General features: G+C 68.3%; 56 protein-coding genes and 2 pseudogenes (2 of these 58 only partly in view). 27 read left to right on the forward strand and 31 right to left on the reverse strand.

The features are described 5' to 3' along the window. The 10 genes from DEFCA_RS0111530 to DEFCA_RS22290 all read right to left on the reverse strand — a co-directional run. A protein-coding gene (locus DEFCA_RS0111530) for an efflux RND transporter permease subunit (RefSeq protein WP_025323174.1) crosses the window boundary here: on the reverse strand, positions 1-3,725 show its 5' portion. 724 nt of this gene lie to the left of the window's left edge; only the first 3,725 of its 4,449 coding nucleotides appear in the window; it begins with the start codon at positions 3,723-3,725; its stop codon lies beyond the left edge, outside the window. After that, positions 3,722-4,822, reverse strand: coding sequence for an efflux RND transporter periplasmic adaptor subunit (locus DEFCA_RS0111535; protein ID WP_169709558.1), 1,101 nt, complete (start codon positions 4,820-4,822; stop codon positions 3,722-3,724). Before DEFCA_RS0111535 ends, DEFCA_RS0111530 begins: the two co-directional genes overlap by 4 nt. Positions 4,823-4,942: 120 nt before the next feature. After that, a complete protein-coding gene (locus DEFCA_RS0111540) occupies positions 4,943-5,383 on the reverse strand; it encodes a MarR family winged helix-turn-helix transcriptional regulator (RefSeq protein WP_025323176.1) in 441 nt (146 codons plus the stop codon). Positions 5,384-5,517: 134 nt separating this feature from the next. Continuing rightward, the gene (locus DEFCA_RS0111545; protein WP_025323177.1) at positions 5,518-6,600 is read right to left on the reverse strand and encodes a permease; all 1,083 of its coding nucleotides are present in this window, start codon (positions 6,598-6,600) and stop codon (positions 5,518-5,520) included. A gap of 90 nt (positions 6,601-6,690) precedes the next feature. Next, on the reverse strand, positions 6,691-7,296 hold the full coding sequence (locus tag DEFCA_RS0111550) for an FmdE family protein (protein ID WP_025323178.1): 606 nt from the start codon (positions 7,294-7,296) through the stop codon (positions 6,691-6,693). Positions 7,297-7,341: 45 nt separating this feature from the next. Further along, a complete protein-coding gene (locus DEFCA_RS0111555) occupies positions 7,342-7,572 on the reverse strand; it encodes a thioredoxin family protein (RefSeq protein ID WP_025323179.1) in 231 nt (76 codons plus the stop codon). 34 nt (positions 7,573-7,606) lie between these two features. Next, positions 7,607-8,305 carry a cytochrome c biogenesis CcdA family protein gene (locus DEFCA_RS0111560; protein ID WP_051463240.1) on the reverse strand — a complete coding sequence of 233 codons (699 nt, stop codon included), beginning with the start codon at positions 8,303-8,305 and terminating at the stop codon, positions 7,607-7,609. A 15-nt stretch (positions 8,306-8,320) separates the two neighbouring features. Continuing rightward, entirely contained in the window at positions 8,321-9,106 is a 786-nt protein-coding gene (locus DEFCA_RS0111565; protein ID WP_025323181.1) for a sulfite exporter TauE/SafE family protein, read from the reverse strand. Further along, the gene (locus tag DEFCA_RS22285) at positions 9,103-9,534 is read right to left on the reverse strand and encodes a thioredoxin family protein (RefSeq protein ID WP_025323182.1); all 432 of its coding nucleotides are present in this window, start codon (positions 9,532-9,534) and stop codon (positions 9,103-9,105) included. Before DEFCA_RS22285 ends, DEFCA_RS0111565 begins: the two co-directional genes overlap by 4 nt. Further along, complete coding sequence (locus tag DEFCA_RS22290) at positions 9,531-9,818, reverse strand: hypothetical protein (RefSeq protein ID WP_169709559.1); 288 nt, start codon at positions 9,816-9,818, stop codon at positions 9,531-9,533. Before DEFCA_RS22290 ends, DEFCA_RS22285 begins: the two co-directional genes overlap by 4 nt. Before the next feature lie 282 nt (positions 9,819-10,100). Between DEFCA_RS22290 and DEFCA_RS0111580 the strand changes: the two genes are divergently transcribed. The 13 genes and pseudogenes from DEFCA_RS0111580 to katG all read left to right on the forward strand — a co-directional run bounded on the left by DEFCA_RS0111580 (position 10,101) and on the right by katG (position 27,686). Further along, entirely contained in the window at positions 10,101-10,442 is a 342-nt protein-coding gene (locus DEFCA_RS0111580) for an ArsR/SmtB family transcription factor (RefSeq protein WP_025323184.1), read from the forward strand. A gap of 134 nt (positions 10,443-10,576) precedes the next feature. Then, positions 10,577-11,041, forward strand: a complete 465-nt coding sequence (locus tag DEFCA_RS0111585; RefSeq protein ID WP_025323185.1) for an arsenate reductase ArsC — start codon at positions 10,577-10,579, stop codon at positions 11,039-11,041. Between the two features lie 119 nt (positions 11,042-11,160). Continuing rightward, positions 11,161-12,231, forward strand: a complete 1,071-nt coding sequence (gene arsB / locus DEFCA_RS0111590) for an ACR3 family arsenite efflux transporter (protein ID WP_025323186.1) — start codon at positions 11,161-11,163, stop codon at positions 12,229-12,231. Positions 12,232-12,304: 73 nt separating this feature from the next. Then, positions 12,305-12,685 (forward strand): arsenite efflux transporter metallochaperone ArsD, encoded by a 381-nt coding sequence (arsD, locus tag DEFCA_RS0111595; protein ID WP_025323187.1) that lies wholly within the window; start codon positions 12,305-12,307, stop codon positions 12,683-12,685. A gap of 7 nt (positions 12,686-12,692) precedes the next feature. Further along, positions 12,693-14,426: an arsenical pump-driving ATPase gene (gene arsA / locus DEFCA_RS0111600; RefSeq protein WP_035803626.1), complete on the forward strand. Its 1,734-nt coding sequence runs from the start codon at positions 12,693-12,695 to the stop codon at positions 14,424-14,426. Further along, positions 14,423-15,664 (forward strand): annotated as a pseudogene (locus tag DEFCA_RS20745) (class I SAM-dependent methyltransferase). Before arsA ends, DEFCA_RS20745 begins: the two are co-directional and overlap by 4 nt. Before the next feature lie 146 nt (positions 15,665-15,810). Continuing rightward, positions 15,811-16,692 carry a phosphate/phosphite/phosphonate ABC transporter substrate-binding protein gene (phnD, locus tag DEFCA_RS0111610; protein ID WP_025323189.1) on the forward strand — a complete coding sequence of 294 codons (882 nt, stop codon included), beginning with the start codon at positions 15,811-15,813 and terminating at the stop codon, positions 16,690-16,692. After that, complete coding sequence (locus DEFCA_RS0111615; protein ID WP_025323190.1) at positions 16,689-18,146, forward strand: sensor histidine kinase; 1,458 nt, start codon at positions 16,689-16,691, stop codon at positions 18,144-18,146. Before phnD ends, DEFCA_RS0111615 begins: the two co-directional genes overlap by 4 nt. A gap of 3 nt (positions 18,147-18,149) precedes the next feature. Further along, the gene (locus DEFCA_RS0111620) at positions 18,150-19,511 is read left to right on the forward strand and encodes a sigma-54-dependent transcriptional regulator (protein WP_025323191.1); all 1,362 of its coding nucleotides are present in this window, start codon (positions 18,150-18,152) and stop codon (positions 19,509-19,511) included. A 333-nt stretch (positions 19,512-19,844) separates the two neighbouring features. Continuing rightward, positions 19,845-20,588, forward strand: a complete 744-nt coding sequence (locus DEFCA_RS0111625; protein WP_025323192.1) for a 4Fe-4S dicluster domain-containing protein — start codon at positions 19,845-19,847, stop codon at positions 20,586-20,588. 33 nt (positions 20,589-20,621) lie between these two features. Further along, positions 20,622-23,807: a molybdopterin-dependent oxidoreductase gene (locus DEFCA_RS0111630; RefSeq protein WP_029733977.1), complete on the forward strand. Its 3,186-nt coding sequence runs from the start codon at positions 20,622-20,624 to the stop codon at positions 23,805-23,807. 352 nt (positions 23,808-24,159) lie between these two features. Then, positions 24,160-25,266: a molybdopterin-guanine dinucleotide biosynthesis protein B gene (gene mobB, locus DEFCA_RS24215; RefSeq protein ID WP_025323194.1), complete on the forward strand. Its 1,107-nt coding sequence runs from the start codon at positions 24,160-24,162 to the stop codon at positions 25,264-25,266. Between the two features lie 215 nt (positions 25,267-25,481). Continuing rightward, a complete protein-coding gene (gene katG / locus DEFCA_RS0111640; protein ID WP_025323195.1) occupies positions 25,482-27,686 on the forward strand; it encodes a catalase/peroxidase HPI in 2,205 nt (734 codons plus the stop codon). A gap of 68 nt (positions 27,687-27,754) precedes the next feature. Here katG and merA read toward each other — a convergent pair whose 3' ends face one another. The 7 genes from merA to DEFCA_RS0111675 are packed head-to-tail and all read right to left on the reverse strand — an operon-like array spanning position 27,755 to position 31,382. Next, entirely contained in the window at positions 27,755-29,161 is a 1,407-nt protein-coding gene (gene merA / locus DEFCA_RS0111645) for a mercury(II) reductase (protein WP_025323196.1), read from the reverse strand. Between the two features lie 17 nt (positions 29,162-29,178). Then, the gene (locus tag DEFCA_RS0111650; protein WP_025323197.1) at positions 29,179-29,475 is read right to left on the reverse strand and encodes a 4Fe-4S dicluster-binding protein; all 297 of its coding nucleotides are present in this window, start codon (positions 29,473-29,475) and stop codon (positions 29,179-29,181) included. Beyond that, on the reverse strand, positions 29,472-29,795 hold the full coding sequence (locus DEFCA_RS0111655) for a metal-binding (seleno)protein (protein ID WP_025323198.1): 324 nt from the start codon (positions 29,793-29,795) through the stop codon (positions 29,472-29,474). The genes DEFCA_RS0111650 and DEFCA_RS0111655 overlap by 4 nt, the downstream gene beginning before the upstream one ends. Before the next feature lie 21 nt (positions 29,796-29,816). Further along, entirely contained in the window at positions 29,817-30,203 is a 387-nt protein-coding gene (locus DEFCA_RS0111660) for a mercuric transporter MerT family protein (protein WP_051463243.1), read from the reverse strand. A 59-nt stretch (positions 30,204-30,262) separates the two neighbouring features. Beyond that, positions 30,263-30,532: a thioredoxin family protein gene (locus DEFCA_RS0111665; RefSeq protein ID WP_025323200.1), complete on the reverse strand. Its 270-nt coding sequence runs from the start codon at positions 30,530-30,532 to the stop codon at positions 30,263-30,265. Further along, positions 30,529-30,981, reverse strand: a complete 453-nt coding sequence (locus DEFCA_RS0111670; RefSeq protein ID WP_025323201.1) for a MerC family mercury resistance protein — start codon at positions 30,979-30,981, stop codon at positions 30,529-30,531. The genes DEFCA_RS0111665 and DEFCA_RS0111670 overlap by 4 nt, the downstream gene beginning before the upstream one ends. Next, a complete protein-coding gene (locus DEFCA_RS0111675; RefSeq protein WP_025323202.1) occupies positions 30,978-31,382 on the reverse strand; it encodes a MerR family transcriptional regulator in 405 nt (134 codons plus the stop codon). Before DEFCA_RS0111675 ends, DEFCA_RS0111670 begins: the two co-directional genes overlap by 4 nt. A gap of 277 nt (positions 31,383-31,659) precedes the next feature. Between DEFCA_RS0111675 and DEFCA_RS0111680 the strand changes: the two genes are divergently transcribed. The 7 genes from DEFCA_RS0111680 to DEFCA_RS0111710 all read left to right on the forward strand — a co-directional run bounded on the left by DEFCA_RS0111680 (position 31,660) and on the right by DEFCA_RS0111710 (position 36,137). Beyond that, complete coding sequence (locus DEFCA_RS0111680; RefSeq protein ID WP_025323203.1) at positions 31,660-32,907, forward strand: hypothetical protein; 1,248 nt, start codon at positions 31,660-31,662, stop codon at positions 32,905-32,907. Between the two features lie 191 nt (positions 32,908-33,098). Continuing rightward, positions 33,099-33,704, forward strand: a complete 606-nt coding sequence (locus DEFCA_RS0111685) for an FMN-binding protein (RefSeq protein ID WP_169709561.1) — start codon at positions 33,099-33,101, stop codon at positions 33,702-33,704. Next, positions 33,701-34,255 carry a hypothetical protein gene (locus tag DEFCA_RS0111690; protein ID WP_025323205.1) on the forward strand — a complete coding sequence of 185 codons (555 nt, stop codon included), beginning with the start codon at positions 33,701-33,703 and terminating at the stop codon, positions 34,253-34,255. Before DEFCA_RS0111685 ends, DEFCA_RS0111690 begins: the two co-directional genes overlap by 4 nt. A 60-nt stretch (positions 34,256-34,315) precedes the next feature. Beyond that, positions 34,316-34,705, forward strand: a complete 390-nt coding sequence (locus DEFCA_RS23420) for a NifB/NifX family molybdenum-iron cluster-binding protein (protein WP_025323206.1) — start codon at positions 34,316-34,318, stop codon at positions 34,703-34,705. Further along, a complete protein-coding gene (locus DEFCA_RS23425; RefSeq protein WP_025323207.1) occupies positions 34,702-35,052 on the forward strand; it encodes a DUF134 domain-containing protein in 351 nt (116 codons plus the stop codon). Before DEFCA_RS23420 ends, DEFCA_RS23425 begins: the two co-directional genes overlap by 4 nt. A gap of 63 nt (positions 35,053-35,115) precedes the next feature. After that, positions 35,116-35,346 carry an SHOCT domain-containing protein gene (locus tag DEFCA_RS0111705; protein WP_245693471.1) on the forward strand — a complete coding sequence of 77 codons (231 nt, stop codon included), beginning with the start codon at positions 35,116-35,118 and terminating at the stop codon, positions 35,344-35,346. After that, on the forward strand, positions 35,343-36,137 hold the full coding sequence (locus DEFCA_RS0111710; protein WP_025323209.1) for a sterol desaturase family protein: 795 nt from the start codon (positions 35,343-35,345) through the stop codon (positions 36,135-36,137). The genes DEFCA_RS0111705 and DEFCA_RS0111710 overlap by 4 nt, the downstream gene beginning before the upstream one ends. 82 nt (positions 36,138-36,219) lie before the next feature. Here the strand turns inward: DEFCA_RS0111710 and DEFCA_RS0111715 are convergent, their stop codons facing one another. Together DEFCA_RS0111715 and DEFCA_RS0111720 are read right to left on the reverse strand one after the other, a co-directional pair. Further along, the gene (locus DEFCA_RS0111715; protein WP_025323210.1) at positions 36,220-36,633 is read right to left on the reverse strand and encodes a type II toxin-antitoxin system VapC family toxin; all 414 of its coding nucleotides are present in this window, start codon (positions 36,631-36,633) and stop codon (positions 36,220-36,222) included. Continuing rightward, entirely contained in the window at positions 36,630-36,872 is a 243-nt protein-coding gene (locus DEFCA_RS0111720) for a FitA-like ribbon-helix-helix domain-containing protein (RefSeq protein WP_025323211.1), read from the reverse strand. The genes DEFCA_RS0111715 and DEFCA_RS0111720 overlap by 4 nt, the downstream gene beginning before the upstream one ends. A 290-nt stretch (positions 36,873-37,162) precedes the next feature. Here DEFCA_RS0111720 and DEFCA_RS0111730 point away from each other — a divergent pair, with 290 nt between their 5' ends. From DEFCA_RS0111730 to DEFCA_RS0111745, 4 genes are all read left to right on the forward strand, one after another. Beyond that, positions 37,163-37,411: a type II toxin-antitoxin system Phd/YefM family antitoxin gene (locus DEFCA_RS0111730; RefSeq protein ID WP_025323212.1), complete on the forward strand. Its 249-nt coding sequence runs from the start codon at positions 37,163-37,165 to the stop codon at positions 37,409-37,411. Next, the gene (locus DEFCA_RS24220) at positions 37,408-37,542 is read left to right on the forward strand and encodes a PIN domain-containing protein (protein ID WP_281173767.1); all 135 of its coding nucleotides are present in this window, start codon (positions 37,408-37,410) and stop codon (positions 37,540-37,542) included. The genes DEFCA_RS0111730 and DEFCA_RS24220 overlap by 4 nt, the downstream gene beginning before the upstream one ends. A gap of 307 nt (positions 37,543-37,849) precedes the next feature. Further along, positions 37,850-38,134: a type II toxin-antitoxin system Phd/YefM family antitoxin gene (locus tag DEFCA_RS0111740; protein ID WP_025323213.1), complete on the forward strand. Its 285-nt coding sequence runs from the start codon at positions 37,850-37,852 to the stop codon at positions 38,132-38,134. Then, the gene (locus tag DEFCA_RS0111745) at positions 38,121-38,390 is read left to right on the forward strand and encodes a Txe/YoeB family addiction module toxin (protein ID WP_025323214.1); all 270 of its coding nucleotides are present in this window, start codon (positions 38,121-38,123) and stop codon (positions 38,388-38,390) included. The genes DEFCA_RS0111740 and DEFCA_RS0111745 overlap by 14 nt, the downstream gene beginning before the upstream one ends. A gap of 535 nt (positions 38,391-38,925) precedes the next feature. Here the strand turns inward: DEFCA_RS0111745 and DEFCA_RS0111750 are convergent. The 6 genes from DEFCA_RS0111750 to DEFCA_RS0111780 all read right to left on the reverse strand — a co-directional run bounded on the left by DEFCA_RS0111750 (position 38,926) and on the right by DEFCA_RS0111780 (position 48,167). Next, positions 38,926-40,110, reverse strand: a complete 1,185-nt coding sequence (locus tag DEFCA_RS0111750; protein ID WP_025323215.1) for an ATP-binding protein — start codon at positions 40,108-40,110, stop codon at positions 38,926-38,928. 388 nt (positions 40,111-40,498) lie between these two features. Next, positions 40,499-40,789 (reverse strand): DUF5615 family PIN-like protein, encoded by a 291-nt coding sequence (locus DEFCA_RS19540; protein WP_342672959.1) that lies wholly within the window; start codon positions 40,787-40,789, stop codon positions 40,499-40,501. Positions 40,790-40,867: 78 nt separating this feature from the next. Continuing rightward, entirely contained in the window at positions 40,868-41,095 is a 228-nt protein-coding gene (locus DEFCA_RS0111765) for a DUF433 domain-containing protein (RefSeq protein ID WP_025323217.1), read from the reverse strand. A 271-nt stretch (positions 41,096-41,366) separates the two neighbouring features. Next, positions 41,367-45,980, reverse strand: a complete 4,614-nt coding sequence (locus tag DEFCA_RS0111770; protein ID WP_025323218.1) for a LamG-like jellyroll fold domain-containing protein — start codon at positions 45,978-45,980, stop codon at positions 41,367-41,369. 325 nt (positions 45,981-46,305) lie between these two features. Next, complete coding sequence (gene selD, locus DEFCA_RS0111775; RefSeq protein WP_025323219.1) at positions 46,306-47,295, reverse strand: selenide, water dikinase SelD; 990 nt, start codon at positions 47,293-47,295, stop codon at positions 46,306-46,308. A gap of 83 nt (positions 47,296-47,378) precedes the next feature. Further along, positions 47,379-48,167 carry a sulfite exporter TauE/SafE family protein gene (locus tag DEFCA_RS0111780; RefSeq protein WP_169709562.1) on the reverse strand — a complete coding sequence of 263 codons (789 nt, stop codon included), beginning with the start codon at positions 48,165-48,167 and terminating at the stop codon, positions 47,379-47,381. 76 nt (positions 48,168-48,243) lie between these two features. Between DEFCA_RS0111780 and DEFCA_RS24705 the strand changes: the two are divergent. Further along, a pseudogene (locus tag DEFCA_RS24705) lies at positions 48,244-48,717 on the forward strand (LysR family transcriptional regulator); the annotation flags it as partial. Between the two features lie 64 nt (positions 48,718-48,781). After that, the gene (locus DEFCA_RS24230) at positions 48,782-49,231 is read left to right on the forward strand and encodes a LysR substrate-binding domain-containing protein (RefSeq protein WP_281173768.1); all 450 of its coding nucleotides are present in this window, start codon (positions 48,782-48,784) and stop codon (positions 49,229-49,231) included. Positions 49,232-49,268: 37 nt separating this feature from the next. Here DEFCA_RS24230 and DEFCA_RS0111795 read toward each other — a convergent pair whose 3' ends face one another. After that, positions 49,269-49,688 carry an OmpH family outer membrane protein gene (locus DEFCA_RS0111795; protein WP_169709563.1) on the reverse strand — a complete coding sequence of 140 codons (420 nt, stop codon included), beginning with the start codon at positions 49,686-49,688 and terminating at the stop codon, positions 49,269-49,271. A gap of 493 nt (positions 49,689-50,181) precedes the next feature. Between DEFCA_RS0111795 and DEFCA_RS0111800 the strand changes: the two genes are divergently transcribed. Continuing rightward, positions 50,182-52,545 (forward strand): toxin-antitoxin system YwqK family antitoxin, encoded by a 2,364-nt coding sequence (locus DEFCA_RS0111800; protein WP_169709564.1) that lies wholly within the window; start codon positions 50,182-50,184, stop codon positions 52,543-52,545. Between the two features lie 305 nt (positions 52,546-52,850). On the opposite strand, the gene DEFCA_RS0111810 is transcribed toward DEFCA_RS0111800, so the two are convergent. From DEFCA_RS0111810 to DEFCA_RS0111820, 5 genes are all read right to left on the reverse strand, one after another. After that, entirely contained in the window at positions 52,851-53,468 is a 618-nt protein-coding gene (locus DEFCA_RS0111810; RefSeq protein ID WP_025323225.1) for an OmpH family outer membrane protein, read from the reverse strand. Further along, positions 53,465-53,812 carry a zinc ribbon domain-containing protein gene (locus tag DEFCA_RS21545; RefSeq protein WP_084319137.1) on the reverse strand — a complete coding sequence of 116 codons (348 nt, stop codon included), beginning with the start codon at positions 53,810-53,812 and terminating at the stop codon, positions 53,465-53,467. The genes DEFCA_RS0111810 and DEFCA_RS21545 overlap by 4 nt, the downstream gene beginning before the upstream one ends. A gap of 17 nt (positions 53,813-53,829) precedes the next feature. Then, a complete protein-coding gene (locus tag DEFCA_RS24235; protein ID WP_281173769.1) occupies positions 53,830-53,955 on the reverse strand; it encodes a hypothetical protein in 126 nt (41 codons plus the stop codon). A 194-nt stretch (positions 53,956-54,149) separates the two neighbouring features. Then, positions 54,150-55,529 (reverse strand): sigma-54-dependent transcriptional regulator, encoded by a 1,380-nt coding sequence (locus tag DEFCA_RS0111815; protein WP_025323226.1) that lies wholly within the window; start codon positions 55,527-55,529, stop codon positions 54,150-54,152. Next, on the reverse strand, positions 55,529-56,299 hold the end of the coding sequence (locus DEFCA_RS0111820) for a heavy metal translocating P-type ATPase (RefSeq protein WP_025323227.1). 1,512 nt of this gene lie beyond the right edge of the window; the window shows 771 of its 2,283 coding nt (coding positions 1,513-2,283); the start codon falls outside the window, past its right edge — the gene reads right to left on this strand; its stop codon occupies positions 55,529-55,531. The genes DEFCA_RS0111815 and DEFCA_RS0111820 overlap by 1 nt, the downstream gene beginning before the upstream one ends.

Raw genomic sequence — 56,299 nt, forward strand, 5'->3', positions numbered from 1 at the left:
CGGCTTTGCACCCGGGCGAGCCGTACCCGCACCTTCAGCGCGTCGATCCGGGGGGCCTTGCCGTGGGCCACGAGCCTCCGGGTGGTCTGCTCCAGGGCCGTCAGGCTCTTCTCCGTGGCCCGGGCGGCCTCCAGGACCTCATCGGTGGCGAGGACCCCAAGGAACGCCTGGGACACGCGGAAGATCACCTCCTGCCGAACCCGTGACTCCAGATCGGCGCCAGCCTCCTTCCGGGCCAGGGCCGCCCGCACCCGGGAGCGGGTCTCGCCGAAGTCCCAGATCAGGGCCCGGGCGAACAGGCCGGCATCTGCCCGCCACCGGTCCGAGCGCTGGACATCTCCGGTGGCTCCGGGGAGCAAGACGTGCTCCTCCTGGGTCCACGCGAGCCCCCCGACGAGATCCACCCGAGGACGCAAGGGGGCGGCCGTCTCCTCCACGCCCGCCGCCCGCCGGTCCACCCGGGCCCGGGCCGCGTGGAGGCTCGGGTTGTGGGCCAGGGCAAAGGCCACGGCAGCCTCCAGGGTCAGGGGGCCGGGGGAAGGTTCTTCGGCACGCGGCGCGGCCGGCAGGACCAGCAAGGCCACGACCGCGGCGGCCGCGGCCGCCGTTCGGCGACGCGCGGACACCCGCCGCACGCCCGTGGCCAGGGAGTCGAGCACCGAGTAGATCACGGGCACGGCCACGGTGGTGACCACCGTGCCCACCAGGAGCCCCGCGCCCGCGGCGATGCCCAGGGGGCTCATGCGCTCCAGCCCCACGGCCATCTCGAAGATGAGGGGGGTGAAGCCGATGACGGTGGATCCCGCGGTCATCAGGATCGGCCGCAGCCGCAGCCGCACCGACTCCACGATCGCCTCGTCCTTGGGGACCCCCTTCCTGCGGGCCTCGAGCACGAAGTCCAGGAGCAGGATCGCGTTGTTCACGATGGTGCCCCCGAGCAGGATGATCCCCATGAATGCGGGCTTGCAGAAGGGCTTGTCGAACAGCAGGAGACCCCACATGGCCCCGGCCACGGCCAGGGGGATCGCGGTCATGATCGTCACCGGGTGGCCGAACGACCGGAACATGGCCAGGAGCAGGATGTAGAGGAGCACGATCCCGACCACGAGGGCCCGCCCCATCTCGGCCTGGCTCTCCCCCATGTCCCGCACGGTGCCGGCCACCGTGAGCGTGTAGCCGGCGGGAAGCTTCAGATCCGCGAGGCGGCGCCGGGCCGCCGCGGTCACCTGGCCGATGGTGAGGCCGGTGTTGCCCGCCGTGATGTCGATGGTGGGCACGAGGTTCTCCCGGGTGATGAACGGCTGGATCCGGGACGACCCGGTGGTGGCCAGCGTGCGCAGGGGCACCAGGCCCTTGGCCGTGGGGATCATGGCCTCGGCCAGATGGGCCGGGTCGGCCACCTGGTCGGCCCGGTACCGGACCCGGATGGGAATGTCCAGGTAGTCCGACAGCCGCAGCCGGGTGGCCGGGATCCCTTGCACGGCGGCCCGGAGGTTGCGGGCCACGTCCTCGGGGGAGGTGCCGTACAGGCGCGCCAGGGCCGGGTCCACATGCACCCGGGTCTCGGGCTTGTCCAGGTACCAGCTTCGGCGCAGATCGACCAGGCCGGGGGTTCCCCGCAGCCGGGCGATCACCCGGTCGGCCAGGCGGTCGAGCACCCGGGGGTCCGGGCCGGAGAGAATCAGGTCGAAGGGGGCCTTGGTCGTGGACACGGGCGTGGCGCCGTACTCCGAAACCCGGAAGGTGCGCACCCCCGGGATCGTCCGCAGGGCGTCCCGCCACCGGCTCTCGATCTGCCAGATCGTGTCGGAACGCCGGGTGCGGTCCACGAGGTGGACGGTGAGCCGGGCCGTCTGGGTGGTGGCCCCCCCGCCGCCGAAGCTCACGGCCCCCGGCTCCGACCCCACCACGGCGGACACGGCTTCCACCCCGGGCGTTTCGTAGATCATCCGCTCCACCCGCGCCAGGGTCCGCTCGACCTCCTCGGGGCGGGCGGAGGCCTCGGTGTCGAACTCCACGATGGCGATGCCGGTGTCCATGGGGGGCATCTCCTCGGCCCCCAGGAGGGGCTTGACCTGGGTCCGGGTGACCGCGAGGAACGCCATCATGAGCCCCAGAAAGAGCCAGCGGTGGCGCAGCCCCAGGCGCACGAGCCCCACGTACAGATCGGTCAGACGGTCCACGGCCCATCCGACGGGCGAGACGAGGCGCTCGATCCGGTTCTTGCTCCCGTGGGGCCGGGCCAGGAGCCGGGAGGCGACAATGGGCACCACGGTGAGCGAGATCAGGAGCGAGGCCACCAGGGTGGAGATGATCATGAGGTTCAAGGGGGCCATGATGCGGCCCGTGAACCCCTTGGTGAACAACACGGGCACCAGCACCACCACGGTGGTGAGCATGCCGGCCGTGATGGCCAGGGCCACCTCCCCGGTGCCCTCGATCGCGGCCCGCCGGGCGTCCGGAACCTCCATGGCCCCGTAGTGCCGGTACACGTTCTCGAGGACCACGATGGAGGCGTCCACCACCATGCCCACCGCGATGATGAGACCCGAGAGGGTCACCATGTTCAGCGTGTGGGGGCTGAACCACAGGACCACCAGGGAGGTCAGGAACGACAGGGGGATCGAGACGCTCACCACGGCGGCGGCCCGGAGATCCGCGAGGAACAGAAAGATCACCAGCACGGTGAGGGCCACGGCCTGCCACAGGGAGGTGCGCATGCCGTGGACATTGATGTCGATGATGGGCTGCTGGTCGTCCGTGACGGAGAAGGCGAGATCCGGGAACCTCCGCGCGATCTCGGGAAGGGCCGTTTTCGCGTTGCGGATCGCCTCCACGGTGTTCCCCCCGTCCGCCCGGAGCAGGTTGAGGGCGATGGCGGGTTTTCCGTTCCCGTGGTAGAAGCTGCGGGGGTCGGCTTCGTCGAGGGACACCCGGGCCACGTCGGCCAGGCGCACCTGACGGCCGTCCGGGGTGGAGGCCAGGGGGAGCTCCTCCAGGGCCCGGGCGTTGGGGAACTCCCCGGACACCCGGACCAGGTACTCTCCCTTGGCCCCGTACACCACGCCGGCGGGGCTCGAGACGTTCTGTTGCGCCAACCGGGCCAGCACCTGGCCCAGGGAGAGCCCCCGGGCCGAGAGGGCGTCCCGGTCCACCCGGACCACCACCTCGGGCTGGTGCCCGCCGAACACGTCCACATCGGCCACGCCCGGAACCCCGAGGAAGAAGTCCTTGAGGTCGTTTTCCGCCAGGAGCCGAACGTCGGCCAGGGTCTTGAGGCTGCCGGGCTTCGGGCGCACCGCCAGGGTGAGGATGGGGCGGTTGGCGTCGGTGATCCGGTAGATCCGGGGCTCACGCACATCAGCCGGCAGGTCCCCGCGCACCCGGGCCACGGCGTTTTGCACGTCCACCACGGCCTCGCCCACCGGCTTCTCGTAGACGAACTCGGCGTTGATCGAGGAGACCTCGTCCCGGGACGTGGACACGATGCGTTTCAGGCCGGACAGGGTGTTCAGCTCCTTTTCGAGAACCTGGGTGATCTTGTCGGCCACGTCGTCGGCCGAGGCTCCGGGCTCCACCGTGACCACCACCACCTGCGGGGGCACGGTGTCCGGAAACAGATCCGTGGGCGTGCGCCAGAAGGCGAAGGCCCCCAGGGCCACGACCACCAGCGACAGGGCGAGCACGGTGTAGGGGGTGCGAAGGGCAAACCGAGTCAGGTTCATCGCACCGCCTCCACGAGCTCCCCGGCGGCCAGGCGGTTCCACCCGAGGTAGGTGCTCACCACGACCTCGGTGCCCGGCTCGACGCCTTCGACCGCTGCGAGCCCCTCGCGGACGATCCGGGGCGTCACGGGGACCGGTCGGGTCCTCCCCCCGGCCACGGTGAACACCGCGGTTTTCCCGTCGGGCGTGCGCACGAGGGAGGCCTCGGGCACGAGCACGGCGTTCTCGAACCGCTGGAGCACGACCTCCAGGGGATGGAACGTGCCCGAGGCCAGGGGGGCCTCGCCGGGCGCGTAAGCCTCCATCGTGCACGTGCGGTCGGGGTTGAGGGACGGGTAGACGCGGTCGACCCGGAGCGTCAGGTCGAGATCCCCGATCCGCACGGTTGAGCCCCGGCCGACCCGGCCCAGGTCTCCCTGGGGCACGTCGAACGCCACCCGCCACCGGGACGTGTCCTCGACCCTCACCAGGGGGCGGCCGGGAACCCCCAGGTCGCCGGGGTCGCACAGCCTCCGGGCGACCACGCCCGGGAACGGGCTTCGGATCCGGGTGTAGGCGAGCCGGGCGCTCACCTCCCCGAGGCGCCGGCGCAGCGCCTCGACCTGCCCCTGGGCCGCGGCCAGGGCCTTTCGCGCGGCTTCGAGCCGTCCCAAGGCCTCGTTCAGCCGGTCGGCCGTGGCGTCGGCCGCGGCCTGCGCGATCGCCCCTTCCCGAGCCAGGGCCGTGTCCCGCTCCACCTCCCGCTGCCAGTAGGCGGCGGTCCTCTCGAGCGAGGCCGCGGTGGCGGCCTGGGCCTCGGCCTGGGCCTCGGCCTGCCGGATCTGGGCCTCCACCTCGGCCACCGCGTTGCGGAGTTCGTCGTCGTCCAGGACCACGAGAACCTGCCCCTTCCGGACCCGGTCCCCTTCGCGGACCTTCACCTCCAGAACCCTCGCGCCGATCTGGGCCGACAGCTCGGCGGCCTGCCAGGGGAGCACCCGGCCGAGAAACGCACGTCGGTCCTCGAGGGTGCCGATGGCGGCCCGGGCCACCCGAACGGGAGTGGGGCGCAGGGTCGGGGCCGGGGCAGCCGCCACCCGGGCCCTTTTGCTCTTCACGGCGAGAGCTCCGCCCGCCGCGAGGGGAACGAGCGTGAGAAGGAGGAAAAGCGTTCGACGCATGACAGACTCCTTGATTAGCAACACATTAATTGCCTAGCTAACTAATAGGACAAAAACTCATTCCTCGTTCCCGGCCAGGTTCTCCCGCACCCGCTCCAGGGTCTGGATCGTCCGCCGGATCTCCTCCTCCGGGATGCCCCGGTAGGCCCTTTCGAGCAGGGCCCGGGCGTGGGCCGACAGGTCGTCCCAAACGGCAAGGGCCTTGGGTGTCGGCGCCACCAGGTTCACCCGGCGGTCCTCCGGGGCGGGGCGGCGCTCCACCCAGCCGTCCCTCTCCATGCGGTCGATGAGCCGCACGGCCGAGGCCGGGGTGATGCCCAGGTGGGCGGCCAGCTCCGCCTGGGGCATGGGGCCGACCCCCACCAGATGGGCCAGGGCCATGAACTGGGCCCGGCTGATCCCGGAGCCGCCGAGCCGACGGTCCAGGGCGGCGGTAAAGGCCCGCAAGGTGAGGGAGCACTGAAATCCGAGGCTCTCCCGGGGGTTGAACAAGGGCATCGAAGGCTTCTCCGCACAGGGGTATAATTAGCATGCTAACGACATGCCGCCTCCTTGTCAACCCGCCCTGGGCCGGCAGACGACATCCCCCTGGGGGAGGCTCAGACGGGGCCACGGGCACCGGCCGGCTCCGCCTACAGCAGGGCGTTGAACAGGTACCCCACGATCAGGATCCCCACGGCCACCACCGAGATGAACGTGCCGATGAGCCGGGGTTTGAGAACCTTGCGCAGGATCACCATCTCGGGCAGGGACAGGGCGATCACGCTCATCATGAACGCGAGCACCGTGCCCAGGGCCGCGCCCTTGCCCAGGAGGGCCTGGACCACCGGGATGATGCCGGCCGCGTTGGAGTACATGGGCACCCCGATCACCACGGCCAGGGGCACCGACCACCACGCTCCCTTGCCCATGATCGAGGCCATGAAGTTCTCGGGCACGTACCCGTGGATGCCAGCGCCCACCGCAATGCCCAGCACCACGTAGATCCACACCTTGCCCACGATCTCGCGCACGGCAACGAGCCCGGCGCGCACCCGGTCGGCCCAGACGAGCCCGGCTTCAGGAACCTGCGACCCGGAGCCGTCGAGCTCCTGCACCCAGTCCTCCACGTGCCGTTCCATGTGCATCCGGCCGATCACCCACCCGGCCACCACCGCCACGGCGAGCCCGGTCACCAGGTACAGGGCCGCGATCCTCCACCCGAACAGCCCGAACAGGAGCACCAGAGCGATCTCGTTCACCATGGGCGCGGAGATCAGGAACGACAAGGTGACCCCCAAGGGGACTCCGGCGGTCACGAACCCGATGAACAGGGGCACGGCCGAGCATGAGCAGAAGGGGGTCACGATGCCCAGCAGCGCCGCGAGCACGTTGCCGACCGACTCCCGCTTCCCGGCCAGGATCGCGCGGGTGCGCTCGGGCGTGAAGAACGTGCGCACGATCCCGATTCCGAACACCACCAGGGTCAGCAGCATCAGAACCTTGGGCACCTCGAAGGCGAAGAAGACGACCGCCGAGCCCAGGCGGGTGGCGGGGTCCACGCCGAGAAGGTCCCGGGTGAGCCACCGGGTGGCGAGCTCCAGGTTCCCGTACAGGCCGAACCACACCAGCAGGCCGGCCCCGACGCCGGCCCAGAGGGTCAAAGGGCGGTTGGGCGTGGTCTCGGCGGTCGGGGGACCCTGGGGTAGCGGGCACGACGAGCGGGCAAACGGCATGGAATAATCCTCCAAGCTCGGTTCTTCTTCGTGCAGGCCGGGGGGCGGGCGATGCCTCGGCCCGCCCCGACCCCTGGATTCGCGTGGGCCCTACCCTTGCAACGGCGGGGCGCAGCCCCCGCACAGGGTCTTGCCGTCCTTCTCGGTCACCGCGTTCGTGAACACGGCCTCGCCGCACCCATCGCACCGGACCACGTCGAAGCAGGCCTGCCCGCCCTCCCACGGGAAGTCGAAGGGATCGGAAATATCCAGAAACTGTTCCTCGGGCAGCGAGAGGACCCGTTGGAGCAGAGGCTCCAGCACCTCCGCCGGCACGTCCTGGGGCGGCACGCCCTTTCGGCGCTGCTGGACGAAGGGGGATTGCAGGGCCTGTTCGAAGAACTCGGGCTTCAGGCTCACCCGTACCGCCTTGCCCTTTCGGGTATCCACCAGGGTGAAGGCCATCTTGTTCCAGTACCTCTTCTCGATGTTCGACTTGCCGTAGGTGCAGCCCGTGGCCGCCATGATCCCGTCCAGAAAGCACCCGGCCGCGTGGCCCTTGCCGGTCTCGGAGATCACGTAGAGCTCCTTGTCCTGCGCCCGTTCGGCGCCGAGGACCTTCATGGCCGCAAGCCCCGCCCGCAGGCCCATGGGCATGGCCGGGCACCGATGTCCGTGGAACTTCACCGCCATGTCGAAAAGCTGCTCGAACTGCATGGTGCACCTCCTTTAGTGGGTGAGAATGGGGTACCGGCCGCGGAATCACCCCAGCATCCTGGCGATCTCGTCCGGCTTGAGCACCTTGCCCGCGGCCTTCACCTCGCCGTCGATCGCAAGGGCCGGGGTGAGCATGACGCCTCGCTTCATGATCTCGGCCAGGTCCTCTACCTTGACCACCGCTGCGTCCTTGCCCGACCGTCTCACGGCCTCCTGGGCCGCCTCGTAGAGCTTGTCGCACTTGGCACATCCGGTTCCCAGAACCTCGACCTTCATGGCATCACCTCCGGTTGTAACGTGTTGGAACGGGTCAGGAACTCACCAAAATTGCCACGCCCACACCGGCGATCAGCGCTCCCGCCACCCGCTTGAGCACGCGGTTGGCCCGGCCGAGGCCGCGGGACCGGATGAGCTGCTTCGCCACGCCCATGCTGGTGCCGGCCGCAACGATCAGCAGGCAGTGGCCCACGGCGTAGGTCCAAAGGAGGGCCAGGCCGTACGGCAGGTTTCCCTGCGACGCGATGTAGGTGAGCACCACCACCAGGATCGGTGCGGCGCAGGGCGCCGACACGAGCCCGAACAAAAGCCCGAGGGTGAACGCCCCGATCACCCCGGCGTGCCTGGGCCGGTAGCGGGCGAGCCCCTCGGGCACCGAAAAGGTCCAAAGGTCCCAGAGGTGGGCGGCCATGGCCAGACACACCGCCGCGATGACCCACGGCCAGAACTCGCCCACATCGCCGAAGAGCCGCCCCAGGCTCACCGCGATCACCCCCATGGCCGTGAAGCTCACCGCCAGCCCGAACACGAACACGAGCGAGAACCCGAAGCTGCGCTTCCAGCCTGAGATCCCGTCGTACCCGCCCACGAACCCGATCACCAGGGGGATCATCGCCAGCACGCAGGGGCTCGACGCGGTCAGCGCCCCGCCCACGAACACCGCCACGAACGCGAGCCAGGGGTTCGTCTGGATGTAGGTCTGGGCGTTGGCGAGGAGCCCCATGCCGGTCATCTCACGGTTCCTCCGTCAAACTCCCCGCAGCACCGAGGCGGTCATCCACGCCGCGATCACCACGAGGAGGACCCCGAAGGCCCGTTTCAGGTGGCGCTTGTCCACCCGGACCGACACGCGCGACCCCACCTGGGCGCCCAGAAAGCCGCCGATCGCGAGCGGCAGGGCGAGGCGCAGATCGAAGTGGCCCGCTGCGGCGTGGCCCAGGAGCCCGGTCAGCGCGGTGAGCCCCACCATCAGGGAGCTCGTGCCCACGGCCACCTTCATGGGGATCCGGCAGGCCAGCACCATGAGCGGCACCTTGAGGAGGCCCCCGCCCACCCCGAGCATGCCGGCGAGTCCCCCGGCGAGGGTCATGAGGGGGATCGTGGCGACCCAGTTGACGCTGTAGGTCTCGCCCCCCATCGTGCGGGTCCAGTAGGCGAAGCCCCGCTTTGGCGGCTCCCGGCGCTCGGCCACGGGCCGGATCATGAAAAAGGCCCCCACTGCAAGGACCGCGGCGAAGATCACCTTGCCCACGTGACCGGGGACGTACTGGGAGAAGTAGCCGCCGAGCACGGCCCCCAGGTTGGTGGCGGGCTCGATCATGAGCACGAGCTTCCAGTCGAGAAACCCCGCCCGGTGGAACACGAGCATGGCCGAGGCCGACACGGCCACGATCACGGCTTGGCTGGCGGTGGCCGCATGGTGGAACGGCACGCCCCACGCAAGGAGCAGGGGTACGTAGAACGCGCCGCCGCCCTGGCCCAGGGCCGAGAACGCCGCAGCCACGCCAAAAAAGACGAGCCCGAGCCAGATCATCGCGGTCTCACTCCCATCCGATGGAGCACGGCCTCCACCACGGGTAGGGGCAGGTACCCCTGGTGGCGGTAGAACTCGGTGCCGTCCGGTGCCAGGAACACCTGGGTGGGGATCAACGTGACCCGGTACCTCCCGGCTACGCCAGGGTTCTTGCGCACGTCATAGAAGATCACCGTTACCTGGTCGTCATAGCGGTCCTTTACGGCCTGCACCACGGGCTTCATCGCCTCGCAGGACTCGCAGCCCTCGCTGCCGAGCTCCAAAAACACCACCCTTTCACCCGGACCAAGAGCCTCCCGGGGTTCCGGAATCCAAGCCGCATCGCTCAGCCCGGTCTCCGCCACCTGGCGGGCGGCCAGTTCCGGGAGGGACCAAAGCACCACGGCGGCCACGGCCAACCCCGCGAGGGCGAGGACAAAAGGCTTCACTGGGACTCCTTTTTCTGACGATACTCGTTCCACTCCCGCAGGAGATGGCTTTCCTCCACGTAGCCGTAGAACCGGCCGAGCGCCTCGCCCTTTTCGTCCTGGAGGATCACCACGGGCACGGCAAAGGCCTTGTAGGTCTTCCCGGCCTCGGGGGTCCTGGCGAGGTCCACGATCACCAGGCCCACCCGTCCCCCGGTGGCGGCCACGAAGTTCCGGACCTCCTGCTCGGCGGCCACGCATAGGCTCAGCTGGCAGGGGCACGCGTCACTCTTGGTCACAAGCACGACCGTGGGTCCCCTCTGCTGCGCTTGGACGGCCGGGGCCAGGAACGCTGCGGATGCGGCCCAGAGGACCAGAGGAAAAATCCGTGGGACGCGGAAGCGGAGCGCCATGATTCCTCCCGGGGAGGCTGCATATCGTTGGATGCGCATGTAGACAAATGGTAACCATGGCATTTCCGCACGTCAACCGGAAAATTTGCTTTCTCTTTTTGGCCCACCAAAGGCTTGCGTGCAGGGTGTGGACCTGGTAGCTTTCGCCCATACAAATCGATGGAGGTCGATACGATGCGAGAGATTCTCGCCCCTGCCAAGGCCCTGGCCGACGAGTCCAGGCTGAAGATCCTGTGGATGCTCGAGGGCCGCCGCCGGTGCGTCTGCGAGATCCAGGCGGTGCTGGGTCTCGCCCAGTCCACGGTGAGCCGGCACATGCAGGTTCTGGAGGACGCCGGCTTCGTGGTGGCGGAGCGAAACGGCCCCTGGAAGGACTACCGCCTCAACCCCGCCCCCCCGCCGTTCGTGCAGGGGCTTCTGGCCCAGGTCCGGATGGCAGGGGAGACCCACCCCGTGGCCCGCGAGGTGCGGGAGCAGGCCGCCGGGGTGAGCCGGGAGAACCTGTGTGCGGCGTGATTCGGAATCCAGAATTCGGAAGTCAGAAGTCGGCACCTGAACAGAGGCGCCGGGGAGAGGGTTTCGCGCGATGAGGGCTTTTGACTGATTCCTGTCCGCTGATTTCTGTTTTCTGGATTGGAGACCGACGACCGATGACCAAAGGTTCTAAGAAGCGGGTGTTGTTCCTGTGCACCGGGAACTCGTGCCGGAGCCAGATGGCCGAGGGGTGGCTGCGGCACCTGGCCGGCGACCGGTACGAGGTGTTCTCGGCCGGCACCCGGCCCCAGGGCCTGAACCCCCTGGCGGTGCGGGTGATGGCCGAGGCCGGGGTGGACATCTCGGGCCACACGAGCGACCCGGTGGAGAAGTACTTGGGCCAGGACTTCGACCTCGTGGTCACGGTGTGCGGCGGGGCCAAGGAGTCGTGCCCGGTGTTCGTCGGCCGGGTGAAGGACCGGCAGCACTGGCCCTTCGACGATCCAGCAGGGGCCACGGGAACCCAGGAGCAGATCCTGGCCGTGTTCCGCCGGGTGCGTGACGAGATCCGCGCCCGGGTCGAGGCGTTTCTGAACGAGCCCCCCGCGTGCCCCGGTGGGGAGGGCCGGCGAGAAGGCTAGCCCCCGGGTCCGGGATCACGAGGGGTTTGGCCGCCAAGCCGCCCAGCGGGCCGAAGGCCCAAGACCGCGGATCGTAGACCGCAGACTGGAGACCGTTTTTGTTGGGAGGAGGAGTAGACATGTCGCAGGGCGTTGCCAAGAAGCTCTCGTTCATCGACCGGTATCTCACGCTGTGGATCTTCCTCGCCATGGCGGTGGGCGTGGGCTGGGGCTATTTCTTTCCCGGCATCCGCAACGTGATCAACGCGTTTCAGGTGGGCACCACCAACATCCCCATCGCCATCGGGCTCATCCTCATGATGTACCCGCCGCTCGCCAAGGTGCGCTACGAGGAGCTGCCCCAGGTGTTCAAGAACACCAAGGTCCTGGCGCTGTCGCTCGTGCAAAACTGGGTCGTGGGGCCGGTGCTCATGTTCGTGCTGGCCGTCACCCTGCTGCAGGGCTACCACGAGTACATGGTGGGGCTCATCCTGATCGGGCTCGCCCGGTGCATCGCCATGGTGATCGTATGGAACGACCTGGCCGACGGCGACCGGGAGTACTGCGCCGGGCTCGTGGCGTTCAACTCGGTCTTCCAGGTGCTCTTCTACTCGGTGTACGCGTACTTCTTCATCACCTGGCTGCCGCCGAGGCTGGGCTTGGGGGAGGCGATCGAGGTGAACATCTCCATGGGGCAGATCGCCGAGAGCGTGTTCATCTACCTGGGCATCCCGTTCCTCGCCGGCATGATCTCCCGGTTTGCGGGCGTGAGGCTCAAGGGCCGCGAGTGGTACGAGACCCGGTTCATCCCCAAGGTCAGCCCGATCACACTGATCGCGCTCCTGTTCACCATCCTCGTCATGTTCAGCCTGAAGGGCGAGTACATCGTGCAGCTCCCCTTCGACGTGGTGCGCATCGCGGTGCCGCTCACCATCTACTTCTTCGTGATGTTCTTCGTGTCGTTCTGGATGAGCCGCAAGGTGGGCGCGCCCTACGGCCAGACCGCGACCCTCTCGTTCACGGCCGCCTCGAACAACTTCGAGCTCGCCATCGCCGTGGCCGTGGCCGTGTTCGGCATCGACTCGGGTGAAGCGTTCGCCGCGGTGATCGGCCCCCTGGTCGAGGTGCCGGTGCTGATCAGCCTGGTGAACGTGGCCCTGCGCCTGAAAGAGAAGCATTTCACCCCCGAGGGGCTGGCCCAGAGGGCATGAACGGAGAAGATGCAGTCCCCGAAGGGTGAGGCCGTCAAAAGCGACCCGTTCGACGGACGAGGGAGAGGCTTTCATGGCCAAAACGCTCTACGTCTACGATCCGCCGCTGTGCTGCCCCACCGGCGTGTGCGGCCCGTCGGCCGATCCGGTGCTGGCCCGGTTCGCGGCTAACCTCCGGTGGCTCGAGCAGCAGGGGGTGCAGGTGGTGCGGAAGAACCTGGCCCAGGAACCCCAAGCGTTCGCGGCCGACCCGCGGGTGGCCGAGGTGCTCCGGACCGAGGGAACCGAGGGCCTGCCCCTCGTGCTCCTGGCCGAGCGCGAGGTGAGCCGCGGGCGCTATCCCGACCGCCGGGCGCTGGCCGAGGCCCTGGGCCTCGACCCGGCCGAGGCGGGCCCGGTGCTCGAGATGGCCGGCACCGGAGGCTGCGACCCCACCACCGGCTGCTGTGGGTAGGCCGGCCGTGGAGGGGTTTCTGGATCGCGTGCCCCGGCACGTGTTTTTCACGGGCAAGGGCGGGGTGGGGAAGACCACCCTCGCGTCGGCAACGGCGGTGGCCCTGGCCGATGCGGGCCGTCGGGTGCTGTTGGTCTGCACCGATCCGGCGTCCAACCTGGACGAGGTCCTCGGCACCCCCCTGGGGCTCGCGCCCCGGCCGGTGAACGGGGTAGACGGGCTGTACGGGGTCAACGTGGACCCGGAGGAGGCGGCCCGGGCGTACCGGGAACGGGTGCTGGGCCCGGTGCGGGGGGTGTTGCCGGAGGAAGCGGTTCGCAGCATCGAGGAGCAGCTCTCGGGGGCGTGCACGGTGGAGATTGCGGCCTTTGGGGAGTTCGCCCGGCTCCTGGGGGACCCCGAGGCCACGGACGGGTTCGACCACGTGGTGTTCGACACGGCCCCCACGGGTCATACCCTGCGCCTCCTGGAGCTCCCAGCCGCCTGGACCCAGTTCATCGCCACCAACGTCACGGGCACCTCGTGCCTCGGCCCCCTTTCGGGCCTGCGGGAGCAGGAGGCCCGGTTCCGGGCGGCCCTCGAGCGGCTTGCGGACCCGGATCAGACGGAGGTGGTTCTGGTGGCCCGGCCCGACCGGGCCTCCTTGGCCGAGGCGGGCCGGGCGAGCGCGGAGCTGGCGGCCCTCGGCCTTGGGAACCAGTGCCTGGTGGTGAACGGGGTGTTCCGGGCCCAGGATCCCGACGACCCCGTGGCCCGGGCCTGGGAGGCTCGGGTCCACGAGGCCCTGGAGGCCTTGCCCCCCGCACTCCGAGGCCTGCAACGCTGGGAGGTCAGCCTTCGGCCCTACGAGCTCGTGGGCGCCGGGGCCCTCCGATCCCTGTGGAACGGCCAGCGGCCTCCGGCAGAAGGGGATGCCGGGGCCTGGGACGCGAACCATCAATCCCTCGATGCCCTCGTGGAAGGGATCGCCGCTCCGGGTCGGGGCCTCGTGCTGACCATGGGCAAGGGCGGAGTGGGCAAGACCACGGTGGCCCTCGAGCTGGTCCGCCGCCTGGCCGAAACGGGCCGGCCGGTGCACTTCACCACCACCGACCCGGCGGGCCGGCGCCCGCTGGACCTTCCGGCCGGGGTCACGGCGACCCGCATCGACCCCAAGGCCGAGACCCGAGCCTATGCCGCCGAGGTGATGGAAACCGTGGGCGGAGAGCTCGACGAGGAGGGCCGCGCCCTGCTGGCCGAGGACCTCCGGTCACCCTGCACCGAGGAGATCGCCGTGTTCCGGGCCTTTGCCCGGGAGGCTGCACGATCCGAGCAGGGGTTTGTGGTGGTCGACACGGCGCCCACGGGGCACACCCTCCTTCTGCTCGACGCTGCCCAGGCCTACCACCGCGAGGTCCTGCGGTCACGGGGCGACCTCCCCGAGACGGTGAGGCGGCTCCTTCCCCGACTCCGGGATCCCGAGCTGACCCGGGTTCTGCTCGTGACGCTTCCCGAGGCCACCCCGGTGCACGAGGCCGCGAGCCTCGAGGCGGATCTACGCCGTGCCGGCATCGAGCCTTACGCCTGGGTGCTCAACCAGAGCCTGACGCCCCTGCCCGTCACGGACCCGTTGCTGCGGGCCCGCCGCCGGGCCGAGGCCCGGTACGTGAGAGACGTGCTTGAAAACCACCCGAGGGTCTTCGTTCTCCCGTGGTCTGCCGACCCACGGCCGGATCCGGATCCAGGAAAGGAGGGCCGATGAACCCCCGTGCCGCACGCGACCTGCTTGCCGGGTTACTGCCGTCCGATGCGCCGGTGCCGGGCGCGGTGGAGCTGTGGGATGGAACGCGTCTGGCGGTAGGCGAGCCGGGCGCCGCGCCGGCCTTCACCGTGCGCGTAAAGAGGGCTTCGGCTCTGGATGCCCTGCTCGCCGAGCCGTCTTTGGGTTTTGGAGAGGCGTACGTCGGAGGCGACATCGAGGTCTCTGGAGACCTCGGAGCCGTCTTGGCCCTGGCCTTCCGCCAGGATCTGGCCAGCAGACTTTCCCTGCGTCAGAAGGCCCGGACCGGCTGGATGCGCGCCCGCCGGGGCCGCAGCGTGCGCCAGTCGCGCCGCGACATCGAGAGCCACTACGACCGGGGGAACGACTTCTACCGGCTCTGGCTCGACGACGACATGAACTACTCCTGCGCCTACTTCCGAGACGAGGGCGACAGCCTCGAGACGGCGTAAAAGCAAAAGAACATGTACGTCCTCAACAAGCTGCGGCCCCGACCCGGCCAAAGGCTTTTGGACGTGGGGTGTGGGTGGGGCGCCCTCCTGCGCATCGCGGCCGAACACCACCGCCTCGAGGCGGTGGGTCTCACCCTTTCGCGCGAGCAGCACGCTTTCGCTCGCGACCGGCTGGCCGCCGCCGGTCTCGGCGGCCGGACCGAGGTCCGCCTCCAGGACTATCGGGAGGTGCCGCCGGCAGAGGACGGAACCTACGACCGCATCGCCTCGGTGGGGATGTTCGAGCACGTAGGCCGCGCCAACCTCCCGGTGTTCTTCGACCGGATCGCCGGACTGCTCAAGCCCGGCGGGATCCTGCTGCTGCACACCATCGGCCGGGTGCGGCCCGAGCCCGTAGACCCGTGGATCGAGAAGCACGTCTTCCCCGGGGGCTACGTTCCCGCCCTGGGCGAGACCGTGGAGGCGGCCGCACGGGCCGGCCTGGAGTTCTTGGACCTGGAGGACCTTCGGCCCCACTACGACCGTACCCTCGGCCACTGGATCGGGCGGTTCGAAGCGCACGCGGCCCGGATCGCGGACACCATGGGTGGAGCGTTCGTGCGCCTGTGGCGCCTATACCTGCACGGCGCCCAGATGGCCTTCCGGCACGGCACGTTGCACCTGTTCCAGTTCGTATTCTCGCGAGGCCGCGTCCGCGGCTGGCCGATGACCCGGGAATGGATGACGGCACCGGGACCTCCCCCAGCCGGTGGCGGGGCCCGAGGCTGACACGGCCGGAGGGCTAACGGAAGCTACTGGAAACAGGCGACGGGGCCGAGGGGGGGCCGGTGCTTTCTGCAACCGTTCGGTACGGATGTTGCTTTAGGCCAAGGGGCATCGCAGGCTCCCTTGTCCCTTCCTCCCCATGTGTGCCCATGCGCCCTCGGAACGCCGGATCGGCCGCTTTCCTCGTTTTCCTTCTGATCCTTCTGCCGGCGGGGCTCGCCCGGTCGGGTTCCAAACCGGTGGTTCGTTTCGGCGTGATCCCCCGGTACAACCCCCTGGTGATGTTCCGCAGCTACCAGCCGATCATGGACTACCTGACCGAGAGCACCCCGTATCGGTTCGAGCTCAAGGTGGCCCGAAGCTACGACGAGGCCGTTCAGTTCCTCGCCGATCGGGACGTGGAGCTGGCGAGCCTGGGGGACGTGACGTTCGTCGAGGCGTACCGCTCGTTCGGCGCGGTCCCCTTGGTGCGCCCCCTGAACGCCGACGGGCGCCCTTACTACCGCAGCGTGATCATCGTGCGCAAGGACAGCCCGATCCGAGATCTCTCGGACCTCAAGGGCAAGCGGGTGGCCTTCGGGTCGGTCCACTCCACCTCGGGAAACCTGATCCCACGGTTCTTCCTGTTCCGGCACGGAGTGCGGATCGAAGACTTGGCCTCGGCCACCAACCTGGGCAAGCACGACATCGTGGCCAAGGCGGTCCTGAAGGGGGAGTACGACGCTGGCGCCGTCAAGGACGTGGTGGCGGAGAGGTACCGGAGGCACGGCCTGCGGTTCCTTGCTCGCAGCGATCCGATCCCCTCGGTGCCGATCGTGGCGCATCCGGCCACCGACCCTGCCGTGCGCGAAGCGGTGAAGCGGGCCCTGCTCGCCGTGGACCCCGAAAACCCCGTTTTCCAAGAGCGCCTGTCGCAGTGGGATCCCGAGTTTCGACACGGCTTCGTGGAAGCCCGGACAGAGGACTACCGGCCGATCTTCGGGCTCATGGACTCCTTCGAGGGGACCTGCGGGGGGAGGTGCCACCGGTGAGGCTGGGGATCACCGGCAAGTTCGTCCTCCTGGCCACGGGCCTGGTGATCGCGACCACCGGGATCTGGGGCTCGTGGATCTGGCAACGGGAGAAGGCCCTCCTGGAGGAGCGGCTCGCCCAGAAGGGCCGGATCCTCCTCTCGTCCATGGCGATCCCCGTGATCCAGGCCCTTCTCTACGAGGAGATGGGGGTGATCGAGGAAGGGGGGCTCCTGGACAGCTTCATCGCCGACATCATGGGACAAGACGACCTGGCGCCCGTGTACGCCATGGTGCTCGGGCCCGAGGGCCGGGTGCTCGCCCACAACCGCTATGCCGAGTACGGCAAGCTGTACCGCGACCCCATCAGCCAGGCCGCCCTGGCCGCTGGGGGGTTCGTGCGCCAGGTGACGGTGTGCCAGGGGGAGCCGATCTGGGACCTGTCCTACCCCCTGGCCATCCACGGCAAGTCCTGGGGGGTGCTGCGGGTCGGGATCTCGCTTGCTCCCCTGCGATCCGATCTCAGGACCCTCGAGAGGCAGATCCTGGCGTTCGGCTCGGCCTTCGCCCTGGGAGCCCTGGTGGTGTTCTGGCTCATCGGACGCGGCCTGGCCCGTCCCCTGCTCGAGCTCCGGGCCCACGCGGAGCGGGTGGGGGGGGAGGGGCTCCCCGAGGTGGCGACCTCGACCCGCGGGGACGAGATCGGGGATCTGGAGCGGGCCTTCGCCGACATGGTCCACAGGCTGCGGGCGAGCGAGGCCGAGCGGGAGCGGGCGACCCGCAAGCTTCTCGAAAACGAGCGGCTGGTGGCCGTCGGGCAGATCGTGGCCGGCGTGGCCCACGAGGTCAACAACCCCCTGGCGGCCATCGAGGGCGCCCTCTTCCAGGTGGAGCGGCGCTGCAGCGGCGACGGCAGCCGGTACGCAGGCGTGATCCGTGAGGGCCTCGAGCGCATCCGGCGGGTGGTGGGCCAGCTCGTGGACCTGACCCGCTCCGGCGACATCTCGCCCGAGCCGACCTTCCTGCCCGAGGTGTACCGGAGCGCGAGCCTGTTCGCCAAGATGGCCCTCAAGAGAAAGGGGGTGCGGCTCGACACGGCCGGGCCGGTGCCGGAGGTGGAGTTCTTCGCCGACCGTACGAAGGTTCATCAGGTGCTCCTGAACCTTCTCGTAAACGCGGCCGATGCCGCGGGAAACGGCGGAACGGTGTGCTTGGAGGCCGGGGCTGGGGACCGTGGGGTGTGGTTCGCGGTGGAGGACGACGGCCCCGGCGTGCCCTCCGAGGACGCGGACAGGATCTTCGACCCGTTCTTCACCACGAAGCCCCCGGGCAAGGGGAGCGGCATGGGGCTTGCGATCTCCCGCCGGATCGCCGAGGGCCACGGCGGCACCCTGACCCTGGAGCGGGGCCGGCGTCTCGGCGGCGCCCGGTTCGTGTTGACCCTGCCCCGTCACGGCGGCCGAGAGGAGGGGTAGCCGGTGGAACCCCGAATCCTCCTGGTGGAGGACGACCCCCTGTACGCCGGGATGCTCTTCGAGGCACTGACCCAGGCGGGCTACAAGGTCGAGCACGCCGACACCGTGGCCTCGGCCGTGGCCTGCCTGGAGCTGGAGTCGTTCGCTGTGGCGATCCTGGACGTGCGGCTGCCCGACGGCGACGGGCTCGACCTCCTCCGAACCCTGCTCGAGCTCCAGCCCGGGTGCTCGGCCCTGGTGATGACCGGCCACGCTTCGGTGGAGTCGGCCGTGGATGCCATGAAGATCGGGGCGGCAGACTACCTGCCCAAACCGTTCCCCACCGAGGTCATCCTCCTGAAGCTGAAACGCCTGCTCCGGGCCCGGCGGCTGGAAGAGGAGCTCGAGGGCCTCCGAGCGCGGGCGTCCGACACGCGGTTCGTGGGCCAGAGCCCCAGGGTGCGCCGCCTGCTGAGCACCGTTCGATCGGTGGCGCCCAAGAACGCCAACGTGCTGATCCAGGGGGAGAGCGGCACCGGCAAGGAGCTCATCGCCGAGATGCTCCACCGCCTGAGCCCCCGGGCGGAGGGACCGTTCGTGCGGGTCAACTGCGGGGCCATCCCCGAAAGCCTCCTGGAGTCGGAGCTGTTCGGCCACGAGCGGGGCGCCTTCACCGGCGCCGACCGCCGGCGCAGGGGCATGCTCGAGCAGGCCCACGGCGGCACGTTGTTCCTGGACGAGGTGGGCGAGATCCCGCCGGCCATGCAGGTAAAGCTCTTAAGGGCCCTCCAGGAGCGCCGGATCCGACGGATCGGGGGGGAGAGCGAGATCGAGGTGGACTTCCGCCTCGTGGCCGCCACCAATCGAGACGTGGAGGATCTGGTCCGGGGGGGCGAGATGCGCGAGGACTTCTACTTTCGGATCGCCGTGATTCCCCTGGAAGTGCCCCCCCTGCGGGACCGGCCGGGGGACATCCCCCTCCTGGCCCAGCACTTCGTCGCGAGGCTCAGCCGCATTCATGGGACCGAGCCCGTGCGTCTGAGCCCCGAAGCGCTGGATCTCCTGGCCGAGTACCCGTGGCCCGGCAACGTACGGGAGCTGGAGAACGTGATCGAGCGGCTGCAGGTGCTCACCCCCGGCGACACGATCACCCCCCGCCATCTTCCCCCCGAGGTGCGCCGGGTGCGGCCCGCAACGGGCACGGTGTACGAAGTGGTGTCCACCCGGCTCACCCTGCGGGAGGCGGTGCATCGGTTCGAGCGCCGCTTCATCGAGCAGGTGCTGGCCGAGGAGGGAGGCAACCGCACCGCGGCCGCGGCCCGGCTCGGGATCTCCCGCAAGAATCTCTGGGAGAAGCTGGGGGGTGGGAGCGTTACCGGTAGGTAACGCCTGGGGGCCTCGTTTCTCCTCTGCCGACAGGGCTCTCGTTCCCCTCCGCAACTGTTACCTCCCGGTAACGCCCCACCCCGGACATGGCCGCGTCCGGCGCTCCGCCAGCCCCCCCGCCCCCGGGCCTTGGCGCGGCTCGAGAGCCGCTCGGCCGCCCAGTCGCCCAGCGGGCCGAGGCCCCAGACCGAAGACCGTTGACCGACGACCGAAGTCACATTGGTCGGCATTGCCCTTGCAGAGCAATCCGGCCGGAGTAGGGTTCCATCGGCCGCTCGATCGGGGACGGCCTTTCCTCACTTGCGCCCGGCGGAGAGCCGGCAGGAGGTGGTCATGGCGGACATGGCGTTGCTCGAACAGATGCGGCAGGACGTCCTGCGGGCCCTGAAAAAGCCGCCGGAGGAGAGGCGGTGGGCCATGATCGTGGACATTCGAAAGTGCGTGGGGTGTCACGCGTGCACAGTGGCGTGCAAGTCGGAGAACAAGACCCCCCCCGACGTGGAGTACCGCATCGTGCGCGAAGCGGAGGACGGGGCGTACCCCAACGTGCAGCACTACTTCATGCCGGTGCTGTGCATGCAGTGCGAGAACCCGCCGTGCGTGAAGGCCTGCCGGGACGGCGCGATCTTCAAGCGGCCGGACGGCGTGGTGCAGGTGGACTACAGCCGGTGCAACGGGTGCTCGAAGCCCTCGGCCTGCCCCTACGGGGTGCTCCACAAGGACGACGGCCGGTACTACACGGAGGGCACCCCCCGGCTGGAGCCTTACGAGACGGCCCCCACCTTCGAGTACGGGGAGCGGCAGTCGAGGAAGAACGGGGCCGCTCCCATCGGACGGTGCCGGAAGTGCCACTACTGCCTCCACCGCCTGGAGGCCGGCATGCTTCCGGCGTGCGTGACCACCTGCATCGGCCAGGCGAACTACTTCGGCGACCTGTCGGACCCGGACAGCGTGGTGGCGAAGGTGGCAGGGGGGCAGCACATCTACCTGTTCGGCACCTCGTACAAGACCGGCCCGACCACCCGCTACGTGAGCTGGGGGCCGGGCGAGGACACCTGCGGCGCGTGCCACGACTGACCGCGTCCTCTTTCGACCGAAAAGGAGTGAACCATGGATCGGAAACAGATCGCGGAGAACGCCCAGGTGGTGGACGAGAAAGGCGTAAGCCGCCGGGGCTTCCTGAAGTGCGGTGCGTTCCTGGGTGGCTCGGCCATCCTGGCCTCGAAGCTGGGCTGGGCCGTGGACCTGGTGCGCCGGGCCGAGGCCGGCCAGCTCAAGCCCGGCGAGGAGCTGGAGCTGGCCCGGGCCGAAAACGTGCTCTACTCCGTGTGCCTGCAGTGCCACACGGCCTGTACGATCCAGGGCCGGATCCTGGACGGGGTGCTCGTGAAGATCGGCGGGAACCCGTACAGCCCCATGAACCTGCTGCCCCAGCTTCCCTACGCGACGAGCCCTTTCGACGCGGCCCGGGTCGAGGCGCGGCTGTGCCCCAAGGGCCAGGCCGGAATCCAGTCCCTTTATGATCCCTACCGCATCGTCAAGGTGCTCAAGCGGGCCGGGAAGCGCGGGGAGAACAAGTGGCGGGTCATCCCGTTCCACCAGGCCGTGGACGAGATCGTCAACGGCGGCTACCTGTTCTCCGACGTTCCCGGCGAGGAGCGCCGGTACGTGAAGGGGTTGAGGGAGACCTACGCCCTGCGCGACGCCAAGCTGGCCAAGGCCATGGCTGCCGACGCCAAGGCCGTGGCGAAGAAGAAGATGACCGTTGCGGAGTTCAAAAAGAGGTACGCCGACCACCTGGACCTCCTGATCGACCCGGATCACCCGGACCTGGGCCCGAAGAACAACCGGTTCGTGTTCATGGCCGGCCGGATCGAGCACGGCCGCAAGGAGTTCGCGAAGCGCTGGCTCAAGGACAGCTTCGGCAGTGTGAACTGGTACGAGCACACCACGATCTGCGAGCAGAGCCACCACATCGCCTACAACGAGATGACGAGGGCGTGGAAGAAGGGGAAATGGGGCAAGGGCAAGCACCACATGAAGCCCGACGCCTTGAACTCCCGGTACATCCTGTTCTTCGGCACGGGTGCGTTCGAGGCGAACTTTGGTCCCACGAACATGGCCGAGAAGATCACCGAGGGCATCGCCTCGGGCCGGCTCAAGATCGCGGTGGCCGACCCGCGGTTCTCCAAGACCGCGGCCAAGGCGTCGAAGTGGCTGCCCCTCAAACCCGGCACCGACGCGGCCCTGGCGTTCGGCATGATCCGCTGGATCCTCGACAGCAAGCGCTACGACGAGCGCTACCTGCGCTCCGCCAACAAGGCCGCCGCCCACGAGGCCGGCGAGACCACCTGGACCAACGCCACCTGGCTGGTGAAGATCGGAGAGGACGGCCCCGGGGCCCTGCTGCGGGCCGACGAGGCCGGCGTAGGCGACAAGGACGAGTTCGTGGTGGCGGTGGACGGCAAGCTGGCCGCCGTCGCCCCCAACAGCGGCAAGGACCCCGTGGTGGGCGACCTCTACCACGAGGGCGAGGTGAACGGCGTGAGGGTCAAGAGCGTGTTCCAGCTCCTGACCGAGCGGGCGAGCGCGCGCTCCGTGGCCGAGTGGGCCGAGGAGTGCGGGCTCCCGGCGTCGGACGTGGAGGCCGTGGCCAAGGAGTTCACCTCCTACGGCAAGCAGGCCGTGGCCGAGCTCTACCGCGGGCCCGTGCAGCACACCAACGGCTACTACAACGGCCAGGCCATCATCACCCTGAACCTGCTGGTGGGGAACCCCGACTGGAAGGGCGGGCTCCAGAAGGGCGGGGGCCACTGGCACGAGGACGGCAGCAAGAAGGACCAGCCGTTCAACCTGAAGAAGCTCTATGCTTCCAAGCTCAAGAGCTTCGGGGTCACCTTGACCCGGGAGAAGCACCGGTACGAGGAGTCCACCCTGTTCGAGGGCTATCCGGCCAAGCGCTGCTGGTACCCGTTCACGGGGAACGTGTACCAGGAGATCATCCCCTCGGCCGGCATGGGGTACCCCTACTCGATCGATGCTCTGTTCCTCCACAAGGGAACCCCTGCGTTCTCCGCACCGGCGGGCGACAAGAACATCCAGATCCTCCAGGACCTGGAGAGGGTGCCCCTGCTGTTCGCGTGCGACATCGTGATCGGCGAGACCTCCATGTACGCCGACTACCTGTTCCCCGACACAGCGATCTGGGAGCGCTGGGGAACCCCCCACATCACGCCCGACGTGGTGACCGCGGTGAGCAAGGTGCGCCAGCCCCTGGTGAACCCGCTGACCGAAGAGGTTTACGTGTACGGGGAGCGCCAGCACGTGGGCATGGAAGCCATCATGCTGGCGATCGCCGAGCGGCTGGATCTGCCGAACTTCGGCGAGGACGCTTTCGGCCCCGGCCAGCCCCTGAAGCGCGTGGACGACTGGTTCGTCCGGATGGTGGCCAACCTGGCCAAGGGCGACAAGCCCGGCACCGAGGTGCCGGATGCCTCGGCCGAGGAGATCGAGCTCTTCTACAAGGCCCGCCGGCATCTTCCGGCCCACGTGTTCGACCCGGACCGGTGGAAGGCGATCGTCGGAGAGAAGCTGTGGCCCAAGGTGGTGTACGTGCTGAACCGGGGCGGCCGGTTCGAGGACTTCGAGCGTGCCTACAAGGGCGACAAGGTGCGCCACCAGTACAAGGGCCAGTTCAACCTGTACGCCGAACACGTCGCGCTCGCCAAGCACCCGGGAACCGGCAAGCGGTTCTCGGGGCTTCCGGTGTACGAGCCGGTCAAGGACTTCCACGGCCGCCCCGTGGACGACCCCGGCTATCCGCTGCACCTCATCACCTACAAGGAGATCGTCGGCGGTCAGTCCCGCACGCCGGGCAACTACTGGAGCCAGGGGCTGATGCTGCCCGAGAACTACATCCTCATGAACTCCCGGGACGCCGAGGCCTTGGGGCTCAAGAACGGGGATCGCGCCCGGATCGTGTCGGTCTCCAACTCCGACGGTGTCTGGAACCTGCGAAACGGCCAAAAGGTGCCGATCGCGGGCAAGGTCAAGGTGGCCGAGGGCATCCGGCCGGGCGTGGTGGCGGTGAGCTGGCACTCGGGCCACTGGGCGTACGGGGCTTCGGACCAGATGGTGGACGGGCAGACGGTTCGGGGCGACCGCCGCCGGGCCAAGGGCCTGTGCCCCAACGCGGCCATGCGGGTCGACCCGGTCCTGGGCGACATGTGCCTCACCGACCCGATCGGCGGCTCCTCGTCGTTCTACGACACCAAGGTCAAAGTGATCCCAGCATGAGGCCCTCGGTCTATCCTAGCGAGGGGGCGGGGATCTCCCGCCCCCTCGCCTTTGCCGGAGGGACACGGGGATGCGAGTAGGGAGAAAAAGGGGGCTCTGGTTTGCGCTGGTGGCCCTGCTTCTGTCGGCCCCAACGGGCTGGGCGGGCCAGGGAGACACCTCCACCCACAGGAAAGGGGCACCCGCCTTGGAGGAGCCTTCTCCGCCGAGGGACGTAGGGGGACCCGAGGGCAACGAGAACCACCAGCTGCGCGGGCGGCCGAAAGCGGTTTCACCGCCGTCGGCCCCTGCTGACCCAGGGCCGGAGGACGACGGGGAAGAGGAAGAGGACTTCGGATGCTGAGAATGACCCATGCGTGACATCCGTACGGCGCTGGTGATGGTGGATGCAGGAGACGAGCGCTGGAGCTGGGAGCTCCAGGGGGAGCCGCTGGTACACCGGGTGCACCGCATCCTGGAAGCGTTCTTCGACGAGGTGCTCCTGGTGACCCCCGAGCCGGGGCCGTTCCAGGCCATGGGGTACAAGACCCTGGCCGACGAACGCCCCGACGCCGGGCTTCTGGGTGCCATCGCAACCGGCCTCAAGCACATCCCCAGCCACTACGCGGCCGTGGTCGGTGCGGACATGCCGTTTCTGCACCCGAGGGTGCTCCGACACCTCTACACCCTGAGGAGTGGCTGGGACGTGGTGGTGCCCCGAGGCCCCCGGGGGTTCGAGCCCCTGTGCGCCGTGTACTCCAAGGCCTGCGTCGCGCCCATGGAGGAGCGGATCGCACGGGGGAACCTGAAGGTCCTGGACTTCATCAGCGACGTTCGGACCCGCATCGTCAACGGCGAGGACCTCCTGGCCCTGGACCCGCAGGGGCTCACGTTCCGCAACGTGAGCAGCCGCACGGATCTGGACGAGTGCCGGCTGTACCTGGCGCGGCTGCGCGGGTACGGGCCACCCGCCGTGTCGTTCGTGGCCAAGTCGGGCACGGGGAAGACGACGCTGCTCGAAAAGGTGATCGCGGAGCTCACCCGGCGGGGTTACCGGGTGGGCACCATCAAGCACGACGCCCACCGGTTCGAGATCGACCACGAGGGAAAGGACTCGTGGCGGCTCACACGGGCCGGGGCGAGCCCCATGGTGATCTCGTCGGCGGAGAAGCTGGCCATGGTCCACCCCAACGCCCGGGGTGAGATGACCCTCGAGGAGATCATCTACCGGTTCATGACCGAGGCGGACATCGTGCTCACCGAGGGCTACAAGACCGGGGGCCTGCCGAAGATCGAGGTCCACCGCTCGGCCCGGAGCCCGGAGCTCCTGTGCGCCGCCCCCGACGGAACGCTGCGGGACCACCGGCTGATCGCCGTGGTGAGCGACCACCCCTGGAACCTGCCGGTGCCGGTCCTGCCTCTCGACCACCCCGGACCGGTGTGCGACTTCCTGGAGGAGCGCTACCTGGCCGGGGCGTGACCGTCGCCGGCACAAGCCTGGCCTGCCCCGTCTTTCCCCTCTCCCTCCAGACACCTCCCTCTTTCGCGTGGCCCGTGGGAGTCTGGGGCGATGCCTCTCCCCTTGCGGGCGCGATCGCGCCGGGTACTTTTGGAGAGCCATCCTCCACACTCCCATCCTTCCCATCAGCGGGCCGTCCGGCGGGGATCCTCCGGCGCACCCGAAGGAGAAGCGTCATGAACCCAGACAGCAAGTGCCCGGTGACCGGGGCACGTCGCAAGCCCACCACCCTCGGCGGCCAGTCCGTTCGGGACTGGTGGCCGGACCAGCTGAATCTCAAGATCCTTCACCAGAACTGTCCCAGGAGCCACCCCCTTGGGGAGGACTTCAGCTACGCCGAGGCGTTCGCCCAGCTGGACTTGGAGGCCGTGAAGAAGGACCTCCACGCCCTGATGACCGACTCCCAGGACTGGTGGCCCGCGGACTACGGCCACTACGGTCCACTCTTCATCCGTCTGGCCTGGCACAGCGCCGGCACGTACCGGATCAGCGACGGCCGGGGGGGCGGTTCCACGGGTAACCAGCGGCTCGCGCCGGTCAACAGCTGGCCCGACAACGTGAACCTGGACAAGGCGCGCCGGCTGCTGTGGCCGATCAAGAAGAAGTACGGCAACAGGATCTCCTGGGCCGACCTGATGATCCTGGCGGGAAACGTCGCCCTGGAGTCGATGGGGTTCAAGACCTTTGGGTTCGGCGGCGGGCGGGTGGACATCTGGGAGCCCGAGGAGGACGTGTACTGGGGGCCCGAAGAGGAGTGGCTCGGCGACGAGCGCCACGCCGGGGAGCGGGAGCTCGAAAGGCCCCTGGCCGCCACCCAGATGGGCCTGATCTACGTGAACCCCGAAGGGCCCAACGGCGAGCCGAACGCCCTCGCGGCGGCCCGGGACATCCGGAAGGCCTTCGCCCGCATGGGGATGAACGACGAGGAGACGGTGGCGCTGATCGTCGGAGGCCACACCTTCGGCAAGTGCCACGGCGCGGCCGACCCCGAGCGCTACCTCGGCCCGGAGCCGGAGGCCGCCCCCCTCGAGGAGCAGGGGCTGGGGTGGAAGAACCGCTTCGGCACGGGCAAGGGCGCCGACACCATCACCAGCGGCCTGGAGGGGGCCTGGACCCCCACGCCCACCCGGTGGGACAACACCTTCCTACACACCCTGTTCCGGTACGACTGGAACCTGGAGAAGAGCCCGGCCGGCGCCTACCAGTGGGTCCCCACCGACCCGGCCGCGGCGGACGCCGTGCCGGACGCCCACGATCCGTCCAAGCGCCACGCGCCCATCATGCTGACCACCGACCTGGCGCTCCGGATGGACCCGGTCTACGGCCCGATCGCCCGCCGGTTCCTGGAGCACCCCGAGGAGCTGGCCGACGCCTTTGCCCGGGCCTGGTTCAAACTCACCCACCGGGACCTGGGACCTCGCTCCCGGTATCTGGGCCCGGAGGTGCCGGAGGAGGAGCTCATCTGGCAGGACCCGGTTCCCCCGGTGGACCACGCGCTGGTGGATCCCCAGGACGTGGCCGGGCTCAAGGCTAGGATCCTCGCATCGGGGCTGTCCGTTTCAGACCTGGTGTACACCGCGTGGTCCTCGGCCGCGACCTTCCGAGGGTCGGACAAGCGCGGGGGTGCGAACGGGGCGCGGATCCGCCTTGCGCCCCAGAAGGACTGGGAGGTCAACCAGCCGTCCCGGCTGGCGAGGGTGTTGGAGGCCCTGGAGACGATCCGGGGGGAGTTCAACGCCTCCGCAACCGGCGGCAAGAAGATCTCGCTGGCCGACCTGATCGTGCTGGGCGGGTGCGCCGCGGTCGAGCAGGCGGCCCGGAACGCGGGATACGACATCGAGGTCCCCTTCGCTCCGGGGCGCACGGACGCCTCCCAGGAGCAGACCGACGTGCAGGCCTTCTCGGTGCTCGAGCCCGTGGCGGACGGGTTCCGCAACTACGTCAAGGCCGGCTGCCGGGAGCGGCCGGAGGAGCTGCTCCTGGACCGGGCCCAGCTGCTGACGCTGACCGCACCCGAGATGGCCGTTCTCGTGGGGGGGATGCGCGTGCTGAACGCCAATTTCGACCGCTCCGCCCACGGGGTGTTCACCCGCCGGCCCGAGGCCCTCACGAACGACTTCTTCGTGAACCTGCTGGACATGGGCATCGAGTGGGTTCCCACCTCCGAGGAGCGAGCCCTGTTCGAGGGCCGTGACCGGACGACCGGAGAGGTCGTGTGGACCGGCACCCGGGTGGACCTCGTGCTCGGCTCCAACTCCCAGCTTCGCGCGATCGCCGAGTTCTACGCCCAGGACGACAGCCGGGAGAGGTTCGTTCACGACTTCGTTGCCGCCTGGACCAAGGTGATGAACCTGGACCGGTTCGACCTCATGTGGTGGTGAGGCCTCCCCCGGCCCTCCTTCCCCCTGGGGAGGGCCGGGAGGCCAGCTGCTCCGTTTGCCCGCCGGGTCTACTCCACGCAGCAGCTCATGCGGGTGATGTCGCGGCGGAACGCCTGGGCCGCGATCTTGATCGCCTCCGAGTACGTGGGGAATACGTGCACGGTGTCGATCAGGTCGTCCACGGTGAGCCCGAACCGAACGGCCAGGGTGGCCTCGTGCACGATCTCGGAGGCGTGGGGGCCCAGGATGTGCACCCCCACGACCCGGCCGGTCTCGTGGTGGGCGATCATCTTCACCAAGCCCCGGGCGTCGTTCACGGCCAGGGCCCGGGGCACCCGGTCCAGGGGCACGGTGCGGCAGGTGCAGGTGCCGTGGCGGGCCAGGTACTCGGCCTCGGTGAGCCCCACGCCGGCCGCCTCGGGGTCGGTGAACACGGCATAGGGCACGGTTCCCGGATCGATCGTTTTGTTCCCGCCCCCGAAGGCGTTCTCCACCGCGAGCTTCCCCTGCTTGGCCGCCACGGTCTCCAGGCACGGCGGGCCCGTCACGTCGCCGGCGGCCCACACGTGGGCGACGCTCGTGCGCAGGTGCTCGTCTACGTGCACGAACCCGCCTTGGGTCTCGACGCCCACGGCGTCGAGATTCAGGTCCTCGATGTTTCCGGTGACCCCCGTGGCCACCAGGATCTCGTCGGCCGTCAGATCCTCCTCGGTTCCGCCCTTTTCCAGGACGAGTCGTTTCCCGTCGCCCTGCCGCTCCACCCGGACGACCTTTGCGCCGGTGCGGAACCCGACCCCCTCGGCTTCCAGGGTTCCCTGGAGGGCCTCGGAGATCTCGGGCTCCGCGGGCGGGAGGATCCGGTCGGCCGCCTCCACCACGGTCACCTCGGCCCCGAACCGGGCGAACAGTTGGGCGAACTCGAGGCCCAGGGCGCCTCCGCCGAGCACGGCAAGCGATCGGGGCAGCCGGTCCAAGGCCAGCGCCTCGCGGTTGGTGAGGTACCCGACCTCGGCGAGCCCCGGGACCGGCGGCACCCGGGTGCGGCAGCCCGTGGCGATCAGGACCTGCCCCGCCCGGATCTCGCGGTCCCCGACCCGGAGGACGTGGTCCGAAACGAACGCGCCCCGGCCCTCGGCCCAGGTAACGTGCCGGAGCCCCTGGAGCACGTTCCGGTAGTTCGCCTCCCGGGCCCCGGCCACGAGGCGGTCCTTGTCGGCAATCGCCTGCCGGAAGTCGAAGGCCGGGCTTGAGGCGCCCACGCTTCCGAAGCGGGGATGGCGCGCCGCATGGAGGGCACCGGCCGCGGCGAGGAGGTGCTTCGTGGGCATGCACCCCACGTTGACGCAGGTGCCGCCCATGGGAAGCCCCTGGTTCACCAGCAGGGTGCGGATGCCGCGGCGGTCGGCCTCGGTGGCCGCGGCAAACCCCGCGGCACCGCCGCCCAAAATGACGAGGTCGTAGGAGTCATTGGGCATGGTGTGCCCTCCTCGTGTCACCCGATCTCCACCGGCCGGCAGGTCATGGCGCCGCCGTCCACGGGGCAGACCTTGTGGCAGTGGCAGTCACCCATGCAGTTGCCGGGGTTCACGACCCGGGCTTTCTTCTCCCCCTCCACCTCGACCAGCTCGTAGCACCCGCCCAGGCACACCGCGACGCATTTGCCGCAGCCGACGCACTTGGCCGGGTCCACCTCCTGCACGTACATGGGGATCCAGGGCGAGCCGTCCTGGCGGCGGAAGGTGAGGTACGTCTTTTCGGAGCAGACCCCCCCGGAGCAGCAGTCGCTCACGGCTTCCCCCCCTCTCCCTCGGACACGGGCGCGGCCCGGAACCCCGTGGAGTTCACGGCCTCGATCAGGGCTTTCTCGCTGGTCCGGGCGGGATCGTAGGTGACCACGGCCCGTTTCCCCTTGAAGCTCACCTCCGCCTCCTCAACGCCATCGACCCTCTTCAGGGCCGCCTTCACCGAAAACGTGCACGAGGGGCAGGTCATGCCCTCCACCCGGAGCACGGCGGTGCGGCTCTCGGCGCAACCGGCGGGCCGGGGCGATGCCGCCAACGCACCGAGAACGAGCAGGAGAATGAACAAAGCCGGTCCGATCTTTCTCATCCCTTCACCTCTTGCTGCGCGTCAGCCCATCAACAGGGGCAGGAACCGGGGGAACAGGAACAGACCCGCGGCCAGGATCGTGGCGGTCCAGAGGATCACCCGCTGCACCCGAAGCGACGCAGGCGTGCAGCAGGCCTCGCCCCTCCGGGGTCGCCAGTACGCCCGGTAGAACCCGTAACCCAGAAACACCACCATCAGCCCGCCGAACCACGGCCGGTAGGGCTCGAACCGGGCCAGGGCGCCGGCCCCGCTCACGCCCAGGAACACGGCCAGAAGCGGCCCGATGCAGCAGGCCGAGGCCAAAAGCCCGCTCACCACCGCGCCCACAGCCCCCCAGGCCGTCCCCCGGGCCGACCGCGGGCGGGGCTCCACTGGCAGGGCGCAAGCCTTGTCTTCCTGACGACTCATGAGCATCCTCCTCGGGTCGGGGAGGGCCCGGCACGCCGGGCCCTCCCCCCCCACCTACATCAGGAACACGGCGTGCCAACTCCGGCGGCCTTGAGGGCGGCCTCGTCGATGCCCCGGCCGGCGCAGCAGCCCGCGAGCTTCCCGTCCACGGCCACGGCCGGCACCGAGCTCACACCCAGGGCCTTGGCCCGGGCGGCCACGGCCGGGTCGTTCATGTCGAGCACCGTGACCTCGCAGTCCGGGCAGGCGAGCGCCCTCACCCGCTCCACCGCCTCCTGGCACACGGTACACCCCGCGCTGAACACCTCTACTTTGCGCTTCGCACTCATGGCTTCACCTCCATCGGGTTTCGGTTGCGTTCCGCTGGGTGTGCTCCCTGGCCGGCCGGAACGCACGCCGGACAGGGGCCCGGCCGTTTGGGCCAGGCGTTCCAGATCGAGGCCCCGACCAGAAGAACGATGCCTGCGTACATGATCCCGTCGCTCTGCAGGCCGAACTTGCCAGCAAGAAGGACTGCCGCCCCCACCGAGCCCAGGGCGAACGGCCCGTACCCCCTGCGGGTCCGGGCCCGAAACGCCAGGGCCCACAGGGCCACGGCCAGCCCCGCCAGGGTCAACGGCAGGAGGTAAGGGGTGTAGTTGAAGGCGCCCACGCCCAGGGCGCTCAGGAGCCCGGCGTAGGCCGGCCAGCAGGCCGGACACGTCACCTTGGGCAGGAGCGCCACGGCCACCGCAGCGGCCGTGGCCAGCACCCCTTTTCGGGCCGTCGGCGTGTTCATTCGTGCTCCTCCCCTTCCTCCATGGCCTCCAGGATCGGGCACTCGCTCGTGGGGCCTCGGCCCCGGCAAGCCGAGGCCAGGTCGGCCAGGGCCCGGCGCATGCGCCCGAGCGCCTCGATCTTGCGGTCGATGTCGGCCATCTTGGCCAGGGCCCGGGCGCGCACCTCGGCGCAGCTCTTCCCCGGGTCCATCCGCAGCTCCAGGAGCTCGGCGATCTCCTTGAGGGTGAACCCCAGCTCCTTGGCCCGGCGGATGAACCGGATGCGGGCCACGGTCTCGGGCGGGTAGGTCCGGCGGCCGAACATGGGCTTTTCCGGCTGCTCGATCAGGCCCCTGCGCTCGTAGAACCGCACGGTCTCCACGCCCACGCCGGCGGCCCGGGCCACCCCGCCGATGGTCAACCCTGTCCCTTCTGTTGCAGGGGGAGGGCTCTTCCGCGATCGCTCCATGGTCGGTTCTCCCGGCGGTCAGGAGTTCGGTTGGGTTCACCATAGCACCCGTACCTTGGTACGGAAGCAAGGGCCTAGGGCTCGGCTCGGTCACTTTTTCCGAAAAATGCCGGCCCAGCGCGGGGCAGGGGTTGACACGGCTCTATCGATATTGATACTCATTTGCATTATCGATTATCCAGATCCGGACCACCCCCCTTTCACCACCAAGAGCAAGGAGAGATCCATCATGAACCTTCGCGTGATCCACGCGGCAGCGGCCTCGGTGTGCCTGCTGGCGGCGCCCACCTGGGCGGCGGACAACGGTGAGCTGGAGCGCCGAATCCAGATCCTGTCGGAGGAGATCCAGAAGATCAAAAACGAGCTGGCCGTGTCGGAGGAGCCCGGGTACTCCAGCTCCTACGGCCTCGGGCCGGCGGCTTCCAAGATCTACAAGGTGTCCAAAGGATTGTCCGTGGGCGGGTACGGGGAGGGCTACTACAGCGCCCTCGTGTCGGACCGGAACGGCAGGGCCGACCGGGCGGACCTCCAGCGCTTCATCCTGTACGCCGGGTACAAGTTCACGGACCGCATCCTATTCAACAGCGAGATCGAGTTCGAGCACGCATCCACCGGGGAGGGCGGGGAGGTGGCCGTGGAGTTCGCCGCGTTGGACTTCCTGCTGAGCGACCGGGTGAACGTGCGGGTGGGAGAGGTCCTGATCCCCATGGGGCTCACGAACGAGCTGCACGAGCCCACCCTGTTTCACGGGGTGCAGCGCCCCCAGGTGGAACGGGACGTGATCCCCACAACCTGGCGGGAGATGGGCGTGGGGCTGTTCGGCGACCTGGCCGATGCGGTCTCGTACAAGCTCTACCTGGTGAACGGCCTCGATGCGGCCGGCTTTGGGAGCACGGGACTCCGAAGCGGCCGGCAGAGCGCGTCCAAAACTCGGGCGGACGACTGGGCCCTGGTGGCCCGCCTGGACTACGAGCCCGTGCTGGGCCTGACGGTGGGAGGAAGCGCCTACTGGGGCGACTCCGGGCAGGGCCGGGAGTTCGCCGGGGACGAGCTGGACGTGTTCACCCAGATCTACGAGCTTCACGGCCAGTACCGGCGCCGGGGGCTCGAGCTCAAGGCCCTGGTCTCGTGGGTCGACGTGGACGACGCACGGGGGCTCAGCCGGGCCGCCGGAAGCGAGGTGGCCGAGGACGTGCTTGGCTGGTACGCCGAGGCAGCCTACGACGTCCTGCCCCTCCTTGTGCCGGGCACCCCAGCCTACCTCGCGCCCTTCTTTCGGTACGAGCGGGTGGAGTTCGATCAGGCCCGGGCCCCCGGTGTGGAGACCGGCCCCTCCCAGGACTACGACGTGTCCGTGGTAGGGCTCACCTACAAGCCCATCCCCAACGTGGTCCTCAAGGCCGACTACCGCAACTTCGTGGCCGAGGGCGAGCCCCGGGCGGACGAGATCAACCTGGGCTTCGGGTTCATTTTCTGACCGAAGGAGTGCCGGGCGTCGGACCAAGGAGCCACGCCCGGCACCCCAACAGGCCCCATGCCCCCGAGACCGTGAGGTGGCGCCAAAGAGGCGGGTCCATACTTGGAACACTCTGGAATCAAGTAGGTTTTCATGCGTCCTAGCGTCCTAGCCTCCCAGCCTCCTAGCGGAAGTCACATGGAAGGACCGTCATGAGATGGTGTGCCCCATTCCTGCCCCAGCGGCAAAACAGACGCGCGTGGCACCTGGCGTGGAGAAGCGCCGGGTTCGTCGCCGGGTTGGCCGTGACCCTCGGCTTGTCCGTCCCCGGCGCGTGGGCCCGCACGTATCTCACCAAGGCCCAGGCCCTGAACCTGGCGTTTCCGGACGCGGACCGGGTCGAGGCCCGGAGCCTGTTCCTGACGGAGGAGCAGGTCAGCCGGGTGGAGGCACGATCGGGGGCGACCCTGGACGGCCGATTGTTCACCCTGTACGTGGGTAAGAGGCGGGGGGAGGCCGTGGGGTATGCCGTCATCGAGGCCGCCCCGGTGCGCACCCTTCCCCAGACCCTTCTCGTCGTGCTGGGGCCGGACGGGGCGGTCCGCCTCGTGCGGGTACTGGCGTTCTTCGAGCCGGAGGAGTACCGGCCTCCCAAGCGGTGGCTCGACCAGTTTCGAGGACGGCGGCTGTCGCCTGGGTTGAGACTCGGCGGCGAGATCCAGGGGCTCACCGGAGCCACCCTGTCGGCCCAGGCCGTGGCCCGCCAGGTTCGCAAGGCAGCGGCCCTGTGCGAGCTCCTCCTGGAGGAGCGGCCGTGACCGTGCTCACCAGGGGCCCCATGGGGCGCGGGCTGGGCAGGGCGGTCCTGGGGGGGTTCTACGCCTACTTTCTGGCCCACTGGCTCACCAGCCTCCTCATGTTCCGGCAGAAGCTCGGGTTCGGCTTCGAAGGGGTGGTCCGGTACTACCGGGGGGACCCCGAGCGGTTCCTGAACCCGCGGAGCTTCACCGGGCTGCTGGAGGTCACCCACTTCCACCTGTTCGCGTTCGGCATGTTCTTCGTGGTGTTCGGGCACCTCGCCGTGTTCTCCGGCCTGCCCCGGCGTCTGCAGGGTCTGCTGGTGGGGGCCCTGGGGCTCTTCCTCACCGGCGACCTGGCAGCGGGCTGGCTCGTCCGGTACGTGGCCCCCGGGTTCGCCTGGCTCAAGCTCGCGTGCTTCTGGGGGCTCCAGGCGGCATCCCTGGCGCTCGTGGGAGCGTTGCTGTGGCGCTGGTGCCGCCCGGGAGGACCGGGCCAGAGGGCGAGCGCGGCGGGCCGGCCTATTCCCCCTCGATCATACGATTTTTCAACCTCACGAATTCTCCGTTGACAACAGATAAATCGGCCCGCATAATGTGCATATACACAAAACCCTTTCCGGAGGTGCCCCATGAAGCTCTGCTTTCCCGTGGAACGTCCCGAAGGGCTCCAAAGCCGAGTGTACGGTCATTTCGGCTCGGCCCCGGCGTTCGTGATCGTGGACACCGAGACCTCCCAGGTGGACGCGGTGACGAACCGAGACCAGCACCACCAGCACGGCCGTTGCAGCCCCTTGAAGGCGCTGGACGGCCATGCGGTGGACGCCGTGGTGGTGGGCGGCATCGGCCGGGGAGCCCTGACCGGGCTCTCCCAAGCGGGCATCCGCGTTTTCGCGGCCCATCCGGGGACGGTGGCCGAGAACCTGTCCCTCTGGGAGGCGGGCCATCTGCCCGCCTGGGACCCCGACCAGGTCTGTGGCGGACACGGGCACGGCCACGGCTGCGCGCATCACGGCCCGTGAGCCCCCGGCCCAAGAAGCCCAGGCGGTGCGGCTGTGCGGCCCGCCTGGGCTTCGACCTCGTGTTCAAGCCGGCAGGGATCCCTTTGTCCGACCTCGCGCCGGTGGTCCTGGAGCTGGACGAGCTCGAGGCCCTCCGCCTGTGCGATGCAGAGGACCTGACTCAGGAGGAGGCAGGGCGACGCATGGGCGTTTCGAGGGGCACGGTGCAACGGCTCCTGGCCACGGCCCGCAAGAAGACGGCCCTGGCCCTGTCCGAGGGGCGGGCCCTGGTGGTTCGGGCGCGGGGCACCGGGACCCGGCCCCTTTCGGCCCCCGAGCGGTGTCATCGTCCTCCCTGCGGGAGTTGACGCCCCGCCAGATCGGAGTAGGGTTCCGATGGCGGAGGCGCAATCTCATCGGAGGGATGGGTTGTGGAGACACATGCAATGATGGACGGCGGCATGATGGGGTTCGGTTGGATGGTCATGATTCTCTTTTGGGGCGCGGTGGCGGTGGGGGTGGTGCTCGCGGTTCGCTGGTTCCTCGGGCAGAACCGACGGGCAGGAGGCGATACGCCCCTCGAGATCCTGAAGCGGCGCTATGCCGCAGGCGAGATCTCCCGCGAGGAGTACGAGCGGATGCGGCGGGAACTCGAAGCGTGACGCTGGAGCAGGCGGCCCTTGCGCGGGCCGGGTTCGTGTGGGGCGGGTTCGCACTGTTCCTGGGGCTCGAGCTTCTGGCCCCCTACCGGCCGAGTACCGTGCCCAAGGCGAGCCGGTGGCTCACCAACATCTCGCTCACCGTGTTGAACGGCGCGATTTTGAACCTCCTGTTCACCGGGGCGATCCTCGCCACCACGGCCTACGTGGCCCGGGAGCAGCAGGGCCTTTTGTACCTTTGGGGCCTGCCCGGGTGGGCTCGGATGGTGGTGGCCGTGGCCTTCCTCGACTTCATGCTCTACGTGTGGCACCTGCTCAACCACGAGATGCCGCTCCTGTGGCGGTTCCACCGGGTGCACCACTCCGACATCGACATGGACGTGTCCACGGCCACCCGGTTCCACCTGGGGGAGCTCACGATCTCGGCCGTGATCAAGCTGGGGCTGGTGTACTTCCTGGGGGTGCAGTTCGTGGAGCTGCTGGTGTTCGAGACCCTGCTGGTCCTCTCGGCCCAGTTCCAGCACAGCTCGGTGCGGGTGCCGTGGGCCCTGGAGCGGGTGTGGTGGCTCCTGTTCGTGCCGCCGTCCATGCACCGGATCCACCACTCGGTGATCATCCGAGAGCGGAACACCAACTACGGCACGATCTTCTCCCTGTGGGACCGGATCCTGGGAACGCTCCTGACCGACGTGGACCAGGCCCGCATCCGGATCGGCATGGGCGCCTACCGGGACCCGGCCCGCCTGCGGCTCGCCCACCTCCTGGCGCTCCCGTTCACCCGGCCGGTGCGGTGAGACGGATACCTCTGTTTCATCGCGACCGGCACAGCGGCCCCGGCGCCCCGGGACGCCCCGCGGTCCGTCCCGGCCGGGCGGGCTACTCCTGTATCTCGGCCACGGGCAGTCCCATCTGCCGCGCGAGGGACGCAAGCTTGCGATCGGCCGTGCAGACCGCGCAACCGAACCGACGGGCGAGAACGAGGTACAAGAGGTCGTACACCGGGTGGGATCGGTTCGAGGCCTCCCAGAGGGCCTCGCGGGCCAGGTCTTCCGTAGGCACCTCCCGGTCCACGAGGGCCGCGGCCGTCTCCCGGTGGGCGAGCGCCTCCTCGACCCGTATGTGCTGCCCACGGCAGTACTTCCAAAGCGCGTTGGCCACCTCCGCGTGGAATAGATCCGGCGCCAGCACAACGGCCGCCCTCTCGAGCACCTCTGCAATGCTTTCGGCGCCCCCTAGGCCGAGGACCAGACGCACCGCTGCCGAGGCGTCAAGCACCACCCTCCCCGTCATCGCTCACGGTCCTCCCGAACGAGGGTCTCCGGCGGAGGTAGCGTGCACGGTCGATCCGGGGAGAGGCGCGCCTTGATACGCCGGACCACCGCGAGCCGTCGCCTGCGGGCCTCCAGCTCGGGCATCTTCTCGAGCTCGGCAACGGCCTGCTGGGCCAGGCTGCGGTGCTCGGCCTTCGCCCGCAGGGCCAATGCCTCGTAAACCTCGGGGGGCAGGTTTCGGATCTGCAGTGTGGGCATGGGATGTCTCCTGGCGGCCCCCCGACGGCCTCGGAAGGAAAAGGGGCGGGCTGGGGATACGTCCAAAGCGATCCGGCTCCTACATACTAATGCATGAACACTGCATGCGCAATGCATATGAACAGGTCAGAGTGGGTGACGATGAACACGGTCTTGCCCCGGGCGTGCACGGCCCGGGCCAGATCCATGTGCCTCTCTCCTCGGATCGGCTGTCCAGGTTGCCGGTGGGCTGGACGGCGTGGTCGTGTGGACTAACCTGTGTTAGTCCGAATACGAGGAGGTGGTGACCCATGCGCACCGTGAACATCCACGAGGCGAAGACCCATCTTTCCCGGCTGGTCCGGGAAGCCGCACAGGGAAAACCCTTCGTCATCGCGCGGGCCGGCAAGCCCCTGGTCAAGGTCATCCCTTATCATGGAGAAAAGCCGACCACGCGGCGACTGGGCTTCATGAAGGGGGAGATCGAGGTCCCGGACGACTTCGACGAGATGGGCGCGGAGGCGATCGAGACGATGTTCGGGGGCGAAGACGAACGATGAGTGCGCTCCACAGGGACCCGTTCGATCGCATCCTGCTGGCCCAGGCCCAGGCGGAGGAGCTTTGTCTCCTGACGGCAGACCGGAAGCTGTTGCAGTACGGCGAGTCGGCGCTCGATTTATCCGGGTTTTGAGAAACCGGCGAGACAGGGAAATGGCCGGCCTCTGCGGTGACGTCTTGGACCGGGAGGCGAAGACGGCGGTTCGACCGCCCCCTGTCCGGCGCCCACGGCGCGCCCTACGCCTGGCGATGACCCCATAGGGCGGCCCGTGGCCGCCGGACAAGAGAGTGCGCGGGGATCGCGCGTTTGCGCAACCCGGCAGCAGCGTTATCCTTACTCCCCTCCCCGTTTCTTACCCGCAAGCCCAACGCGAAAACCGGTGTTGACGGGACCACCGATGAGCTGTACCGTAACCATGTACAACTCTCGGGAGGTGTCCATGCCGATCCAAACCACGTACAGCGATGCCCGGGCCCACCTGGCAAAGTACCTGGACGAGGCCGCCTCCACGCGGGAACCGATCATCATCCGTCGCCGGAACCGCGAGGACGTGGCGCTCATTGCGGCCGATGAGCTCTCGAGCCTGCTCGAGACCGCTCACCTGCTCCGCTCGCCCCACAATGCCGAGCGTTTACTTCGGGCTCTGATCCGGGCGCGCAAGGGAGAAGGTGACCCCACCTCCTTGGAGGAACTGCGGCGGGAGGTGGAGGGTGCCGCCAAGTGAGCGGGTCGCGGTCTTCCATCCGGAGTTTCGGGAGGATCTTCACTGGTGGGTGAGAACCCACCGAAAAACCGCCCTGCGCGTGCTCGATCTTGTGGAGGCCGTGCTGCGCGATCCCTTCCAGGGGCTGGGGAAGCCCGAACCTCTGAAATACCTCGATCCCAACGTCTGGTCCCGTCGGATCACCCAGGAACACCGCCTGGTGTACCGCGTAACAGCGGACCGCGTGGACTTCCTCCAAGCCCGATACCACTACTGACCCGGGCCGGTAGACTGCCGCGAATCGTGCCCCGAGAATCGTTGCCGGGGACCGCTGGGACGAGGGGCAGCCGGGCGCGCTGGCCCACATCGGTAGGAGCCCGCTCCCGCAGGCCATCCCGGGCAGCAGGCCCGGCCGACTCGCCGGTCAGCGTTCCAGCTCGCCAGGGCTCGGCATCAGGCAACTACGCAGCAGCGTCCTCCTGCTCGAAAAGCCGGTGGAGCACTGGTTGGGCCCTTGACAAAGGCCTGCAGATCAGCGGCTTCTGACGTTTTTTCCAAAACATACGTCAGGCGGTCGGCATGCAAACGTGCCCACCGATCCGACAGAGAAATGAGTTCTTCGAGTCGGTCCGGAGGATGCCAGGCCCAGGTCACCCCGAACAGAAGCGGTTATAGGGCGCTTACTTTTCGACCAGCCCCCTGCCTTCCCCGGGGGCGGAGCATGCTGGTTTCCTAGGGTCAGCCAGTGGCAGGCCATGGCGGTCTCAAAACTTTAAAACTTGCCTGCGTCCCTCCTCACTCACACTCCTCACTCACATGGCGGCCTTGAGGAATGCAGGCACCTGGGTCCAGGGCACCACCCGCCACCCGTGCTGCACGCGGCTTTCCTGCCCGGCGTACACCACGGCCCCGTCCAAGGGCAGGGGCCCAAAAGCCTTCTCGAAGGACCGGAGTCCCCGAAAGTAATCGGGGGCCACGGTTTGGCCGGCCTTGATCTCCACGGGAACCGGCACCCCCTTCACTTCGATCACGAGATCTACCTCGTTCCCCTTGCGATCGCGGTAGAAGAACAGGTTGGGTCTCTGACCCCGGTGGAGGCGGTGTTTCAACGCCTCGGACACCACGAGGTTTTCGAACAGGGGGCCGCGCAGCGGGTGGCGAACCAACTGCCCCTCTTCCTCGATCCCCAACAGGAAACCCGCCAGCCCCACATCGTGGAAGTAGAGCTTGGGGCGCTTTACGAGCCGCTTGGCCACGTTGGCGTGATACGGTTGGAGCAGGAACACCACATAGCTCGCCTCGAGCGCGGCAATCCAGGCCCGCGCCGTGGTTCGACTCACCCCCGTGTCCGCTGCCAAAGCATCCAGGTTGAGCAGTTGACCGATCCGACCGGCGCACAGCCCCACGAAACGCTGGAACAGGTGGAGATCGCGGATGTTCACGATCTGCCGCAGGTCCCGCTCCACGTATGTCTCGAAATAATCGCCCAAAGCCACCGTGGGGTCGAGGCGATCCCGGTGGATCCGGGGGTAGAACCCGGCGTACAAGGCCCGTTCCACCGACGGGGGAAACCAGGACGTGCCCTCCAGTTCCTCCATGCCGAAAGGAAGCAGCCGAAGCACCGACGTGCGCCCCGCCAACGACTGGGTGACCCGGGCCGAGACGTCGAGCTGCTGGCTGCCGGTGAGAATGAAAAGCCCCTTCCGGGGGGTCTCGTCCACCCGGGCCTGGATGTACGACACCAAGTCCGGCGCCCTTTGTATCTCGTCGATCACTGCGCCATCGGGAAACTGGGCCAGGAACCCCAGGGGGTCCTCCAGGGCAAACCGCCTCACGTCGGGCCGCTCCAGGTTGGCGTACCGTTTGTCTGGGAAGACCATCCGGCAGAGCGTGGTCTTTCCGCTCTGCCGGGGCCCGGTAAGGGTGACCACCGGGTAGGACTGGAACCGGGAGGCCAAGACCGGGGCGAGTGTCCGGGGAACGAGGGGCGACGTCATGGGGCCGGCTCCTGCACGTCATCGTTTTCCATCGGGGTTTCAGCAGGATACCCGGGTATGGGGCTATTCGCAACGACAACTTCCGAATAGCCCCATACGCCGCCCGGATCCCTCCCGGGTCACCCAAACAGAGCCCCATCGCCCCGCACCCATCTCGTCGAAGTCGTCCGGAACCTCGATCTCCCTTTTCATGAAGCCCAATTGCCGCGGCACCGGCGCCTCTCCGTACATCTCGGCCGCGACCGGGTACAGGGGAAGCGCCCGAAACGACACCGCGAGCCGCACCCCCGAGCCCCGGGCCATCTCCAGGGCGTGCCTGGGGAGTGCGTCGCTCCTGCGTAGGCGCTTAGCAACAGGACAGTAGCGCCCCCTTCCGCCTCTCCACCCCTCACGACCCGGCCGGCAGCCGATGGATCCGGATGGAGGTGTCGGTGATGGAAACCATTGCGCCAGCCTGAAGATCCTTCTCGATTTTGGGCCAGCAGCGCAGGAGTAACTCCGCCACGTCGGCCCCGGTCATCCCTTCGCGGCGAATCCGAATCACCGAAGGGCCTTTTCGGCCGCTCGTCGCCAAGATCGCGTGGAAATCGGCGTCGAGCGTGACAACCACCCGCTCATCCTCGTCTGCCACCGAGAGAATGTGCGCGTCCGACGCTCTTGCGAGGCCCACATTCCCCACATGAACCGCGTCCCACCCGTGCCCTCGTGAGGGTTCTTGCCGTGGAACGGGGTAATCCTTGATCCAAGAGCACCCGTCTCACGCCGCGTCCAAGTCGATGGTCTCGTCACAAAGATTGTGGGCCGCGAAGTCCAGGGCCTCCCGGATGTCCTCCTCTTCGAGTTCCGGATATTCCTGGAGCACCGCGGCAAGGTCAGGGAGCGTGGACAGAGCTTCGAGGACCCTGCGCACCGTGATCCGCATGCCTCGGATACAAGGTTGTCCGTTCATGGTGGCCGGGTCCACGGTGATGCGTCTCCAGTCCATAGGGCGGCCTGTGGCCGCCGGACAAGAGAGTGCGCTGGGAGCGCGCGTTTGCGCAACCCGGCAGCGCTCCGTTCCCCCGTTCCCCCCCCTCACGACCCGGCCGGGCCCCGGGGCTGTCGCCGACACTTGAGCGGGCACAACGTCCCCGAGACCGCGGCGTCTCCTCCCCACGCCGTGGGCGGGGTTGAGGGAGGTGTGAGAACAACTTTATAAGTTGTCCCCTGTTGGCCCCCTCCCCAGAACCTCTGTTATTCGTTTTTGGACACCAGTGTCATTGCCTCCCCCACCAAAACGGCGCATGACCGGTCATGTCTGTCACTTTGTAGAGGCCTGTTCCATCTCTATTCATGACATAAATATATGTATTATAGTTATTGTATCCAGGGTCAATAACAACACGCGACCCATCTGGAGAGAAAGTGGGGTCATCGACATCGTCGGTTCTTCTAGGTCTAGATATGTCCCACGTGTTAGTATCAATGATGGCCAACTGCTCCGGGTACGGGTGTTCTACGGTCACTAAGTATCGACCGTCTTGTGTAAAGTCTATCCCCCCCTTTGCACGAAATTCTACGGGCAAGTACGCACTTTGATCGCTACCGTCTTCATTCATAACGTAGATCTCATACTGCAGGCCATTTCTCGCAGTGAGAAAAACTATTTTTCCAGTCTGTGGGTGAAAAATAGGAAGCTGGTCTATTGACTCGTTGTTTGTCAACTGCGTCACTACGCCCGTTTCGACATCTACGGTATATATTTCATACGTCTCACCTCGCCCCGGAACCCCAGCATTAAACACTATCTTTGTATCGTCCGGGGACCAAGAAGGCCAATAAGCACTTTTTCCATCTTCCGATAAGTACGTCAACCTCCTTACAGATCTACCATCCGGATCCATGATATAGATGTCTGCCTTGTCGTCGCTATTCTCGATACGAGAAAAGGCGACCATAGTTCCATCATGGCTCATTGCCGGACTGAACGAGATCTCATTTGGATCCGTTAACATCGTCAACTCACTCCCATCGGGTCTTACTTTCCAGATCGTTCTGTGGACCCGATCCTCTTCGAAATGGTCGAAGAGAATCCACTCGTCTAGATCCGATCGAACCGAATTCAATCTCGCCAATTGAGCAATTTCTTCAGGCGACAACGCAGTACTGTATATCCGCACTTCATCCAAAGCACCCCGGAAGTACACATCCCGCCCCTCTGGTTGATATACATACCTTCCAAACATCACAAAACTTTGGGGAGATACAGCAATTTCAGAGTCAACATCTGTAGATTCTGCCACCAAGACTCCATCATAATATAGGTATGCCTTTGAATTACCTGTGTCTCTTACCATTGCCACATGGTGCCACTCCCCTGTATCGTCATCGACTGTCGCACCAAGTTCCACCTTCCCGGGGTAACGTGCACGGTATCCCCCAATGATAAAAGTGCTATTTCTCCGAACGACACTGAATCCTGTAAGCCCCCAAGCACTACCATCGGTCGATGTAATTAATCCGCTATAGTACCTATCGTCATCGGCCCTGTACCACAAAGAAATCGTAAAATCCCCCAGAGCCAATGTTGATTCATTTAAGGATTCCACCGATACAAAATCATCACCGCCGTCCAGATAAATCGCTCCGTTTGCCACACCGCTTCGATCTGCCGTGAACGACGGACTTCCCTGCAAAGTTCCGTGATACCCGTTGCCACTCGCATCGTCGGCGTCACCGTCGAAGGGGTAGTACGCAATCAAGCCGTCTGTTGGGATACTGCTCCCACCCCCACTCCCCACGGTGACGGTCACCGCCTCCGACATCGGGCTCGCGCGGCCGTCCTCGTCCACCGCCGAAACGCTGAACGCGTACTCTTTCCCGTCCTCCAATCCTGTGACCGTCGTGAAGGTCGAGGGCGTGTTCCGCCACTCGATGAGACCACCGTTTGCGTCATACACGCGAATCACGTACGAGGTAGCGCCTTCTACCGCGTTCCACACGAGGTCCACCTGGCCGTCCCCCGGTGTGGCCTGGAGCCCGGTCGGGGCGCCCCACTCGGTGGTCCCCCGCGCCACGCACAGGGCTTCCGCCCGGTTCCCGGCGAGGTCCTCAGCCACAATCTTAACCGTGAACACGTCGAACTCGTCGTCCGGGTACACCAACTCGAACATGCCGCCGGCCCCGACACTCGTTGCTGCAGCCTGAGCCCCCGGGGCAGGGGTCGGATAGACCGTTGTCCGGGTCACCAAGTCCCCCGGATCCGGGTCCTGGAACTCCGCCCGCACCCCAACACGCCACTCGCCGCGCGTTGCGTCGTAACTCGCGGCGCACTCCGGCTCGAACACGGGCTCCGGCGGACGGCCGTTCCTGACAACCACTTGGAGCGTCTTCTCGTCGTATTGCCCCAGCCCGTCCTCCACACGGAGCCGGATCGTCTGTTCGCCTGCGGCCGAAAAGGTGTGGTCCACCACTGCATCGGTGTAGGTGACCCCCTCGATCGTCCATGTGTAACTCGGTGTGCCTGCCAGGTCGACCCGAGAGCCCGTGGCGTCGAACCGATAGGTGAGGCCGCTTTGTTGCTGGTACGTGAAGGCCGCAACCGGCGACTGGTATACAGCATTGCCCTCCTCGTCCACCGCCGCCGGAGCTTCGTCGTTCCGCTCGACCGTAGTGAAAGTTCCCTCCGTCCACACCACGTCGTACCCCGGGTTCTTCGGCGCCCCCACAACCGAGGCGGTATACGGGGCTAACCCGTTCGCCGCGTCAAAGAGGATTGCCGCCCATCCGGCCGGGTTGGAGACTTTGGCGGAGATCTTCCCTGCTATCTTTGCGACCCAGGTTCCTTGCAACAGTTTCCCAGCAGCTTCTCTCACGCATCCCCAAGGAACAAAGTCTTCCACCGCCCATTCGAAGATGCTAGGAAGCTGACTTGCAACAGACGACAGGAACCCATCTCGGTCTCCGTAGCTAATCGTGCTCAGCAGATCAACGCCATCCTTCGCAAGGGCTGTCAGTTTCGTCGCATCTTTTATTATGCTCTCTGCCGTACACTCAACTGTCTCCTTCACTGGTTTCGCATCTGCAAGAATATCCATAATATACACGCCACCGGTCAGCACGTTGAGAGCGGCCACCGGCCAGGGACTCCACTTGCTGAACTGGACGTGCACCACTTCCGGGTTCCACTCCCTGGGCGTGTACGCCCAGTCGCGCCGCGGCGCGATCACGAACTGCTCCGCCCCGGAGTTCCGAAGCTTCTGTATGAGGCTCGTCGCCCGAGGAACCAGGATCCAGTCGTCCGGCTTCACGATCTGGCCGCCGGTGTCCCGGTAGTACTCCATGGCGTAATACGTCAGCGTCGGGTTGCCCACGGCCATCTTGTTACCCTGGGGCGCATAAGCCAAAAACGGCGGCGCCGCCGAATTGATTGTCAGCCATCCGACGCTGTTGTCGGTGTACCACGTCCAGGGTTCGTCGTTGTCCCAGACGCTCCCCCACCAAAAATCGTCAATGACCGCGGCAAACAAGGACCGCGGAGCCCGTCGATCCGCCTGTTGCAACGCCGAGAGGCTTTCGCCCGTCACTTCCTCCACGTACGCATTGAACACGTCGTCTGCGATGCGCCCGATGCGCTGGACGATGCCGTCATACGTCATGAGCCGATCGAGCACGAAAGCGTCCGCCTTGTAGGCCTCCTCCAGATCCGACACCAGTGCCTCGAATTCTTCGTGGGCCAACACGTCGGCGGCCAACATGGCCTTTTCTTCCGGCGCCAAGTCCCCGCCGATACGGAGCATCACCAGAGCCAATGCCGTGGAGCGGACCGAGAGTTCCACCTCCGTCTCGCCCGCAAGGTCGTACAGACGCCCCAATCGCGCCCCGCGACGCCCCGCCACCCGGTTCTGGAGTTCGGTGGGCACGTGGTAACTGAGCAGCAGGGTGTTGCCATCGGCGTCCTCGGCCATGACGAGTGAGGGCTTCGTGTCGGAGACCACTACGCCCTCGGTATCCGTTTCCTCCCCCGCCGCCGGGGCAAAACTCGTGATCTGAACATCCTCTGCGGTCACACCGTCCCGATTCGCCGGCACTTGCACCTGGGCCGCCACGGTCACCGGGGCCCCGATCTCGAACGCGCTCGGCTCGACCCCGGCTTGGGCCCGGAGCCACGCCAGGAATTCCTCCGGCGCAGCCCCCCGGTGCACCAGATCTACCCAGCCCGTCTCGTCCCGGTTCGGCAAGAACCGTTCGTAGGGAACCTTCAGCGCGGCACGGTCGGCCTCCTGCCGCGGGTGGAAGCGAAGGAGATCCCGGTATGAGATCTCGCTCGCCCCGGGCTCCAGGGGCTCTTGCAGCAGCGCCCCCGCCACCACCGCCAGATCCGACTCGAGTGCGCTCGGATCTGTGTAGAGCCTCCGTTCCAGGTTGCTACGAAGCACCTGGTACGCCGCTTCCGTGAGGGCATTCACGAACACACCCGCTCGCACATCCTTTGCCTTGGCAACCGCGCGCACCGCCCCCTGATTGGCTGTGCCCGGATCGTCCCGCACCCCGTCGTCGTCCGGATCCACGTCGGTACCCCCACGCACCTCCACGAGAACCCACTCTTCGTCGTCAACCCCTGGCAACGGAAGATCGAACGTGCCCGCCACCGAGAGGTCGGGGGCGTCCATTGTGGTGACCGACCCCGCCACTGGGGTGGATAGGTCCGTCAGGAGATACGCGCGCACCTCCGCCCCGACCAAGGGGCCCAGAATCGCCTGGTTCGCGCCGGCCACGATGCGGTCCGACACTCCCCCGGAACTCGATCCTCCCCCACCCCCGCCGCCGCATCCGGCCACGGCCAGTGCCCAGATCAGCAGGATCGTCACCCATGCGAGGCTGCGCTTCATGAACGGCTCCTTTCTCCTTCGCCCCTCCCGGGGCCTGCCTGGGGGATGGCACAAAAAAGCGGCAGGCGGCTCAGGGCGGGTGCCCTGGCCGGCTGCCGCTTCGTGTCGTTACGTGTTTGGGATCTGTTGTTGCCCGTCCGTGGGCCGGTGGATCATCCGGATTCCCCCCGGTCCTCTACTCTTGGCGCTCTCCCCTTGTCATCCGGCGCAACATCCTGCCAAACCCTTTCCCACGGCGTCAACACCCGATTTTATCAGACCAAACGCGCCGACAGCGCCCCCCCCGGCAATCCGGGAGGACTTCCACTCCCCCCACCATCCGGCATCAGTCCTTGATCACCAGGGCGGGCTCCCCCTCCTCCACCCGGCCCACCACAGCGGCCCAGGGAACACCGGCCGCGTGGAGTTCTGCCACGAGGGCCTGGGCCTTCCCCTCCGGCAGGGCGATCAGGAGCCCTCCCGAGGTCTGGGGGTCCACCAGGAGCTCCTCCTGCTCCGGCCGGAGCGGGGCCCGGACGATCAGTTGATCGCCGCAGACCCGCCGGTTGCCCGCGTTGGAGCCCGTGGTCACGCCCGCTGCGTACATCTCGGCCGCGGCCGGGTACAGGGGAAGCGCCCGGAACGACACGGCGAGCCGCACCCCCGAGCCCCGGGCCATCTCCAGGGCATGGCCCGCGAACCCAAACCCCGTGATGTCGGTGAGGGCGTGCACCCCGTGCCGGAGGGCCGTCTCCAGCGGAACCCGGTTCAAGGCGGCCGCCACGGGCAGGACCGCGCCCTCCAGCAGGTCCTTCGGGTACTTCCCCGCCCGGTTGGCGTTGAAGATCACGCCCGTGCCCAGGGGCTTAGTGAGCACCAGGGCGTCGCCCGGCCGGGCGCCCCGGTTCGTGAGCACCCGGTCCGGGTGGACCACGCCGGTGACCGCCAGGCCGTACTTGGGCTCGGGGTCGTCCACGGTGTGACCCCCGGCCAGGCAGGCGCCGGCCTCGGCCACCTTCTCGGCCCCGCCCCGGAGCATGTCCCGCAGGATCCCCGGGTCCAGGGTGCCGGCCGGGAAGTTCACCAGGTTCAAGGCGGTCACGGGCCGGCCGCCCATGGCCCACACGTCCGACAGGGAGTTGGCCGCCGCGATCCGGCCGAACCACACCGGGTCGTCCACCACCGGCGTGATGTAGTCCACCGTGGTGACCAGGGCCACGTCTGGGGCCACCCGGTAAACGGCCGCGTCGTCCGAGGTCTCGAACCCCACCAGGAGGTCCGGGTCGTCGCACCGGGGCAGGTGCTTCAGCGCATCCGACAGGACCGTCGGATCCACCTTGGCCGCTCACCCGCAGGTGCGCGACACGCCCATCAGGGTCTTCTTCTTCCGAAAGGGATTCATGACCTTTCTCTCCTCATTCAGCCCACGGCTCGGTCCACGAACAGGTCCCACGCGATCCGCGTGCCCGCGGCCAGGAGCACCAGCCCCAGCACCAGCCGCAGCACCCGCGTCGAAGTGCGATGGTGCCACCAGGCCCCCACCCGCACCCCGGGCATCACCCCGGCGATGAGTGCCAGAGCCAGGGGGAACGGCACCTGCCCCGTGGCGGCCTTCCCCAGAAACCCCGCAAGGGATGAGGCGCACACGATCACCAAGTTGCTCCCCATGGCCACCCGGAGCGGCACCCGCAGCAGCCCGGTCATAGCCGGGATGAGCAGGAACGACCCCCCCTGCCCGACGAGCCCGCCGACAACCCCCACCACCGAGGCGACGCCCGCCGCCCCCCGCCGGGAAAAACCGCCGGGCCTGCGCGGCCGATCCTCGGGCGCCCGCGGAGGCCGGAACAGCAGGACCCCTGCGGCAAGCACCAGCACCCCGAACACGGCCAGCAACCCGTCAGGGGAAACGTACCGCGATAGCAATGCTCCGGCCAAGGACGCTACGAATATCACCGACGCCATGATCCCGGCCAGCCCCGGGTCCACCGAGCCCCGCCGTGCGTGGGAGAACGCACCCAGGAACCCCGCAAACAGGGACTGCGCGATGGTGAGCCCGCTGACCTGGTGCATGGACAGCGCCGCAAGCCCCAGGCCCGGGGGGACGTACAGAAGAAGCGGGGCCGTGACGATGCCGCCGCCGATCCCGAGAAACCCCGACACGACCCCGCCCAACAGCCCGATCCCCAAAACGGCTGCCATCTGCTCCATGGGACCAGGGTAGCCCCCGGACGAAGTAAAAGGAAATTGATTGTTTTTCTTCTTCTCATTCATGTAGTTTTGGTTCATGGACCTTCGGCGTCTCACCCTCCACCAGCTTCGCGTATTCCGGGCCGTGGCCCGGCACCGCAGCTTCACCCGGGCCGGCGAGGAGCTCGGGCTCACCCAGCCGGCCATATCGGCCCAGGTGCGCAGCCTTACCGAGATCCTCGGCGTGCCCCTGGTGGAGCAAATCGGGAAGCGCGTGTTCCTGACGGATGCCGGCCGCACGCTGCTGAACCGGGTGGAGCGGATCGAGGCGGAAGTGGCAGAACTGGGAGAGGCGTTCGAAGCCCTGAGGGACGGGCGCCGGGGGTCGGTGCGGGTGGGGGCCAGCACGTCCATCGGCACCTACTTCCTGCCCGGGCTCATCGCCCGGTTCACGGCCCGGCACCCGGGGATCGACGTCACTCTGGAGATCGAGAACTCGGCGCACATCCTGGAGGGGTTGCTCCGAAACGTCTTCGACGTGGCGTACGTGGGCGAGGCCGTGGCCGCAGCCGAGCTCGTGGCCGAGCCGTTCCAAGAGGACGAGATCTTCTTCGCGTGCGCCCCCGGCCATCCCCTTGCCCCCCCTCCCCCTTTCCACCAGGCAGCGGGCGGGAGGGCGGGGGGCTCGGGGGGGGACTGGCGAGGCACCGGGACCCCGGACCGGAAAACAGGGGATGACCCTGGAGGAGATCTGGCGCTACCGGGTGTTCGTGCGGGAGCCCGGCTCGGCCACCCGCCGCACGGTCGAGGCGTACTGCCTTGGCCGCGGGCTGCCCTGCCCCGAGGGCGTGCAGTTGGGCTCGGTGGAGGCGATCAAACGCTCGGTGATCGCCGGGCTCGGGGTGTCGTACTTCTCGGAGCTCACGGTGAGGGACGAGCTGGCCCGGGGCGAGCTGGTGCGCCTGGCGGTGGAGGGTTTCCGGGTGCGGCGCACCTTCTTCGAGGTGCGGCTCCGGGCCAAGCGCCCGGCGCCGGCCCTGGAGAGGTTCCTGCGGTTCACGCGCGCGTACCGCTCCGAGGGTTGAGCCGCCCGGAGCTTGCCCCGGGCGGCTCAAGTCGGGTCTACCAGGGGCAGTCGTCCCCCCACGCCATCGTACCCCGGGCCATCTGCCGCGGCCCGGGTCCCCAGCCGTGGCCGTCGTGCCACCGGCACGCCCATGGCCCGGGCATCCACGCGCCAGCCACCCCGGCCCCTTCCAGCTCGGCCCACGCCTTGGCCCGCAGCCCGGCGTACTCCTTCTCCAGGTCGTAGAGCTCCTGCCGCAGCTCCTCGGCCCGGTCCGCCTCGCCCGCGGCCAGGGCCGTGTCCAGGTCCCGGGCCGTGGTGCGCATCTTGGCCGCCAGGGTCGTGAACTCATCCGCGTACTTCTGGTGGATCTCCGTGGCCTGGGCCTGCACCGCCGGGTCGGTCGGCGCCCAGGCGGGGTTGCAGCCCCAACAGGCCTCGGCCTTTCCGGCCAGGGCCGTTCCGGCGAGGGCCACGGTCAGGCCTCCGGCGATCACAGGTGCTTCGTTTCATGACGCACCTCTTTCTGGTTCGGGTTGGGTTCGGGGAGGGGCGCCTTCGGCGGGGCTCCGTCCGCAGTAGGGACAGAAGGTCCAGCCGGTGCCCGCCACCCGGCTGCGGCCGGAGTAGGGGCCCTGAGGTCGCTGCCGCACCGAGGAAACCGGGAGAAAACAGACCCCGTTTCCCGAGGGTTCGGGGTTTCGAACAAGAACGAGGCGTTGCCGAGGGGGTAGGCGTTTTCCGAAATACGGAAACCGGTACCACAGGCCGTTGGCGGAGATGGCTTGGGGTTGCCGGTTTTCCGCATCAAAACAGGAGAAAGTTGTTGTTCGTATCCAGGCACGACATTTGCGAGACTACACAGAATCCGTGCCCGAAACCCTGTCCGGGTGCAACTGGAGCGCAATCGTTTGCAGGCCCGCCCGTTGCCCCGGTGGCTCTCCACCGCCGTGACGAGGAGGGGTCGCGATGACGAGACGAACGGTCGGTTCCCTGCTGTTGCTGCTTTCGGGGCTCGTTTGGACCGCTTCCTGCGGCGGGGGTGGTGGGGGCGGCGGCGCGACAGGGGCGCCGTCCGGCCAGGACGACGCGTTCCGTCCGGTGGCGTCCGCGGAGATCGGGGCCGGGGGCGGCGAGGTGAGCGACGAAGGGGTGACGGTCCAGGTGCCGGAGAACGCGTGGGCGGACGAGGCCACGGTCGTGCTGTCCCGCTCGGACGACGGGGCGCCGTTCGGGGAGGGGACGGGTGCCACGGCCCTGTACCGCATCGACGGGTTCCCGGCCGAACGCGACGAGCGGCCCCGGATCGTGTGGCGCCCGCAGGGGGTTGCGCCGGGGACCGAGATGGCGGTGGCCCTCGGCCGGAACGCGTACGCCAGGAGCCTGGACGACGAAGTGTTGGGCTACCGCCTGCTGGCGTGCGTGGTGGACGACGACGGCGTGTGCTCGGTGGAGCTGCCGGCGGCGCCGCCCGCCGCCGGAAGGACGGGCCGGGCCGCCCCGGACGTCGGGGAGACCGCCTCCTGGTTCTTCCAGGGGCTCTGGGGGACTGTCACGCACGACACCGCGCACTTCGCGATCGCGTACGTCCCGGCGGCCAGCCCGTGGTCGGAGTCCCAGACGCAGGCGTACGTGGAGGCCCTGGGCGGATACCTGGAGGACGCGTATGGGGCGTACGAGGCGGCCGGGTTCGACTACAGCCCCCGCACCGAGTGGCCGGTGGCGGTCACGGTCAAACCGCTCCAGGACACCGTCTTCGGCTACAGCGTGTCGGGGGACGACAACGACCTGTATCTGGAGTTCAACGCGAAGAAGCTCGACGACGCCTCGAACGTGCGGGCCACGGTGTTCCACGAGTTCCTCCACCTCGTGCAGGAGCTGTACGTGCCGGGGAGCGGCGCCAGCGACACGTTGTGGCTCGACGAGGCGTGCGCCGTGTGGGCCGAGGGCCGGTTCGCCGGGGGCGCGGGGTACGTCTCCACGGTGCGCGAGGGCAACGAGCACGAGCCGTTCCAGGGGATCGGCCGGGAGACCTCGCAAGGGGACAAGACCGCCCAGGCGTACGGGTACGGCATGGCCGCTGCGGTGGGGTACCTGGCGGACGAGCACGGTGACAGCGTGGTGGTGGGGATGTACGAGCGCATCCGCGACGGCGCCACCGCGATCCAGTCGTTCCTGGCGGCCGCGGAGGATCCCGTGGAGGCGTGGTGGCCCGAGTTCGTGGAACGCTACGCGACGGGACGGTTGTCCCCGGACGTGACCCCCCAGGTGCTCTCGGCCCTGGCGGGCTCGGCCCAGACGATGCGCCTCGCGCGGTCGACGCCCTCGGCCGAACTCACGGCTTCTTCCCCCGACCTGTCGGCGCAGGTGTTCAAGGTCCTGCTCACCGACCCGGGGGTGGGCGTCGGCGCCGTCCTGGCGGCCGAACTCAAGGGGGACCTGGCCGGGTTCCCCCTGCGCGCGCTCCGGTACCGGTACCGGCCGGACGCAGAGGTGGAACTGGTGGCCGAGGGCGCCGGGTCGGTCGCCGTGCCCGACGTGGCAGAGCTCGCCCTGGACGGGTGGCACCTGCTGTTCGTGGCCGTGGACCCGGCGTGCGAGGGGGACGGTTGCGGGGGCACCCGCACCGCCGAACTGGACCTCTCCCTGACCACGGCGGTATCGGAGCGCGCGCCGCCGTGCCCGGCCAGCGGGCCGCTGTGGGAGGGATGGCCGCTGCCGGAGGAGTGCGATACGACCCTCTACCCCCTGGACGACCTGAGGGAGGAGATCTGCTACGAGGACGCCGACGACGACGGCGTGTGCGACGAAGGGTACCAGTGCATCTATTTCAACACGGGAGCGCTGGACAGGGAGATCGTCATCCGCGACGAGGCCAGAAACGGGTACGTGAAAAGCTACAGCGGCGACGGCTCCCTGTACGGCGCGCTGCACTACACGAACGGCACGGTGGACGGGAAGAAACGCACGTTCTACCCCAACCTGTACTACCGGGACGTGATCGACTACGTGGACGGCGTGGCCGAGGGGGACGCCTGGAGCTGTTACGACAGCGGGTCCGCCGCAGCGGCCTACCACCTGGTGTCCGGCGCCTACGACGGCGTGTTCGCCACGTACTACGAGGACGGGACCCTCGCTTCTGTGGCCTTCTTCTCGGACGGGAAGCGCGAGGGGCTCACGACGAGCTACCACGAGAACGGCGTGGTCTCGCAGGTCGCGCCGTACGCGGACGGGGTGCTGGACGGCAAGGTGATCGAGTACGACACGAACGGCCGGCAGATCTCGTGCACGGTGTACGAGCAGGGGACGGAGGTGGGGCCGTGCGACGAGTGACCGGCGGCGGGACGCGTGGGGCGGACGCCCCGGTTGCGTGACCGCGACGCGCTCAGGCGCGGACCAGGGGCCCGAAGAACGCCGCGGCTAGGGCGGCGAGCACGGGCTCCGGGGCGTCCGGGGCGAGAAGCGACGCGATCCGGTCCGGGGACGGAGGCTGCGCCTGCTTCAGGAACGCGCGCCGCACGGCCCGGTGGAACCGCTGGACCGCCGGCGGGAGTTGCCCGAGCCGGCGCGCCAGGGGAGCCGTTCGTTCAGTCTGCGGACCGCTTCCGGGACGTCCACGCCGCCTCCTCGACCGCTGTTCAGGGGGCCTCGCCCACCCGTTGGGCGCCCCGCTGTCGAGCATACCCCACCCCCCGCGCGGGGCAACCGCGGAGGCGGCTGCGGCCGGTGCGAAACGGAAGCGCCCCCTTCCCCGGCAGCAGGGAACGGGGTGCTTCCGGCCGGCCGGGTCTACCAGCGGTAGCCCGGGACGTCGCAGCCCCAGGGGCCGCCCATCCCCCGGGCCATCTGCCGCGGCCCATGCCCCGGTGGCCGTCGTGCCACCGGCAGGCCCACGGCCCGGGCATCCACGCGCCAGCCACCCCGGCCCTTTCCAGCTCGGCCCACGCCTTGGCCCGCAGCCCGGCGTACTCCTTCTCCAGGTCGTAGAGCTCCTGCCGCAGCTCCTCGGCCCGGTCCGCCTGGCCCGCGGCCAGGGCCTCGTCCAGGTCCCGGGCCGTGGTGCGCATCTTGGCCGCCAGGGTCGTGAACTCATCCGCGTACTTCTGGCGGATCTCCACGGCCTGGGCCTGAACCGCCGGGTCGGTCGGCGCCCAGGCGGGGTTGCAGCCCCAACAGGCCTCGGCCTTTCCGGCCAGGGCTGCACCGGCCAGGGTCACCACCAGGGCTCCCGCGATCCACAGACGTTTCGTGCTCATGACGTACCTCCTTCTCGGGTTGAGGGTTGGGAAGATGTCCTTCCTGCGGCCTCGTGACCGCAGTAGGGGCAGTAGATCCAGTCCGTTTCCACCACCCGGCTGCACCCCGGGCAGTGGGTTTTGAGGGTGTGGCCGCACCGGGGGCACCGGAAGAACACCGGCTCCACCGCACCGCCGCACGCCGGGCACGTGGCCGCCCCGGGGGCCGGCCGCCCCCGCCGAAAGGCCCGCACCGCGAGCCATACGACCAGGCCGAGCACGGCCAGGGTAACCAGCCCTCCCCAGGGGCCCCACAGACCGTGCCAGGGCATCCAGCGCATCCATCCGCCGGGCGAGCACCACATGACCGGTTCCTCCGGGCTCAGTAAGGGCAGCTCGGGCCATGGCGATGGCCCGGTCCATAAGGGTGATGGGGGTAGCAGCCGGCCAGGGCGGTGGCCCCGGCGAGCAGGCCGACGACGGCCAGAACGGTCCAGAACGTTTTCATGGCAGCACCTCCTGTACGTTGCTTGGTGTTGCCCATGGGAAAAGCAGGGGGCGTGCCAAGGCGGGAAATTTTTTGTAATTACTGGTTATCACTTGAAAAACAAAGACAGAGAAGGGAACCGGGAGGGAGCAGGCGTCAAGAAAGAAGACGCCAGGAGGCGGGCAGGCGGGCTCGGGTGTCCAAAAGCTGGACGGTCAGGAGCGGCCGTACTCCTTGAGCTTGTTGATCAGGGTCTGACGGGAGATGCCGAGGATCTGGGCGGCCCGGGTGCGGTTGCCCCCGGTCTGCTCCAACGTTCGCAGGATCAGCTCGCGCTCGGCGTCCTTGAGGGTGCGGGGGCCCGCCGGGATGGGGGCCTGGGGCGCTGCGGCCGCCGCCCCTTGCAAAGCGGGGGGGAGTTCCTGGGGGGTGATGCGCTCCCCCAGGCACAGGATCACGGCCCGCTCCACGGCGTTTTGGAGCTCGCGCACGTTGCCCGGCCAGTCGTGGCGCACCAGGAGGTCCATGGCCTCGGGGGTGAACCCGGCCACGGGCTTGCGGTTCTTCTCGGCGTAGATCCGCAGGAAGTGCTCGGCCAGGAGGGGGATATCCTCGGGCCGGTCCCTGAGCGGCGGCAGGTGCACCGGCACCACGCTCAACCGGTAGTACAGGTCCTGGCGAAAGGCGCCCTCGGCCACCATGGCCTCCAGGTCCCGGTGGGTGGCCGCGATCACCCGCACGTCTACACGCAGGGTGCGGGTTCCCCCCAGCCGCTCGAACTCCCCCTCCTGGATCACCCGGAGCACCTTGGCCTGGGTGGCCGGGCTCATGTCGCCGATCTCGTCCAGGAACAGGGTGCCGCCGTGGGCCAGCTCGAACCGGCCCTTCCTCTGGGCGGTGGCGCCGGTGAACGCGCCGCGCTCGTGGCCGAACAGCTCGCTCTCCAGCAGGTTCTCGTGGAGGGCGGCGCAGTTCACCTTGACGAACGGCTTGTCCCGGCGGGGGCTGTTCTGGTGGATGGCGTTGGCCACCAGCTCCTTGCCCGTGCCCGACTCGCCCGTGATCAGCACGGTGGCGTCCGAAGGGGCCACCAGGGCCAGGGTCTCGAACAGCTCCCGCATGGGCCGGCTGCGGCCGATGATGCTCGAAAAGTCGAACCGCTCGCCCAGCCGCTCCCGAAGCAGCCGGATCTCCTCCTCCAGCCGGCGAAACTCCAGGGCCTTGTCCAGCACCCGGGAGAGATCGGCCGCGTCCACCGGCTTGGTCAGGTAGTCGAACGCGCCCTTCTTCATGGCGGCCACGGCCGTGTCCACCGAGGCGTAGGCCGTCAGAACGATCACCGGCAGATCCGGCCGGACCGCCTTGATCGCCTCCAGGGCCTCGATGCCACCCACCCGGGGCATCCGCAGATCCAGGAGCACCGCGTCCACCGGGTGGGTGCGCACCGCGTCCACCCCGGCGTCGCCGTCGTCGGCCTCAAGGGTCTCGTAGCCGGCTCCGGCCAGGAGTGCCCGCAGCATGGTGCGGTGACCCCGGTCGTCGTCCACCACGAGGATCCGGGGCTTGGTCCCGGCAGGGGCGGCCTCGCTTCCCATCAGGCCCTTCCGGAGTCCTTCAGGATACGGGTCGCGTTCAGCACGGCCAGCACGGCCACCCCCACGTCGGCGAACACCGCCTCCCACATGGAGGCCACGCCCGCGGCGCCAAGCAGGATGAACACCCCTTTCACCCCCAGGGCCATGGCGATGTTCCCCCGCACGATCCGGTTGGTGCGGCGGGCCACGTGCACCGCGGCCACCAGGCCCGTGAGGCGGTCCTCCATGAGCACCACGTCGGCCGCCTCGATGGCCGCGTCGGAGCCGAGCCCGCCCATGGCCACCCCGATGTCCGCGGCCGCCAGCACGGGCGCGTCGTTGATGCCGTCGCCCACGAACGCCACCTTGGCCTTGGGGTCCCCCTGCTCGGCCTTGATCCGTTCGACCCACTCCACCTTGTCCTGGGGCAGCAGCTCGGCATGGTAGGCGTCGAGGCCGAGCTTGCGCGCCACCGCCTCGGCAGCCTGGGTCTCGTCGCCGGTGAGCATGACCATCTGCCGCACGCCCTCGGCCCTGAGCCGCTCCAGGGTTTCCCGGGCCTCGGGGCGGGGCTCGTCCGCCAGGAGCAGGTAGCCCGCGTAGGTGCCGTCCACGGCCACGTGCACCACCGTTCCTTCGAGCTCACAGGTGTCGTGCTCCAGGTCGTCCCCGTCCAGGTGGAGGATCCGGTCGTTTCCGGCCAACACCTCCCTGCCGTCGATCACGGCGCGCACGCCGTGGGCCGGGATCTCCTCGTAGCGCTCGATCCGATCCTCGTCGATGGGCCGGCC

Origin of the sequence: Deferrisoma camini S3R1, assembly GCF_000526155.1 — a bacterium.
Taxonomy (GTDB): domain Bacteria; phylum Desulfobacterota; class Deferrisomatia; order Deferrisomatales; family Deferrisomataceae; genus Deferrisoma; species Deferrisoma camini.

Coding starts and splice junctions, on each gene's coding strand:
- DEFCA_RS0111655 (WP_025323198.1), bottom strand. CDS start 29,795: ATGAGAAAGATCGGACCGGCTTTGTTCATTCTCCTGCTCGTTCTCGGT.
- DEFCA_RS0111580 (WP_025323184.1), top strand. CDS start 10,101: ATGCGAGAGATTCTCGCCCCTGCCAAGGCCCTGGCCGACGAGTCCAGG.
- DEFCA_RS0111720 (WP_025323211.1), bottom strand. CDS start 36,872: ATGCCCACACTGCAGATCCGAAACCTGCCCCCCGAGGTTTACGAGGCA.
- DEFCA_RS24235 (WP_281173769.1), bottom strand. CDS start 53,955: ATGAAAACGTTCTGGACCGTTCTGGCCGTCGTCGGCCTGCTCGCCGGG.
- DEFCA_RS0111765 (WP_025323217.1), bottom strand. CDS start 41,095: ATGGACTGGAGACGCATCACCGTGGACCCGGCCACCATGAACGGACAA.
- DEFCA_RS0111540 (WP_025323176.1), bottom strand. CDS start 5,383: ATGCCCTTGTTCAACCCCCGGGAGAGCCTCGGATTTCAGTGCTCCCTC.
- DEFCA_RS0111730 (WP_025323212.1), top strand. CDS start 37,163: ATGCGCACCGTGAACATCCACGAGGCGAAGACCCATCTTTCCCGGCTG.
- DEFCA_RS0111715 (WP_025323210.1), bottom strand. CDS start 36,633: ATGACGGGGAGGGTGGTGCTTGACGCCTCGGCAGCGGTGCGTCTGGTC.
- DEFCA_RS24220 (WP_281173767.1), top strand. CDS start 37,408: ATGAGTGCGCTCCACAGGGACCCGTTCGATCGCATCCTGCTGGCCCAG.
- katG (WP_025323195.1), top strand. CDS start 25,482: ATGAACCCAGACAGCAAGTGCCCGGTGACCGGGGCACGTCGCAAGCCC.
- DEFCA_RS0111555 (WP_025323179.1), bottom strand. CDS start 7,572: ATGAAGGTCGAGGTTCTGGGAACCGGATGTGCCAAGTGCGACAAGCTC.
- DEFCA_RS0111815 (WP_025323226.1), bottom strand. CDS start 55,529: ATGGGAAGCGAGGCCGCCCCTGCCGGGACCAAGCCCCGGATCCTCGTG.
- DEFCA_RS0111670 (WP_025323201.1), bottom strand. CDS start 30,981: ATGAACACGCCGACGGCCCGAAAAGGGGTGCTGGCCACGGCCGCTGCG.
- arsD (WP_025323187.1), top strand. CDS start 12,305: ATGGCCAAAACGCTCTACGTCTACGATCCGCCGCTGTGCTGCCCCACC.
- DEFCA_RS0111565 (WP_025323181.1), bottom strand. CDS start 9,106: ATGATCTGGCTCGGGCTCGTCTTTTTTGGCGTGGCTGCGGCGTTCTCG.
- DEFCA_RS0111810 (WP_025323225.1), bottom strand. CDS start 53,468: ATGAGCACGAAACGTCTGTGGATCGCGGGAGCCCTGGTGGTGACCCTG.
- DEFCA_RS0111740 (WP_025323213.1), top strand. CDS start 37,850: ATGCCGATCCAAACCACGTACAGCGATGCCCGGGCCCACCTGGCAAAG.
- merA (WP_025323196.1), bottom strand. CDS start 29,161: ATGCCCAATGACTCCTACGACCTCGTCATTTTGGGCGGCGGTGCCGCG.
- DEFCA_RS0111665 (WP_025323200.1), bottom strand. CDS start 30,532: ATGAGTGCGAAGCGCAAAGTAGAGGTGTTCAGCGCGGGGTGTACCGTG.
- DEFCA_RS0111770 (WP_025323218.1), bottom strand. CDS start 45,980: ATGAAGCGCAGCCTCGCATGGGTGACGATCCTGCTGATCTGGGCACTG.
- DEFCA_RS0111550 (WP_025323178.1), bottom strand. CDS start 7,296: ATGCAGTTCGAGCAGCTTTTCGACATGGCGGTGAAGTTCCACGGACAT.
- DEFCA_RS21545 (WP_084319137.1), bottom strand. CDS start 53,812: ATGTGGTGCTCGCCCGGCGGATGGATGCGCTGGATGCCCTGGCACGGT.
- DEFCA_RS0111680 (WP_025323203.1), top strand. CDS start 31,660: ATGAACCTTCGCGTGATCCACGCGGCAGCGGCCTCGGTGTGCCTGCTG.
- DEFCA_RS0111625 (WP_025323192.1), top strand. CDS start 19,845: ATGGCGGACATGGCGTTGCTCGAACAGATGCGGCAGGACGTCCTGCGG.
- mobB (WP_025323194.1), top strand. CDS start 24,160: ATGCGTGACATCCGTACGGCGCTGGTGATGGTGGATGCAGGAGACGAG.
- DEFCA_RS0111800 (WP_169709564.1), top strand. CDS start 50,182: ATGACGAGACGAACGGTCGGTTCCCTGCTGTTGCTGCTTTCGGGGCTC.
- DEFCA_RS0111780 (WP_169709562.1), bottom strand. CDS start 48,167: ATGGAGCAGATGGCAGCCGTTTTGGGGATCGGGCTGTTGGGCGGGGTC.
- arsB (WP_025323186.1), top strand. CDS start 11,161: ATGTCGCAGGGCGTTGCCAAGAAGCTCTCGTTCATCGACCGGTATCTC.
- DEFCA_RS0111545 (WP_025323177.1), bottom strand. CDS start 6,600: ATGCCGTTTGCCCGCTCGTCGTGCCCGCTACCCCAGGGTCCCCCGACC.
- DEFCA_RS0111630 (WP_029733977.1), top strand. CDS start 20,622: ATGGATCGGAAACAGATCGCGGAGAACGCCCAGGTGGTGGACGAGAAA.
- phnD (WP_025323189.1), top strand. CDS start 15,811: ATGCGCCCTCGGAACGCCGGATCGGCCGCTTTCCTCGTTTTCCTTCTG.
- DEFCA_RS0111660 (WP_051463243.1), bottom strand. CDS start 30,203: ATGAGTCGTCAGGAAGACAAGGCTTGCGCCCTGCCAGTGGAGCCCCGC.
- DEFCA_RS0111585 (WP_025323185.1), top strand. CDS start 10,577: ATGACCAAAGGTTCTAAGAAGCGGGTGTTGTTCCTGTGCACCGGGAAC.
- DEFCA_RS23420 (WP_025323206.1), top strand. CDS start 34,316: ATGAAGCTCTGCTTTCCCGTGGAACGTCCCGAAGGGCTCCAAAGCCGA.
- DEFCA_RS0111750 (WP_025323215.1), bottom strand. CDS start 40,110: ATGACGTCGCCCCTCGTTCCCCGGACACTCGCCCCGGTCTTGGCCTCC.
- DEFCA_RS0111685 (WP_169709561.1), top strand. CDS start 33,099: ATGAGATGGTGTGCCCCATTCCTGCCCCAGCGGCAAAACAGACGCGCG.
- DEFCA_RS0111560 (WP_051463240.1), bottom strand. CDS start 8,305: ATGACCGGCATGGGGCTCCTCGCCAACGCCCAGACCTACATCCAGACG.